Annotated in this window: 50 protein-coding genes and 1 other RNA gene (2 of these 51 only partly in view); 32 read left to right on the top strand and 19 right to left on the bottom strand. The window is 59.5% G+C overall.

The window, feature by feature from the left end; all coding sequences use genetic code 11:
• Together J0G10_RS10580 and J0G10_RS10575 are read left to right on the top strand one after the other, a co-directional pair.
• Window positions 1–1,555, top strand: the 3' portion of a protein-coding gene (locus J0G10_RS10580; RefSeq protein WP_220558403.1) for a glycoside hydrolase family 15 protein. 272 nt of this gene lie to the left of the window's left edge; the window shows 1,555 of its 1,827 coding nt (coding positions 273–1,827); the start codon falls outside the window, past its left edge; the stop codon is at window positions 1,553–1,555.
• A gap of 394 nt (window positions 1,556–1,949) precedes the next feature.
• Complete coding sequence (locus J0G10_RS10575) at window positions 1,950–2,339, top strand: hypothetical protein (protein WP_220558402.1); 390 nt, start codon at window positions 1,950–1,952, stop codon at window positions 2,337–2,339.
• Window position 2,340: 1 nt separating this feature from the next.
• On the opposite strand, the gene J0G10_RS10570 is transcribed toward J0G10_RS10575, so the two are convergent.
• The gene (locus J0G10_RS10570; protein ID WP_220558401.1) at window positions 2,341–3,324 is read right to left on the bottom strand and encodes a GlxA family transcriptional regulator; all 984 of its coding nucleotides are present in this window, start codon (window positions 3,322–3,324) and stop codon (window positions 2,341–2,343) included.
• An 89-nt stretch (window positions 3,325–3,413) separates the two neighbouring features.
• Here J0G10_RS10570 and inhA point away from each other — a divergent pair, with 89 nt between their 5' ends.
• From inhA to J0G10_RS10550, 4 genes are all read left to right on the top strand, one after another.
• Window positions 3,414–4,100, top strand: a complete 687-nt coding sequence (gene inhA / locus J0G10_RS10565; RefSeq protein WP_095047705.1) for an isonitrile hydratase — start codon at window positions 3,414–3,416, stop codon at window positions 4,098–4,100.
• Window positions 4,101–4,329: 229 nt separating this feature from the next.
• A complete protein-coding gene (locus J0G10_RS10560; RefSeq protein ID WP_095047706.1) occupies window positions 4,330–5,121 on the top strand; it encodes a CPBP family intramembrane glutamic endopeptidase in 792 nt (263 codons plus the stop codon).
• A gap of 102 nt (window positions 5,122–5,223) precedes the next feature.
• On the top strand, window positions 5,224–6,789 hold the full coding sequence (locus J0G10_RS10555) for a methyl-accepting chemotaxis protein (protein ID WP_095047707.1): 1,566 nt from the start codon (window positions 5,224–5,226) through the stop codon (window positions 6,787–6,789).
• A 213-nt stretch (window positions 6,790–7,002) separates the two neighbouring features.
• On the top strand, window positions 7,003–7,527 hold the full coding sequence (locus J0G10_RS10550) for a hypothetical protein (RefSeq protein WP_116255463.1): 525 nt from the start codon (window positions 7,003–7,005) through the stop codon (window positions 7,525–7,527).
• A 247-nt stretch (window positions 7,528–7,774) separates the two neighbouring features.
• Here J0G10_RS10550 and J0G10_RS10545 read toward each other — a convergent pair whose 3' ends face one another.
• From J0G10_RS10545 to J0G10_RS10535, 3 genes are all read right to left on the bottom strand, one after another.
• Entirely contained in the window at window positions 7,775–8,140 is a 366-nt protein-coding gene (locus J0G10_RS10545; protein WP_220558400.1) for a DUF6124 family protein, read from the bottom strand.
• A 1,044-nt stretch (window positions 8,141–9,184) separates the two neighbouring features.
• A complete protein-coding gene (locus J0G10_RS10540) occupies window positions 9,185–10,330 on the bottom strand; it encodes an integrase core domain-containing protein (RefSeq protein WP_220558399.1) in 1,146 nt (381 codons plus the stop codon).
• A 161-nt stretch (window positions 10,331–10,491) separates the two neighbouring features.
• On the bottom strand, window positions 10,492–11,172 hold the full coding sequence (locus tag J0G10_RS10535; RefSeq protein WP_220558398.1) for an alpha/beta family hydrolase: 681 nt from the start codon (window positions 11,170–11,172) through the stop codon (window positions 10,492–10,494).
• 95 nt (window positions 11,173–11,267) lie between these two features.
• On the opposite strand from J0G10_RS10535, the gene ccoN (J0G10_RS10530) reads away from it, so the two are divergent.
• The 10 genes from ccoN (J0G10_RS10530) (at window position 11,268) to J0G10_RS10485 (ending at window position 19,368) form a co-directional block, all read left to right on the top strand.
• Complete coding sequence (gene ccoN, locus J0G10_RS10530; protein WP_008082029.1) at window positions 11,268–12,692, top strand: cytochrome-c oxidase, cbb3-type subunit I; 1,425 nt, start codon at window positions 11,268–11,270, stop codon at window positions 12,690–12,692.
• Window positions 12,693–12,702: 10 nt separating this feature from the next.
• Window positions 12,703–13,311, top strand: coding sequence for a cytochrome-c oxidase, cbb3-type subunit II (gene ccoO / locus J0G10_RS10525; RefSeq protein ID WP_003223389.1), 609 nt, complete (start codon window positions 12,703–12,705; stop codon window positions 13,309–13,311).
• Between the two features lie 3 nt (window positions 13,312–13,314).
• Window positions 13,315–13,512, top strand: coding sequence for a cbb3-type cytochrome oxidase subunit 3 (locus J0G10_RS10520; RefSeq protein ID WP_095047711.1), 198 nt, complete (start codon window positions 13,315–13,317; stop codon window positions 13,510–13,512).
• Window positions 13,509–14,462: a cytochrome-c oxidase, cbb3-type subunit III gene (gene ccoP, locus J0G10_RS10515; protein WP_220558397.1), complete on the top strand. Its 954-nt coding sequence runs from the start codon at window positions 13,509–13,511 to the stop codon at window positions 14,460–14,462. The genes J0G10_RS10520 and ccoP (J0G10_RS10515) overlap by 4 nt, the downstream gene beginning before the upstream one ends.
• Window positions 14,463–14,944: 482 nt before the next feature.
• Window positions 14,945–16,387, top strand: coding sequence for a cytochrome-c oxidase, cbb3-type subunit I (gene ccoN, locus J0G10_RS10510; RefSeq protein ID WP_093431876.1), 1,443 nt, complete (start codon window positions 14,945–14,947; stop codon window positions 16,385–16,387).
• Window positions 16,387–16,995: a cytochrome-c oxidase, cbb3-type subunit II gene (gene ccoO, locus J0G10_RS10505; RefSeq protein ID WP_095047713.1), complete on the top strand. Its 609-nt coding sequence runs from the start codon at window positions 16,387–16,389 to the stop codon at window positions 16,993–16,995. The genes ccoN (J0G10_RS10510) and ccoO (J0G10_RS10505) overlap by 1 nt, the downstream gene beginning before the upstream one ends.
• 5 nt (window positions 16,996–17,000) lie before the next feature.
• Window positions 17,001–17,186, top strand: a complete 186-nt coding sequence (locus J0G10_RS10500) for a CcoQ/FixQ family Cbb3-type cytochrome c oxidase assembly chaperone (protein ID WP_003175465.1) — start codon at window positions 17,001–17,003, stop codon at window positions 17,184–17,186.
• Window positions 17,183–18,166 carry a cytochrome-c oxidase, cbb3-type subunit III gene (ccoP, locus tag J0G10_RS10495; protein WP_093431872.1) on the top strand — a complete coding sequence of 328 codons (984 nt, stop codon included), beginning with the start codon at window positions 17,183–17,185 and terminating at the stop codon, window positions 18,164–18,166. Before J0G10_RS10500 ends, ccoP (J0G10_RS10495) begins: the two co-directional genes overlap by 4 nt.
• A 528-nt stretch (window positions 18,167–18,694) precedes the next feature.
• Entirely contained in the window at window positions 18,695–18,949 is a 255-nt protein-coding gene (locus J0G10_RS10490; RefSeq protein WP_220558844.1) for a type II toxin-antitoxin system Phd/YefM family antitoxin, read from the top strand.
• Window positions 18,949–19,368, top strand: coding sequence for a type II toxin-antitoxin system VapC family toxin (locus J0G10_RS10485; protein WP_099758478.1), 420 nt, complete (start codon window positions 18,949–18,951; stop codon window positions 19,366–19,368). The genes J0G10_RS10490 and J0G10_RS10485 overlap by 1 nt, the downstream gene beginning before the upstream one ends.
• Window positions 19,369–19,406: 38 nt before the next feature.
• On the opposite strand, the gene J0G10_RS10480 is transcribed toward J0G10_RS10485, so the two are convergent.
• Entirely contained in the window at window positions 19,407–20,411 is a 1,005-nt protein-coding gene (locus tag J0G10_RS10480) for a metallophosphoesterase family protein (RefSeq protein ID WP_220558396.1), read from the bottom strand.
• Between the two features lie 270 nt (window positions 20,412–20,681).
• On the opposite strand from J0G10_RS10480, the gene J0G10_RS10475 reads away from it, so the two are divergent.
• From J0G10_RS10475 to hemN, 7 genes are all read left to right on the top strand, one after another.
• Window positions 20,682–20,999 (top strand): hypothetical protein, encoded by a 318-nt coding sequence (locus J0G10_RS10475; protein WP_141231782.1) that lies wholly within the window; start codon window positions 20,682–20,684, stop codon window positions 20,997–20,999.
• Window positions 20,999–22,414, top strand: coding sequence for a cytochrome c oxidase accessory protein CcoG (gene ccoG / locus J0G10_RS10470; RefSeq protein WP_095047717.1), 1,416 nt, complete (start codon window positions 20,999–21,001; stop codon window positions 22,412–22,414). Before J0G10_RS10475 ends, ccoG begins: the two co-directional genes overlap by 1 nt.
• 11 nt (window positions 22,415–22,425) lie before the next feature.
• Window positions 22,426–22,965 (top strand): FixH family protein, encoded by a 540-nt coding sequence (locus tag J0G10_RS10465; protein WP_095047718.1) that lies wholly within the window; start codon window positions 22,426–22,428, stop codon window positions 22,963–22,965.
• Between the two features lie 319 nt (window positions 22,966–23,284).
• Entirely contained in the window at window positions 23,285–25,735 is a 2,451-nt protein-coding gene (locus J0G10_RS10460) for a heavy metal translocating P-type ATPase (protein WP_220558395.1), read from the top strand.
• 24 nt (window positions 25,736–25,759) lie between these two features.
• Window positions 25,760–25,972, top strand: a complete 213-nt coding sequence (gene ccoS / locus J0G10_RS10455) for a cbb3-type cytochrome oxidase assembly protein CcoS (RefSeq protein WP_093431851.1) — start codon at window positions 25,760–25,762, stop codon at window positions 25,970–25,972.
• Window positions 25,965–26,648: a sulfite exporter TauE/SafE family protein gene (locus J0G10_RS10450; RefSeq protein ID WP_016984739.1), complete on the top strand. Its 684-nt coding sequence runs from the start codon at window positions 25,965–25,967 to the stop codon at window positions 26,646–26,648. Before ccoS ends, J0G10_RS10450 begins: the two co-directional genes overlap by 8 nt.
• Before the next feature lie 200 nt (window positions 26,649–26,848).
• A complete protein-coding gene (gene hemN / locus J0G10_RS10445; RefSeq protein WP_220558394.1) occupies window positions 26,849–28,231 on the top strand; it encodes an oxygen-independent coproporphyrinogen III oxidase in 1,383 nt (460 codons plus the stop codon).
• Here the strand turns inward: hemN and J0G10_RS10440 are convergent.
• Complete coding sequence (locus J0G10_RS10440; RefSeq protein WP_095047721.1) at window positions 28,228–28,710, bottom strand: hypothetical protein; 483 nt, start codon at window positions 28,708–28,710, stop codon at window positions 28,228–28,230. The two genes, hemN and J0G10_RS10440, sit on opposite strands and share 4 nt — an antisense overlap.
• A 154-nt stretch (window positions 28,711–28,864) precedes the next feature.
• Between J0G10_RS10440 and fnr the strand changes: the two genes are divergently transcribed.
• Both fnr and J0G10_RS10430 read left to right on the top strand, forming a co-directional pair.
• Window positions 28,865–29,599 (top strand): fumarate/nitrate reduction transcriptional regulator Fnr, encoded by a 735-nt coding sequence (fnr, locus tag J0G10_RS10435; protein ID WP_007918332.1) that lies wholly within the window; start codon window positions 28,865–28,867, stop codon window positions 29,597–29,599.
• A 78-nt stretch (window positions 29,600–29,677) separates the two neighbouring features.
• Entirely contained in the window at window positions 29,678–30,226 is a 549-nt protein-coding gene (locus tag J0G10_RS10430; protein ID WP_007918333.1) for an adenine phosphoribosyltransferase, read from the top strand.
• A gap of 90 nt (window positions 30,227–30,316) precedes the next feature.
• Here J0G10_RS10430 and J0G10_RS10425 read toward each other — a convergent pair whose 3' ends face one another.
• The 5 genes from J0G10_RS10425 to dnaX all read right to left on the bottom strand — a co-directional run bounded on the left by J0G10_RS10425 (window position 30,317) and on the right by dnaX (window position 36,123).
• A complete protein-coding gene (locus J0G10_RS10425; protein WP_220558393.1) occupies window positions 30,317–31,465 on the bottom strand; it encodes an acyl-CoA dehydrogenase family protein in 1,149 nt (382 codons plus the stop codon).
• Window positions 31,466–31,622: 157 nt separating this feature from the next.
• On the bottom strand, window positions 31,623–32,225 hold the full coding sequence (gene recR / locus J0G10_RS10420; protein ID WP_007918335.1) for a recombination mediator RecR: 603 nt from the start codon (window positions 32,223–32,225) through the stop codon (window positions 31,623–31,625).
• 66 nt (window positions 32,226–32,291) lie between these two features.
• Window positions 32,292–33,326: an NADP-dependent oxidoreductase gene (locus tag J0G10_RS10415; protein ID WP_095047723.1), complete on the bottom strand. Its 1,035-nt coding sequence runs from the start codon at window positions 33,324–33,326 to the stop codon at window positions 32,292–32,294.
• Window positions 33,327–33,602: 276 nt separating this feature from the next.
• Window positions 33,603–33,941: a YbaB/EbfC family nucleoid-associated protein gene (locus J0G10_RS10410; RefSeq protein WP_016984747.1), complete on the bottom strand. Its 339-nt coding sequence runs from the start codon at window positions 33,939–33,941 to the stop codon at window positions 33,603–33,605.
• Between the two features lie 67 nt (window positions 33,942–34,008).
• A complete protein-coding gene (gene dnaX, locus J0G10_RS10405; RefSeq protein ID WP_220558392.1) occupies window positions 34,009–36,123 on the bottom strand; it encodes a DNA polymerase III subunit gamma/tau in 2,115 nt (704 codons plus the stop codon).
• 145 nt (window positions 36,124–36,268) lie between these two features.
• On the opposite strand from dnaX, the gene J0G10_RS10400 reads away from it, so the two are divergent.
• Window positions 36,269–37,018, top strand: a complete 750-nt coding sequence (locus J0G10_RS10400) for a substrate-binding periplasmic protein (RefSeq protein WP_220558391.1) — start codon at window positions 36,269–36,271, stop codon at window positions 37,016–37,018.
• 211 nt (window positions 37,019–37,229) lie between these two features.
• Here J0G10_RS10400 and ffs read toward each other — a convergent pair.
• The 6 genes from ffs to J0G10_RS10370 all read right to left on the bottom strand — a co-directional run bounded on the left by ffs (window position 37,230) and on the right by J0G10_RS10370 (window position 46,589).
• An RNA gene (ffs, locus tag J0G10_RS10395) (signal recognition particle sRNA small type) lies at window positions 37,230–37,326 on the bottom strand.
• 134 nt (window positions 37,327–37,460) lie between these two features.
• Entirely contained in the window at window positions 37,461–38,624 is a 1,164-nt protein-coding gene (locus tag J0G10_RS10390) for a zinc-binding metallopeptidase family protein (protein ID WP_095047727.1), read from the bottom strand.
• A gap of 171 nt (window positions 38,625–38,795) precedes the next feature.
• Window positions 38,796–41,153, bottom strand: a complete 2,358-nt coding sequence (gene ligA, locus J0G10_RS10385) for an NAD-dependent DNA ligase LigA (protein ID WP_095124879.1) — start codon at window positions 41,151–41,153, stop codon at window positions 38,796–38,798.
• A gap of 160 nt (window positions 41,154–41,313) precedes the next feature.
• The gene (zipA, locus tag J0G10_RS10380) at window positions 41,314–42,177 is read right to left on the bottom strand and encodes a cell division protein ZipA (protein WP_220558390.1); all 864 of its coding nucleotides are present in this window, start codon (window positions 42,175–42,177) and stop codon (window positions 41,314–41,316) included.
• A 261-nt stretch (window positions 42,178–42,438) separates the two neighbouring features.
• Complete coding sequence (gene smc / locus J0G10_RS10375) at window positions 42,439–45,927, bottom strand: chromosome segregation protein SMC (protein ID WP_116255236.1); 3,489 nt, start codon at window positions 45,925–45,927, stop codon at window positions 42,439–42,441.
• A gap of 2 nt (window positions 45,928–45,929) precedes the next feature.
• The gene (locus J0G10_RS10370) at window positions 45,930–46,589 is read right to left on the bottom strand and encodes a GntR family transcriptional regulator (RefSeq protein WP_034152853.1); all 660 of its coding nucleotides are present in this window, start codon (window positions 46,587–46,589) and stop codon (window positions 45,930–45,932) included.
• 268 nt (window positions 46,590–46,857) lie between these two features.
• Between J0G10_RS10370 and xdhA the strand changes: the two genes are divergently transcribed.
• The 4 genes from xdhA (at window position 46,858) to guaD (ending at window position 53,000) form a co-directional block, all read left to right on the top strand.
• Window positions 46,858–48,312, top strand: coding sequence for a xanthine dehydrogenase small subunit (gene xdhA, locus J0G10_RS10365; protein WP_095047730.1), 1,455 nt, complete (start codon window positions 46,858–46,860; stop codon window positions 48,310–48,312).
• Complete coding sequence (xdhB, locus tag J0G10_RS10360) at window positions 48,305–50,698, top strand: xanthine dehydrogenase molybdopterin binding subunit (protein ID WP_095124885.1); 2,394 nt, start codon at window positions 48,305–48,307, stop codon at window positions 50,696–50,698. The genes xdhA and xdhB overlap by 8 nt, the downstream gene beginning before the upstream one ends.
• 126 nt (window positions 50,699–50,824) lie before the next feature.
• Entirely contained in the window at window positions 50,825–51,682 is an 858-nt protein-coding gene (gene xdhC / locus J0G10_RS10355; protein ID WP_095047732.1) for a xanthine dehydrogenase accessory protein XdhC, read from the top strand.
• Window positions 51,683–51,695: 13 nt separating this feature from the next.
• Window positions 51,696–53,000 carry a guanine deaminase gene (guaD, locus tag J0G10_RS10350; protein WP_220558389.1) on the top strand — a complete coding sequence of 435 codons (1,305 nt, stop codon included), beginning with the start codon at window positions 51,696–51,698 and terminating at the stop codon, window positions 52,998–53,000.
• 182 nt (window positions 53,001–53,182) lie between these two features.
• On the opposite strand, the gene J0G10_RS10345 is transcribed toward guaD, so the two are convergent.
• Window positions 53,183–53,947 carry a GntR family transcriptional regulator gene (locus J0G10_RS10345; RefSeq protein WP_007918375.1) on the bottom strand — a complete coding sequence of 255 codons (765 nt, stop codon included), beginning with the start codon at window positions 53,945–53,947 and terminating at the stop codon, window positions 53,183–53,185.
• A gap of 354 nt (window positions 53,948–54,301) precedes the next feature.
• Here J0G10_RS10345 and J0G10_RS10340 point away from each other — a divergent pair, with 354 nt between their 5' ends.
• The gene (locus tag J0G10_RS10340; RefSeq protein ID WP_095047734.1) at window positions 54,302–55,492 is read left to right on the top strand and encodes a benzoate/H(+) symporter BenE family transporter; all 1,191 of its coding nucleotides are present in this window, start codon (window positions 54,302–54,304) and stop codon (window positions 55,490–55,492) included.
• Between the two features lie 242 nt (window positions 55,493–55,734).
• On the opposite strand, the gene J0G10_RS10335 is transcribed toward J0G10_RS10340, so the two are convergent.
• A complete protein-coding gene (locus tag J0G10_RS10335; protein WP_095047735.1) occupies window positions 55,735–56,079 on the bottom strand; it encodes a YggL family protein in 345 nt (114 codons plus the stop codon).
• A 233-nt stretch (window positions 56,080–56,312) separates the two neighbouring features.
• Here J0G10_RS10335 and dacB point away from each other — a divergent pair, with 233 nt between their 5' ends.
• Window positions 56,313–57,544, top strand: partial view of a D-alanyl-D-alanine carboxypeptidase/D-alanyl-D-alanine endopeptidase gene (dacB, locus tag J0G10_RS10330; RefSeq protein WP_116255233.1) — the 5' portion only. The gene runs 229 nt beyond the window's last position; only the first 1,232 of its 1,461 coding nucleotides appear in the window; its start codon is at window positions 56,313–56,315; its stop codon lies off the right edge, out of view.

The raw sequence follows: 57,544 nt of genomic DNA, 5'->3' as shown, positions 1-57,544 counted from the left end.
GGTCGAAGTCACCGATCTGCTGCCAGTGGCGGACAACGCCGATGACCTGCCGCTGTTGATGCGTCGGGTGCGCGTGGTCAGCGGCGAAGCGACTTTCACCATGCGCTGCGCCGTGCGCCACGATTACGCCCGAGCCGACACCCGAGCTCAGATGGATCAACAAGACGTGACATTTAGCGCTTCCGGCCAACCGTCACTGCGCCTGGCTTCGGACCAGCCGATGCAGATCGACGCGCAAGCGGCGGTGGCACAATTCACGCTCAAGCAAAATGAAACGGCGGCGTTCATGCTCGGGGCGACCGATGATCCACGATTCGCCGAAGGCGCCGGACACTTGTGCATGGAACGCACATTGAAGTTCTGGCGCGACTGGATCGGTCAGTCGATTTACCGCGGGCGCTGGCGGGAAATGGTCAACCGCTCGGCCCTCGCGTTGAAGCTGCTGACCTCACGCAAACACGGCGCCATTCTCGCCGCCGCCACTTTCGGTCTACCGGAAACGCCGGGCGGCGAACGTAACTGGGACTACCGCTACACATGGATCCGCGATGCCTCGTTCACGGTGTACGCGTTCATGCGCCTGGGCTTTGTCGGCGAGGCCAACGCCTATATGGGCTGGCTGCGCGGACGGGTCAGCGACTGCTGCGGCAAGCCGGTGAAGTTGAACATTCTGTACGCCATCGATGGTCGTCAGGAATTGCCGGAAACCGAGCTGTCGCACCTGTCCGGTCACGGCGGTGCGCAACCGGTGCGCATCGGCAACGGCGCTTACGATCAGATTCAGCTGGATATCTTCGGCGAGCTGATGGATGCGGTGTATCTGGTCAACAAATACGGCGACGCAATTTCCCACGAGGGCTGGAAACATGTGCGCGAAGTGGTCGATCAAGTCTGTGAAACGTGGCAGACCGCCGATGTCGGCATTTGGGAAATGCGCGGTGAGCAGCATCACTTCCTGCACTCGCGGCTGATGTGCTGGGTAGCGCTGGACCGGGCGATTCGCCTGGCCTCGAAACGCTCGCTACCGGCACCGTTTGCGCAATGGGACTCGACCCGGCAGGCGATCTACGCCGACATCTGGGACAACTTCTGGAATGAGGAGCGCGGGCATTTCGTCCAGTACAAGGGCGGCACCGCGCTGGATGGCTCGATGTTGTTGATGCCGTTGGTGCGTTTCGTCAGCGCCAAGGATCCGCGCTGGCTGTCGACCCTTGCGGCCATCGAAAAGACCTTGGTGCGCGACGGCATGGTGTATCGCTATCGCAATGACGACAGCAATATCGATGGCCTGGCCGGCACTGAAGGCGCCTTTGCCGCGTGTTCGTTCTGGTATGTCGAATGCCTGGCTCGTGCGGGGCAGGTTGAAAAAGCCCATCTGGAGTTTGAGCAATTGCTGCGCTATGCCAATCCGCTGGGTCTCTACGCCGAAGAGTTCGACGCCCATGGCCGGCACTTGGGTAATACCCCGCAAGCCTTGACGCATCTGGCGTTGATCAGTGCGGCGAGTTTTCTCGATCGCAAGTTGAGTGGGGAAAAGAGTTACTGGCAGCCGTAATTGTCACCAAAGGCTGTAGGAAATAGTCCGCATCAACAGCCAATTGTAGGACTGACACCTACGCAAAAGCAGGCTCACTCCCACCCCCTATGGCGAGGGAGCTTGCTCCCGCCGGGTCGCGAAGCGGCCCTGAAACCTGCCTCCCCAATCCCACTGAAGCACCGGGTTGCCTGACTTTGCGCCTGCTGCACAGCCGAGCGGGAGCAAGCTCCCTCAGCACAGTTTTCAACTGCCGTAAGACTACAAATGGTCAACATCCCCTGAACCGTGCCTGCCCTGCAACTCGCAGTCACACCCGGAAATACCCTGTTGCCAGCTGTTACATCCACCCCTACCATCCACCGCAACGGGCACAGCGGAGCTGTCCAATAAAACCCGAATTCAAGGAACCAGAATGTCCCAGCACGTCCAGCGCACCATCGACACGCCGCTTCGCAGCGGCCTGACCCGCACCCAACTCTGGGAAGCCGCGGACAAAGGCCTGATCAAGTGCTGGGAAATCGGCCGCCAGCGCGCCACCCGCTTCCCCGACCTCGCGCAAAAATGTCTCGCCGGCGAACTGCCCGTGCTCGGCTGGAAAGGTGGCGTGAGCCGCAGCCTGAAGAAAAACGAGAAATATGGCTCGCTGAAGTATCTGGCGCAGTGGCAAGGCTTGCGGGGTGAGGATCTGGATATTGATCTGGGTGAAGAGCGCTCGATGACCTGCTCGCGAACGAAGATGCGGGTGACGTTTACCCCGGATCGGACGAAGTATTTTAATCAGGTGGCGGAAGCTGAGGCTTGATTCAAGGCATCACTGAATCTGCTCCAGCCTTGACCGAAAACCGCTCCCGATAAGCCTGCGGAGTTACCCCCATGGCCCGCAGGAAGCTGCGCCGCAACGTCTCTTCACTGCCAAAACCGCAATTGGCGGCGATGCGTTTGACCGGCAAACCGGTGTCACTGAGCAAGCGCCGGGCGGTTTCGACGCGAATCAATTCGATCGCCCGCGCCGGGGTCTGGCCGGTGTCGGCGCGGTAGTGGCGGACGAAACTGCGTTCGCTCATCCCGGCTTGTTCTGCGAGGGTCGGGATGCCAAGGTCGCAGGTGAGGTTTTCGGCGATCCACGCGTGCAGTTCATCAAAGCGATTGCCCTGATTCTGCAAGGATAAGGTCACGCTGAATTGCGATTGCCCGCCCGGACGTTTCAGAAACACCACGAGGTGCCGGGCGACGTCCAGGGCGATGTCGCTTCCCAGATCCTCCTCGACCATCGCCAATGCCAGATCGATACCGGCAGTGACTCCCGCCGACGTCCAGACCGGGCCGTCATTGATGAAAATCGGATTGGCCTCGACGTGCAAATTCGGATGTTGCTGCGCCAGTTGTTCGCATCGCGTCCAGTGGGTAACCACGCGACGGCCATCGAGCCAGCCGCTCGCCGCCAACAGAAATGCCCCCGTACACACGGAGGCCACGCGTCGACATTTGCCGGCGTGTTCGCGCACCCAATCCACCAACAGCACATCTTCGGCCGCCGGATAAATGCCCCAGCCACCGGCGATGATCAATGTGTCGCTGGGCAGTTGCGGCAACGGCTCGGCCAACACCGCCAACCCCGCCGACGACATCACCGCCCCGCCGCCGCTGGCAATCACGCTCGGCGCATACGGGATCGGCAAGCCGCGCTGACGGGCGATGTCGTTGGCCGAGGCGAACACCTGCAAGGGGCCGGTGACGTCGAGGATCTGCATGTTGGCAAACGCGAGTACGTGGATGGCTTTGGGCATTTGGCGTAATTCGTGGGGTGATTGGCGTATGCGCCAGAACCTACGCGCCTACAGTAAAGCCGTCCAGCCCTTTTCATGGAGTAAGAACGATGACGTTGCAGATCGGTTTTCTGTTGTTTCCGCAGGTTCAGCAACTCGACCTGACCGGGCCGTATGACGTGCTCGCCTCGCTGCCGAACGTGCAGGTGCACTTGATCTGGAAGGATCTGATGCCGGTCACCGCCAGTACCGGACTGCTGCTGAAACCGACCACCACGTTTGAGGATTGCCCGGATCTGGATGTGATCTGTGTACCGGGTGGTGGTGGCGTCGGCGCGCTGATGGAAGATGAGCTGACACTGGCTTTCATCAAGCGTCAGGCTGAGCTGGCAAAGTACGTGACATCGGTGTGCACCGGTTCGCTGGTGCTCGGCGCGGCGGGTCTGCTGCAAGGCAAACGGGCGACCACGCATTGGGCGTATCACGATCTGCTGCCGACGCTGGGGGCGATCGCGGTGAAGGATCGGGTGGTGCGTGACGGCAATCTGTTTACCGGCGGCGGGATCACGGCGGGGATTGATTTCGCCTTGGTGCTGGCTGAAGAGTTGGTGGGTGCCGATGCGGCGCAGCTGATCCAGTTGCAATTGGAATATGCCCCGGCGCCGCCGTTCAACGCGGGCAGCCCGGAGACTGCGCCGAGTGAGATTGTCGATGAAGCACGTTTGCGTGCAGCGCCATCGCTGAAGCTGCGCACGGAAATCACCGAGCGTGCGGCGGCGAAACTTAACTTGCGTTGATTCCCAGGCAAACACAAAACCCTGTGGGAGCTGGCTTGCCAGCGATAGCGGTGGACCAGTCGATGAAGATGTCGGCTGAACAGGCCTCATCGCTGGCAAGCCAGCTCCCACAGGTAAAGGGGTTGACCATAGGTTTGTGTGCTGCCCCGGTTTCCCCCTTCACCTTCACTTGTCCCCACACCCCCACCCGTGTAGAAAGCCCTTCCACAAATTTGCACAGGGACTTTCGATGAAGGCTTTGCCATGGCTCTATCTGGCGCTTCTCAGCCTCGGTTACGGATGGGCGCTGAGTTACGGCCACCTCGGCTGGCTGGCGCTGATTTCCATCGGGCTGCTGGTGTTCGCCGGTTTTGCCGTTCGCCAACAACAGGTGCCGGTCGCACGTTTTCTCGGCCATGGTCTGTTTATCGTGCTGGCTTTGGCGCTGGCTCTACACTGGCTACCGGGCTTCGCCAACGGTCGCGCCATTGATCCGCAACGCTTCACCGACAACGCCGTGCCGTTCGCGATGTACCTGAACCTCGACAAACCGCTGGTTGGCTTCTGGTTGTTGCTGGTGTGCCCGTGGATTGTCGGGCGACGTTCGTTGCGCCTGAGCGTCTACGCCACCGCCCTCGCCCTGACGCTGAGCGCGGTTCTTGCCCTTGGCGGCGCGCTGTTGCTGGGCGTGATCGCCTGGGCACCGAAGTGGCCTGATCAAGCGTGGCTGTGGGTGCTGAACAATCTGCTGCTGGTGACCTTGGTCGAGGAAGCGCTGTTTCGCGGCTATATACAGGGCGGCCTCAGTCAGCGTTTCAAAAATCTTCCTTACGGAGAAAATCTCGCCCTGCTGCTGGCCTCGCTGCTGTTTGGTCTGGTGCATGCCGGCGCAGGCTGGACCTGGGTGTTGCTGGCGGGTCTGGCGGGTGTCGGCTATGGTCTGGCCTACCGTTTTGGCGGGCTCGGCGCGGCGATCGCCACGCATTTCGGCCTGAACCTGCTGCATTTCGGCCTGTTCACCTATCCGATGCTCGCCGGCTGAAGCAAGCGCCATTTTGCGACGCCGTGCTGATTATTGAAAAAAAATTTCAATAAAAAGCTGTCACCGCCGACAACCTTTCAAAGCCTTGCGGATTGAAAAACCATGCGTAACAACCAGCCCATTACACAACGCGAACGGACTTTCCCGGCTCAGCAGCGGTTGATTTCCACAACCGACGCCAAGGGCGTGATCACCTACTGCAACGACGCTTTCGTCGAGATCAGCGGGTTTTCGCGTGAAGAACTGATCCGTGCGCCGCACAACCTGGTCCGTCACCCCGACGTACCGGCGGCGGTGTTTTCGCACATGTGGGGCACATTGAAACAAGGCTTGCCATGGATGGGCATTGTCAAGAATCGCTGCAAATCCGGCGACCACTACTGGGTGAACGCCTACGTGACTCCGGTGTTCGATGGCAGTCAGGTGATCGGCTACGAGTCAGTGCGTGTCAAACCCACTGCCGAACAGATCCGCCGTGCCGAAGCGCTCTACCAACGCATCAACCAAGGCAAGTCGGCGATCCCTTCCACTGATAAATGGCTGCCGGTGTTGCAAGACTGGCTGCCGTTCATTCTGGTCAGCCAGTTGAGTTTCATGATCGGCGCGACCCTGAACTCGCAGTGGGGCTTCGCCCTCGCCGCCGGTCTGTCGGTGCCGCTGGGCCTGATGGGCCTGCAATGGCAGCAACGCGGGCTCAAACGCCTGCTGCGCCTGGCCGAGCAGACCACCTCCGACCCGCTGATCGCGCAGATGTACACCGACAGCCGTGGCGCCCAGGCGCGTCTGGAAATGTCGATCCTCAGCCAGGAAGCACGCCTGAAAACCTGCCTGACCCGTCTGCAGGACACCGCCGAACACTTGACCGATCAGGCCAAGCAATCCGACGTCCTGGCGCACAACAGCTCCACCGGCCTGGAACGCCAGCGTGTGGAAACCGAACAAGTCGCCACCGCCGTCAACCAGATGGCCGCGACCACCCAGGAAGTGGCGAGCCACGTCCAGCGCACAGCTGACGCCACTCAGGAAGCCAATCGCCTGACCGGTCGCGGTCGTGACATCGCCGGGGAAACCCGCGAAGCCATCCAGCGTCTGTCGGTAGTTGTCGGTGAAACCGGTTTGACCGTGACCCAACTGGCAAAGGACAGCGACGAAATCGGCGGCGTGGTGGATGTGATCAAAGGCATCGCTGACCAGACCAACCTGCTCGCCCTGAACGCTGCGATTGAAGCAGCGCGTGCCGGTGAGATGGGCCGTGGCTTTGCCGTGGTGGCTGACGAAGTGCGTCAACTGGCGCAACGCACCAGCGAATCGACCGGGCAGATTCATGCCCTGATCGCCAAGTTGCAGCAGACGGCTTCGAGTGCCGTGCAAACCATGGAAGCCGGGCATCGCCAGGCTGAAGAAGGTGTGGCGCGGGTGCTGGAAGCGGATCAGGCGTTGGTCGGGATCAGCGAAGCGGTGGCCAACATCACCGACATGACCACGCAGATTGCGGCCGCGACCGAAGAGCAAAGTGCGGTGGCTGAAGAGATCAGCCGCAACATCAGCAATATTTCGGAGCTGGCGGATCAGACGTCGGAACAGGCGCATAACTCGGCGTTGTTGAGTGAAGAGCTGACGAAGACGGCGAATACGCAGTATTCGTTGGTGGAGCGGTTTAACCGCTGATTGAACTGGCAGGATAAAAAACCGGACAGCGAGAGCTTCCGGTTTTTTATTATCTGAAATAAAGGCAAACCCCAAAAACAGAGTAGAAGCACATTCCACGAACAATGTCTAGCTGACAACTCTGACAGTAGACAGAACATTAATAACTGAATATCTATGAAGTACCGTTTGGTCAATCGACGGGATTCCCCTACGAGACAGAAGGATTTCATCGTGAGCTACAGCGATTTTTATAATGAAAATAACGCCTCTCAGATAGATAACTTCGAAGCAGAGGACGGCGATTTCAAGTGGGAGATCGATTCTTTATCAACCAAAGCCCAAAGAACATCGTTTTACAAATCAGGCACCTCAACTAACCTTTCATGGATATTTTATGGTTCCGTGGGTTCTGTCGACTCAGAGAATCTTTTTGGTTTTATGCTCACAGTGCCGTATATCAACGAGGACATCCTGGAAGGCACTTATACACTTGCAACGGGCTTGTACTGTGACCACAGACATTCAATAAAGAAGGGCGGACTGAAAGGCTGGCGAGTTATCCCAGCGGGTGATGCGACACTGAGCATTAAGCTGGATCCTGTAAAAGGGACTGTTGAAGGTGAATTCGAAGCGACATTTACAAAAACAAAACCCGACGAAACGCCCGAACAAATAAGACCCAAGGGTAATTTCAATTTAAAAAGAGATGACTTGAAAGCCAAACAGTATTTTGAGGCATTGTCGGATACTGTTTGATGCACCGCAAAGAAAAAGCGGGAAGTCGGGCTGTGATTTAGATGTTGTCTGTGATGCCGCTTTCGCGAGCAAGCTCGCTCCCACATTTGGACCGGGTGCATCAGTAAGAGGCCGGTTGGTCGTCAGGCCGTCATCGCGAGCAGGCTCACTCCTACATTGGATATGCGGTGGTCACAGATTATGTGCCCGACGACAATCCCCTGTAGGAGTGAGCCTGCTCGCGATGAGGCCATAACAGCCAGCGAAATTACTGAGGCAACTTCAGCTTATCCAGCAGTCGATTGACCAACAGCTCGTTGAGCATGATCACCTGTTGCAGCGCCAGCAACGGTTTGCGCTCCGGGCCGCCGATTGAGTTGGCGATGTTGCTGGCCATGGCGTGGGCGTATGAAAGCGACTCGCTCGCCTCGACCAGCAGGGTTTCGTCATCCAGCGTGGGGTCGACGAGATAGACCGGGCGAAATTTTGGCGAGCTTGGTGGAGCCCCCAGGGCTTCGGGGCGGAGGTAGTAGTCGAGGGCGCGGTCGGTTGCTTCTTTGATCTTTTGTGGGCTGAGCGCTGGGTCGTGGGGGATTGGATCAGTGGGTGGTGGGTTTGGTGTGATTTTGAACATAGATAAAGCTCCAATTTGAAAAAACGGGAGCCATCACCCTCGCTACCAAACGGCGGGTGGCGGCCATGCGCGGGTTGGTAGACCGGTCAAATTGGGTAACCCGGCGCTCACAGAGGAGCCCCACGCATGCCCACCATACAAAGCCATATCTCAAAAAGGAGACAGCATCGACAGTGTCGCAACAACGACAATTTAAGGCGGGCTACCAAACCCGATCACTGTTTTTCAGTGACAAGGAAACGATATAGCCCGGCCTGTAGTCGTGTAAGCCGGCGGATTCTGGCGTACGCGTAGGTAACGGCGCAAGGTGTTGTAGGCCTGATGGCGTAACGGTTCATGTACTTTAAACGCGCTCACAAAATCATGTTTACGCACAGGAAATGCTGGGCAGTGCGCGCTTCCAGTTTTTTATCGTGTCAGCAGAATCGCCCCTCACCCTAACCCTCTCCCAGAGGGAGAGGGGACTGACCGCATGGAATGGAAGAGATACGCCGACGTGCGATAACAAGTCGATCTTAGATTCTGAAACAGATCAAAAGCCCCTCACCCTAGCCCTCTCCCAGAGGGAGAGGGGACTGACCTGAGGGGCAAATCCACCACAAAACCAAAGCCGAACACCCGCGCTCCTCACCACTCAACAGGATGAGCGTTAGCTCGGCTGCAGCTCTTGATCTTGATCCACGAGCGACGTCGGAAGGCTGAGCGGAGGGATTGATCCGGGGGTGGGAGCGCAGCGACCGTTTGGCGCAGCCAAACACAGCGGGAGTAGGTGCAGCGAAGCAAACCGGAGACGCTGCGCCCGGATCGATCCCGGAGCGAAGGGACCCCGAGCCCCAGCGAGCGGGCCGGACGTAGGAGCAAGCGTTTTTGGTTACTTTTTAGGCGTTTGTAAAAAGTGACCCGCCGTAAGGGCGGAACCCTAAGTGGCCGTTACCGCAGCAACGGATATGTACCCAAAAAATATGTCGCAACTGAAATCGATCCCCCTCACTGTAGAGACCGGTACATCCTTTACAAATTAGACCGGGGACATCGTTTACACCTTTACAGGCTTGAAACGCGTTTGGCGCCTCTTTCAAGCCTGCCTAAACAGTGGCTGCAAAGGTACAGTTCCCAAGCGTCATCAGCCACTTCCTTCAACGCGATGTCCTCTCCAATTAGAGCCTCTCCTAGAAAAATCAGCTGTCCTTTCCATTTGATTTCCCCATTTGACCGAACCTTGCGTACTTCAACGTCGGAACTGTATTCAAGCGCAGGCAAGTAACCAGGATAAGCGCGTGTCGATGGGCTATAGACAGATGCCGGCGGTTTCATACCCAGCGCGGTGTGCGGTCGGTGGTGGTTGAAGTCTTGGATGAATTCCTGAAAAGCCAACTGCTGGCGCACCAGGTTTTCCGCCGGTGGCACTGCTGCCTTTAGCGTTCGATGCATCCGTTCATGTCGACCATTTTGGTCGGGACGGCCAGGCGTAATCGTTTCGACATGGATTCCAAGCCTGATGAACCAAACCGATAACTTCGAAAGTCGCGCCAGACCTGTCGATGCGAAAGGAGCGCCATTGTCAGTGCGGATCACATCCGGCAGCCCATATTCTCGAAAAGCCCACTCGAAGCCTTCCCGCGTCGGCGCTCCGTGCGTACTGGGCAAAGCGCGACAGACGAATAAAAAGCGGCTCATCTGACCGGTAATGGTCAGCGGATAGCACCAATTGCCGTCCTGCATTTTGAACTGCCCTTTGTAATCAGCACACCAAGTCTGGTTGGGCGCGTCGACCGGACGCAAATGCGTTGGAGCACGGGGACGCGGGGGATAGGGCCGTCGCGCCACCACCAAACCAGCTTTCTTCAACCACTCCCCGGCGGTACTCGCCGCCGGCCATTGGATATGCGGATCGGAATCGCGCAGGCGATCAATGATCTGCTTGGGTCCCCGATCGGGATGTTCGTTTTTCTTGGCCAGCAGCGTGGCAATGATTTCGTCGGACGTTTGATGAGGACAGCTCAACGGCTTGCGCGATTGCTCTTTCAAGCCATCTACGCCTAACGCTGCGTATCGTTCCAGCCACTTGTCGATGGTTGGACGGCTGACACCATAGCGCCGGCTTAATTGGCTCTTGGTGTAACTGCCGCCAAGCCAGTCGCTGACTAACTTCACTCGTTGATCCATTGGGGACTCTTGATTCCAGGGCATGGTCAGCACCTCCTGACCATGATTAATACCTGTAAACCATGTCCCCGGTCTCAAACGTAAAGGATGTACCCGGTCTTTACCCACCCCAGCCCTCTCCCCCATGGGGGCGAGGGGGAAAGGGAGCAGATCTTCATGCAGTTCAAAATCTCAGCCCAGCTCGGTCAGTGGCTGAGAAACTCGGCTATTTTCTGCGCAGCGCTGGCCAAATGCTGTTCATGGGTAAACCCGGAAACCTTTAATGGCTTGAGGTCATGATCGCCGGCAGCTAACCACGCCACCTCAATACTCGGTGACAAGGTGTAAGCCTCAACCGCCTCACGATTGCCCAATGCATCCCGCTCGCCCTGCACAATCAACGTCCGAGTCTGCAAACCAGCCAAATGCTCAACCCGAGGCTTCTCCGGTTTACCCACCGCATAAAACGGATAACCCAGACACACCAACGCATCAGCGCCCAATTCGTCAGCCAAAAGACTAGCCATCCGCCCGCCCATGGACTTGCCGCCGACCCCCAGCGGCCCAGCGACATGACGTCGCACTTCGGCAAACACTTCGCGCCAGCATTCCAGCAGTTTCGGCGCCGGGTTCGGCGGACGCTTGCCACCGTCGATACGCCGCTGCGCCATATAAGGAAACTCAAACCGCAACACATTCACCCCAAGCCCGGCAAGGCGCCCAGCCATATTGTTCATCCAATCGCTATCCATCGGCGCCCCCGCCCCATGCGCGAGGATCAACGTCACAAACGCCTTACCCTCAGCGGCATCCCAAAGCCATCCATGATCACGCACACACTGCGCCCATTGATCCCCGTCAATACTGGCCTTGTGCTGTTTGTCCATGCTTGCCTCGCTTTTAGTCTGCCTATAACTCCAGACGAAGGATTCGCCGCGTGTCTTGCGCGCGCTCACTTCGGCTGAACCGTGGATGGGGAACCATGAACACTTCTATCAGTACCGCCTACAACTACAAGGTGGTCCGCCAATTCGCCATTATGACGGTGGTGTGGGGCATCGTCGGCATGGGCCTCGGGGTTTTTCTCGCGGCTCAATTGGTCTGGCCCGAACTCAACTTCAATTTACCCTGGACCAGTTTCGGCCGTCTGCGCCCGCTGCACACCAACGCGGTGATCTTCGCGTTCGGCGGCTGTGCGCTGTTCGCCAGTTCGTTTTACTCGGTGCAACGCACCTGCCAAACCCAGTTGTTTGCACCAAAAATCGCCGCGTTCTGCTTCTGGGGCTGGCAGTTGGTGATCCTGCTGGCGGCGATCAGCCTGCCACTGGGTTACACCAGCTCCAAGGAATATGCCGAACTGGAATGGCCGATCGACATCCTGATCACCATCGTCTGGGTCGCCTACGCCATCGTGTTCTTCGGCACGATCATGCAGCGCAAGACCAAGCACATCTACGTGGGCAACTGGTTCTTCGGCGCGTTCATAATCACCGTGGCGATTCTGCACATCGTCAACAACCTTGAATTGCCGGTGAGTTTCACCAAGTCGTACTCGGTGTACGCCGGTGCAACCGACGCGATGGTGCAATGGTGGTACGGCCACAACGCCGTAGGCTTTTTCCTCACCGCCGGTTTCCTCGGGATGATGTACTACTTCGTGCCGAAACAGGCCGAGCGTCCGGTGTATTCGTATCGCCTGTCGATCGTGCACTTCTGGGCATTGATCACCCTGTACATCTGGGCCGGCCCGCACCACTTGCACTACACCGCGCTGCCAGACTGGGCACAGTCGCTGGGCATGGTGATGTCGCTGATTCTGCTGGCACCGAGCTGGGGCGGCATGATCAACGGCATGATGACCCTCTCAGGCGCCTGGCATAAATTGCGCAGCGACCCGATCCTGCGTTTCCTTGTGGTCTCGCTGGCGTTCTACGGCATGTCGACCTTCGAAGGTCCGATGATGGCGATCAAGACCGTCAACGCCCTCTCCCACTACACCGACTGGACCATCGGCCACGTACATGCCGGCGCCCTCGGCTGGGTGGCGATGATCTCGATCGGCGCGCTGTACCACATGATCCCGAAAATCTTCGGCAAGGCGCAGATGCACAGCGTCGGTTTGATCAACGCGCACTTCTGGCTCGCGACCATCGGCACCGTGCTCTACATCGCGTCGATGTGGGTCAACGGCATCGCCCAAGGCCTGATGTGGCGCGCGGTAAACGAGGACGGCACGCTGACCTACTCCTTCGTCGAAACCCTGGTGGCCAGCCACCCAGGCTTCGTCGTGCGGCTGATTGGTGGCGCGATCTTCCTCAGCGGCATGTTCCTGATGGCTTACAACACCTGGCGCACCGTGCGGGCCTCGCAGCCTGCTGACGTCGTTGCTGCCGCGCAGATGGCCTGAGGAGTCCGCCATGAAACACGAAACGATTGAAAAGAACGTCGGCCTGTTGATGTTGCTCATGGTCTTTGCCGTGAGCATCGGCGGCCTGACCCAGATCGTCCCGCTGTTCTTCCAGGACGTCACCAACAAACCGGTGGAAGGCATGAAGCCCTACACCGCGCTGCAACTGGAAGGCCGCGACATCTACATCCGCGAAGGCTGCGTCGGTTGCCACTCGCAGATGATCCGCCCGTTCCGCGCCGAAACCGAGCGCTACGGGCACTACTCGGTTGCGGGCGAAAGCGTGTGGGATCACCCGTTCCTGTGGGGTTCGAAACGTACCGGTCCGGACCTCGCCCGGGTCGGCGCGCGTTACTCGGATGACTGGCACCGCGCGCACTTGTACAACCCGCGCAACGTCGTACCGGAATCGAAAATGCCGGCCTATCCGTGGCTGGTCACGCAAGCGGTCGACAGCAGCCACACCGAAACCAAGCTCAAGACCATGCGCACCCTCGGCGTGCCGTACACCGACGACGACATCAGCGGTGCGGTGGCCAGCCTCAAGGGGAAGACCGAAATGGACGCCCTCGTCTCCTACCTGCAAGTGCTCGGCACTGCGATCAAGAGCAAGAGGTGAGCCATGGTCATTGAAATGAGCACAGGGCTGATCCGTGGTTTAGGCACCGTTGTCGTGTTTATAGCTTTCGTCGGTTTGACTTTGTGGGTATTCAACCGCAAGCGCACCCCGGAGTTTGCCGAAGCACGTCTGCTGCCGTTCGCCGACGAGCCGCAACCCGACACAACCCCAGTAAATGAGACAAGGAGTACTCGGCCATGACCACCTTCTGGAGTACGTGGATCTGCGTACTGACCATCGGCAGCCTGATCGGCCTGACGTGGCTGCTGATCGGCACGCGCCGGGGCGAGACCAAGGGCAGCGTAGACCAGACCATGGGCCATAGCTTCGACGGCATCGAGGAGTACGACAACCCGCTGCCGCAGTGGTGGTTCATGCTGTTCGCCGGCACGCTGGTGTTTTCCGTGGGCTATCTGATCCTCTATCCGGGCCTGGGCAACTGGAAAGGCATCCTGCCGGGTTACGAGGATGGCTGGACCGGCGTGCACGAGTGGGAAAAGGAAATGAACAAGGCCGACGCCAAATTCGGGCCGATCTTCGCCAAGTTCGCCGCCATGCCGCTGGAAGAAGTGGCGAAGGATCCGCAGGCGCTGAAGATGGGTGGCCGCCTGTTCGCCTCCAACTGCTCGGTGTGCCACGGCTCAGACGCCAAAGGCGCGTTCGGTTTCCCTAACCTCGCCGACAGCGACTGGCGCTGGGGTGGCGACGCCGACACCATCAAGACCACCATCATGGGTGGCCGGATGGCGGCAATGCCGGCCTGGGGCGAAGTGTTGGGCGAAGCCGGGGTGAAAAACGTCGCGGCGTACGTCCGTCACGAACTGGCCGGTCTGCCATTGCCAGCCGATAACAAGGCTGACCTGCAAGCCGGACAGCAGGCGTTCAGCACTACTTGCGTGGCCTGTCATGGGGCAACCGGCCAAGGTACTGAAGCCATGGGGGCGCCGAATCTGACGCACCCGGCCGGGTTTATCTATGGCACCAGCCTGACCCAACTCGAGCAGACCATTCGCCATGGTCGCCAGGGTCACATGCCAGCGCAGAACGAACTGTTGGGCAACGATAAAGTGCAATTACTTGCCGCTTATGTGTACAGCCTGTCACATAGATTGAATACAGAAAAACTGATTACTGAAGACAACAAGAAGTAATCATTGCGTACACCTCTGCCGCACCATTCTCGGTGCGGCAGCATCCAGCCCCTTTGCGACGCATTGTCGCACCCCTTCACACCCTCTCCTTTCGGTTCCTCTGATTCGGGTCTACGCTTGCTCGATGCGGACTGGCTTGTGCCGGTTCCAGGTCAATGCTGACTGCTGTGTTCCGCGAACCGGCTGACTGATGTGGCCGCAAACGCCGGTAGATACCGGCTGTCGTGCCATTTACCGTCCGTCACCCGAACTGAGCGTTTGAACACACCCCGTTACAAGCGACCTGAACCCCTCGCTTTTTTCGTCCGCTGCGACATTTTGTCCGAGGCCAATTTTGTCCTTACGCGGCGCATGGAAAGGCCGCAGAATCAGCGTTGGAAAGCATTGACCCAGGTCATGGCGCGTTGCAATGACCACCTGCTCTCTGCATACTTGCGGCCGATTTTAATCCTAATAAAACACCCAAACCGTGGAACCTTAGAATGAGCACAGCAATCAGTCCGACTGCTTATAACTATAAGGTAGTCCGCCAGTTCGCCATCATGACGGTGGTCTGGGGGATCCTTGGCATGGGGCTCGGTGTCTTCATCGCCTCGCAACTGGTCTGGCCGGAATTGAACTTCGGTCTGCCGTGGACGAGCTTTGGACGCCTGCGCCCGTTGCACACAAACCTGGTGATTTTTGCCTTCGGTGGCTGTGCACTGTTTGCCACTTCCTACTATGTCGTGCAGCGAACCTGCCAGACGCGACTGATTTCCGACAGCCTCGCGGCCTTCACCTTCTGGGGCTGGCAAGCGGTGATCGTCGGCGCGATCATTACCTTGCCGCTGGGTTACACCACCACCAAGGAATACGCGGAACTGGAATGGCCACTGGCTATTCTGCTGGCGATTGTCTGGGTCACCTACGGTCTGGTGTTCTTCGGCACCATCACCAAGCGCAAAACCAAGCACATTTATGTGGGTAACTGGTTCTACGGCGCGTTCATCGTCGTCACGGCGATGCTGCACATCGTCAACCACGCCTCCCTGCCGGTGAGCTTCTTCAAGTCCTACTCCGCCTACTCCGGCGCGACCGATGCGATGATCCAGTGGTGGTACGGCCACAACGCGGTGGGCTTCTTCCTGACCACCGGTTTCCTCGGGATGATGTACTACTTCGTGCCGAAACAGGCCGAGCGTCCGATCTACTCCTATCGCCTGTCGATCGTGCACTTCTGGGCGCTGATCACCCTGTACATCTGGGCCGGTCCGCACCACCTGCACTACACCGCACTGCCGGATTGGGCACAATCGCTGGGCATGGCGATGTCGATCATCCTTCTGGCGCCAAGCTGGGGCGGCATGATCAACGGCATGATGACCCTGTCGGGCGCCTGGCATAAGCTGCGCACCGACCCGATCCTGCGCTTCCTCGTGGTCTCGTTGGCGTTCTACGGCATGTCGACCTTCGAAGGGCCGATGATGGCGATCAAGACCGTCAACTCGCTCTCGCACTACACCGACTGGACCATTGGCCACGTACACGCTGGCGCTCTCGGCTGGGTAGCGATGATCTCGATCGGCGCGATCTACCACATGATCCCGCGCCTGTTCGGCCGTGCGCAGATGCACAGTGTTGGCCTGATCAACGCGCACTTCTGGCTCGCGACCATCGGCACCGTGCTCTACATCGCTTCGATGTGGGTCAACGGCATCACGCAGGGCCTGATGTGGCGTGCAATCAACGACGACGGCACCCTCACCTACTCGTTCGTTGAAGCGCTGCAAGCCAGCCACCCGGGCTACATCGTTCGCGCCTTGGGCGGTGCTTTCTTCGCCAGCGGCATGTTCCTGATGGCTTACAACGTCTGGCGCACCGTGCGCGCCTCGAACCCGGCTGAAGCCGAAGCCGCTGCCCAGATCGCTGTCGTTGGAGCTCACTGATGAAGCATGAAGCTGTCGAGAAGAATATTGGCCTGCTGGCCTTCTTCATGGTCATCGCCGTCAGCGTTGGCGGCCTGACCCAAATCGTTCCGCTGTTTTTCCAGGACGTCACCAATAAGCCGGTCGAAGGCATGAAGCCGCGTTCGGCGCTGGAACTGGAAGGCCGCGACGTTTACATCGCCAACGGCTGTGTCGGCTGCCACTCGCAGATGATCCGTCCGTTCCGTGCCGAAACCGAACGCTATGGGCACTACTCGGTCGCCGGTGAAAGCGTCTGGGATCACCCGTTCCTGTGGGGTTCCAAACGTACCGGGCCAGATCTGGCCCGTGTTGGCGGTCGTTACTCCGATGACTGGCAGCGTGCGCACTTGTACAACCCGCGCAACGTCGTGCCTGAGTCGAAAATGCCGGCTTACCCGTTCCTCGTAGAAAACAAGCTCGACGGCAAAGACACTGCCAAGAAAATGGAAGTGTTGCGCACGCTCGGCGTTCCTTACACCGACGAAGACATCGCCGGGGCCAAGGATGCCGTGAAGGGCAAAACCGAAATGGACGCGCTGGTGGCCTATCTGCAAGGCCTGGGCACCATCATCAAAAGCAAACGGTGATCTAGATGGATATCGGGATGATTCGTGGCCTGGGCACCGTTGTCGTGATGGTGGCCTTCATCGGTCTGGCGTTGTGGGTGTTCAGCCCCAAGCGCAAGTCGGAGTTTGAAGACGCGACCTTGTTGCCTTTTGCGGATGATCCCGAAGCCATCAAGCACGTCGAGCAAGCTTCTAGGAGTAACAAAGAATGACTACATTCTGGAGTCTGTACGTCACAGTCCTCAGTCTCGGTACGATCTTTTCCCTGACCTGGCTGCTGCTGTCGACCCGCAAGGGCCAGCGCAGCGAACAGACGGACGAGACGGTCGGGCACTCCTTCGACGGGATCGAGGAGTACGACAACCCACTGCCGAAATGGTGGTTCATGCTGTTTGTCGGCACCATCATTTTTGCCTTGGGTTACCTGGTGCTGTACCCGGGCCTGGGCAACTGGAAAGGCCTGCTGCCGGGCTACAACTACCTCGATAACGACAAGCAGACCGCGTTCGCCAATGGCCAGACCGGCTGGACCGGCGTGCACGAGTGGGAAAAGGAAATGGCCCGCTCGGACGCCAAGTTCGGTCCGATCTTCGCCAAGTTCGCTGCCATGCCAATCGAAGAAGTGGCCAAGGATCCGCAAGCACTGAAGATGGGTGGCCGTTTGTTCGCCTCCAACTGCTCGGTGTGCCACGGTTCCGACGCCAAGGGTGCCTACGGTTTCCCTAACCTGACCGACGCCGACTGGCGCTGGGGCGGCGAGCCGGAAACCATCAAGACCACCATCATGGGCGGTCGTCACGCGGTGATGCCGGCCTGGGCTGAAGTGATTGGTGAGCAAGGCGTTGCCGACGTGGCAGCGTTTGTCGTGACCAACCTGGATGGCCGCAAACTGCCGGAAGGCACCAAGGCTGACCCGGCTAACGGCGGTAAACTGTTTGCCGCCAATTGCGTGGCCTGCCACGGTCCGGCCGGCAAAGGCACCCCCGCCATGGGCGCGCCTGACCTGACCCACCCGGGTGCGTTCATCTACGGTTCGAGCTTCGCGCAACTGCAGCAGACCATCCGTTACGGCCGTCAGGGCCAGATGCCTGCGCAGGAACAACTGCAAGGCAACGACAAGGTGCACCTGCTGGCGGCATATGTTTACAGCCTGTCCCACGGTGAAAAAGCACCGGAAGCGAACGCCGAGTAAGGCCAGCGCTTGAAGTACAAAAGGCCCCGCCAATGTTGATTGGCGGGGCCTTTTTTCATGCTGGCATTCATGCCTTGAAACGTTTGCTCAATAGACCTGAGGAAAGCTGCCCTGTAGGTTTTTCTCACCCCGATGAGCAGCATCGGGTCAACCTTCAAGGATGAAGCCTACATGTCAAAAAATGACCAAAACACATTGCCAAAACGTTTGCAGCCCCGCCCTGTTCATCACGCAACGCCGCTAAAAACGCCTGCTGCGCCGGCACGCTCAACATCGCCAGACACCATGGACCCTCCAGGTAACGGTGGCGGTCTGGACGGTCTCGGCGGCGGCCGATTGCTCTGAAAAAGCAGCAGAACACAGCGAAAATTCGCCCGATATCCTGCGCCCCTGCCCGTTGGCAGGGGCGCTCTGGCTGGTGCCGTTATGACAGTGATAAACCGATCGTCCGCAACCCACCTTTCCGATTGCCGGAAAAACCTCAACGTAGTAACGTTTCTACACCAGAATCACCGGAGGCCGAACATGATGGCCATCACGACCATTTCCAGCCGCGAATTCAACCAGGACACCAGTGCTGCCAAAAAAGCCGCGCATCAGGGCCCGGTCATCATTACCGATCGTGGCAAGCCTGCCCATGTACTGCTGTGCATCGAGGAATACCAGAAACTGACCGGTAGCCAGACCAGCATCGTCGATCTGCTGGTCATGCCGAATGCGCCTGACATCGAATTCGAACCCGAGCGCGCCGTCATCACTCCTCGCAGCGTGGACCTGTCCTGATGTTTCTACTGGATACCAATGTAGTTTCCGAACTGCGAAAACCCCAGGCCGACAAGCAGGTGGTGACATGGGCAAACAGCGTCGCCCCGGCCAGCCTGTATTTATCGGCCATCACTGTGCTGGAGCTGGAAACCGGCATTCTGCGTATCGAACGCCGCGACCCGCCACAAGGAGGGATGCTGCGCAACTGGCTCGAGCGTCATGTCAAACCCGCATTCTCGGGAAGAATCCTCTCGGTCGATAGCGCCGTCGCTAGCCGATGCGCACAGCTGCACGTGCCTGATCGCAGCAATGAATGCGACGCTTTGATCGCCGCCACCGCGCTTGTTCATGGGCTGACGCTGGTCACCCGTAATGTTGCCGATTTCCAACTCAGCGGCGTTCATCTGATCAATCCATGGAACGCTGCCAATCACTGATCGTCCAAAGCCCCGCCTAATCACTGGCGGGGCTTTTTTTATGGGCGCTTGGCGAAGATTGAATGCACCGGCGTCGTATCGATCAGCGTTCGATTGCGCCACTGATTGTTCTTCACCAGATAGACCTGCAACTGCTTGCGGTCCTCGGTGAAACTGGCAATCAGATAGGTTTGCTGAGACGTACTGCCGCTCAGGTAGATGGGTACGCTACCCTCCCAATAAGCATCACCTCCATCCTTATGCAAATGGCCGGCAAAGATCGCCGTCACTTGATATTTATTGACCATATCGGTGAAGCGTTTCTGTTGCGCCTGGGTCCCCTGGTGGCGCAACGGTTTATGCATATTGATGATGATGGCGTACCCCGAGGCTCGCGCCAGTCTGAGGTCCGTCTCGAGCCAGTCGAGCGCATCGTTGATTTCAAATGTCGTCGGGTTCAATGGATGAGCAATGCGGGTGGTATACGTCGGTTCGTTATTGAGTTGAACCATATGAACTTCGCCGATGTTTTTTGAATAGGCGAGACTGCCAGAGTACTTTTTACTGAGAAACCCACTGGTGATTTTCAGATCAAAGCTGTCGACTTTACCCTCATGGTGTTCTTTGAATTCGACGATACTTCCCGCTGCACAGCTATTACTAAAACAATCATCAACATTGTTTTCATAATCGTGATTACCCAAGCCATACAAATACTCACCTTTGAAGTGCTTGGTCAGTAAATCCTTCATGAACGAACGCTGCCAGCCATGACCAAAAGCGGTTATATCGCCATTGATCATCAAAGGCACCTGGGCTTGAGAGCCGTGCTGATTTCTGAACTCGGCAATACTCCCAAGCTGAGTATCAACCAGCCATTTCGAACGAACATCGAATTCGGTGTCGGATTCCGGCTCCCGGTCATCAGTCTTGTCGGTCCAGGGATATTGAGTATCCGAGGCAAAAACCATGTGTTTCGGTGTTCCGCTTATAGCCTGCGCCGATACAACCGTCGCCCACAAACAAACACCCAGCACAACGCTTGCAAACTTGTTAAAAGCCATACATTAAATTCCGTTTAAATTAATCAATCAGACGCAAACTTTTCGCGCAAACAGAACTTATTCGAAAAAACAGAAAACTTCAAAGCACTCATAAAGAACAATCAATTGGATTTATTTCAGAGGCACTAACCGCACAACTTGAATAACCTGCAGAGCACTGAAAACAAACATGACAAGTTCCATTCAACCTGACGTGGCCCACGCAAAACCACATTCAAAGTTTTCTTTCAGGACAGACACGCGTCGAGTTGTGCAAAGGAAACCCTGAACGTGACGCCATTCGTGCGTGCGTCCAATCTGACCAGGCTTTTTTATGAAACTCGCAATGACCGCAGCGGCGGACTGTTCTCCCGTGGAAACAATGAATTAGCCCTCAAGCCAAAACCGTCCATACTCAACAAGTCAATTGACCTGCATCATGCTTTGCTGCATTCGCTACACCATTCAGGTTTTTTACCCAACGCGACCAAAGGTCGCACCCTTGAGCCAGAGCGACCGGCGTATCATTGCGCCACTGCAACACCCCTTTCTGACCTGGGTTGGCACGTATCGACCGAGGCATTTTTCCACTGCCGTGGGATGCAATGATGAGCAACCAGATTCCGGTACACGACGTCACACCACCGAGCAAAAACGCGAACAACAGCGTTGACCTTTACGCCTCTCGAGAAAAAATCTACACCCGTGCTTTCACTGGCCTGTTCCGCAATCTGCGGATGATGGGCGGTGCGGCATTGTTTCTGCTGTATTTCGGTACGGTGTGGCTGAACTGGGGCGGTCATCAGGCCGTGTGGTGGAACCTGCCGGAGCGCAAGTTCTTCATCTTCGGCGCCACTTTCTGGCCACAGGATTTCATTCTGCTCTCGGGCCTGTTGATCATTGCCGCGTTCGGCCTGTTCTTCATTACCGTGTACGCCGGCCGGGTCTGGTGCGGCTACACCTGTCCGCAAAGTGTGTGGACGTGGATTTTCATGTGGTGCGAGAAGGTCACCGAAGGCGACCGTAATCAGCGCATCAAGCTCGACAAGGCGCCGATGAGCGCCAACAAATTCGCGCGCAAACTCGCCAAACACGCGCTGTGGCTGTTGATCGGTTTTGTCACCGGCATGACCTTCGTTGGCTACTTCTCGCCGATCCGTGAACTGGTCTTCGAATTCTTCACCGGCCAGGCCGATGGCTGGTCGTATTTCTGGGTCGGCTTCTTCACCCTCGCCACTTACGGCAACGCCGGTTGGCTGCGTGAGCAGGTGTGCATTTACATGTGCCCGTACGCACGCTTCCAGAGCGTGATGTTCGACAAGGACACGCTGATCGTCTCCTACGACCCGCGTCGCGGCGAAAGCCGTGGCCCGCGCAAGAAAGGCGTCGATTACAAGGCCCAGGGCCTGGGCGATTGCATCGATTGCACCATGTGCGTTCAGGTGTGCCCGACCGGCATCGACATCCGCGACGGTCTGCAGATCGAGTGCATTGGCTGCGCGGCCTGCATCGACGCCTGCGACAGCATCATGGACAAGATGGATTACCCGCGCGGGCTGATCAGCTACACCACCGAACACAACCTGTCCGGGCAGAAAACCCATAAACTGCGGCCACGCCTGATCGGCTATGCCGTAGTGTTGCTGGCGATGATCAGCCTGTTGGTCACTGCATTCGTGATGCGCTCGCTGGTTGGCTTCGACGTCAGCAAGGACCGCGTGCTATACCGCGAAAACGCCGAAGGCCGGATCGAAAACGTCTACAGCCTGAAGATCATGAACAAGGATCAGCGCGACCACACTTACGTGCTGGAAGCCGCCGGCCTGCCCGACCTGCGCCTGCAAGGCAAACGCGAGATCAAAGTCGCGGCCGGCGACATCGTCAGCATGCCGGTCGAGTTGTCGAGCGCACCGGAGCAACTGCCATCGAGCACCAATGAGGTGAAATTCCTCCTCAAGGATGCCGATGACGACAGCGTCCACGTTGAAGCCAAGAGCCGATTCATCGGCCCACAAATCCGTTGAGAGAACTGAACATGCCCGCAGCAAACGCCGCAAGTCCCTGGTACAAGCACCTTTGGCCATGGATCATCATCGGAATTCTGGCCTGTTCGGTGACCCTGACTCTGTCCATGGTGACCATTGCGGTGAACAACCCGGACAACCTCGTCAACGACAACTACTACGAGGCCGGCAAAGGCATCAACCGTTCGCTGGACCGTGAGCTGTTGGCACAGACTCTGAAGATGCGCGCCGCTGTGCATCTGGATGACGTGACCGGTGAAGTTGATCTGCGTTTAAGCGGTGACAGTCAGCCAAAGACTCTGGAGCTGAACCTGATTTCACCGACGCAGCCGGAGAAGGATCGCAAGATTGTCCTGACCCGCAGCGAGACCGAAACCGGGCGTTACATCGGCCAATTGGGTGACAAAGTTGAAGGTCGCCGGTTTGTCGAGTTGCTGGGCACTCAGGATGATCACGTCTGGCGGATGTTCGAGGAAGAATTGGTTAACCATGACAAGGATCTGCTGCTGGGTGATGAACCGCTGCAAGGTGCCGAAGACTTGAAGAAGTAAACAACTTCAAAAGCCCCCTCACCCTAGCCCTCTCCCCCTGGAGAGGGAACTGATCTCGAGCGTTTGCACGTTTTGTGTATGACAGTGAAAATCCAGGCGACTGAGCCTGTTTTCAGGCTCACACCGATCGGCTCCTTCTCCCTCCGGGAGAGGGGACTGATCTAGAGCGTTTGCACGTTTTGTGTATGACAGTAAAGATCCAGCCGACTGAACCAGTTTTTCCGGCTCACACCGATCGGCTCCCTCTCCCTCCGGGAGAGGGCTGGGGTGAGGGCAAGCGGACAACCCCAATGCAAGGGCTTACCCCCTCAACGATGCCATGACCACCCCACTCCCCTGCTATCACTGCGCCCTGCCGGTCCCGTCCGGCAGCCGCTTCACTGCCGTCGTACTCGGGCAATCCCGCGAATTCTGCTGCCCGGGCTGTCAGGCGGTGGCCGAAGCCATCGTCGCCGGCGGTCTGGAAAGCTATTACCAACACCGCAGCGAAGCCTCGGCCAACCCCGAAGCATTGCCGGTGCAATTGGTCGATGAACTGGCCCTGTACGACCGCGCCGATGTGCAGCAACCCTTCGTCCGCCACGAAGGCGATCTGGCCGAAACCACCCTGTTGATGGAAGGCATCAGTTGTGCCGCCTGCGGCTGGCTGATCGAAAAACACCTGCGCACGCTGCCCGCCGTGGCCGAGGCGCGGCTGAACCTGTCCAACCATCGCCTGCATGTGCGCTGGGCCGACGCGCAATTGCCGCTGAGCCAAGTGCTCGCCGAACTGCGCCACATCGGCTACGCCGCCCACCCGTATCAGGCCGATCGCGCCAGCGAACAACTGGCCAGCGAAAACCGTCTGGCCCTGCGCCAACTCGGTGTCGCCGGTCTGCTGTGGTTCCAGGCGATGATGGCGACCATGGCCACCTGGCCGGAATTCAACATCGACCTCAGCCCCGAGCTGCACACGATCCTGCGCTGGGTCGCGCTGTTCCTGACCACACCGATCGTGTTCTACAGCTGCGCGCCGTTCTTCAAAGGCGCGATGCGCGATCTGCGCACACGCCACCTGACCATGGATGTCTCGGTGTCGCTGGCGATCGGCAGTGCTTACATTGCCGGGATCTGGACCTCGATCACCGGGGTCGGCGAGTTGTATTTCGACGCGGTGGGGATGTTTGCGTTGTTCCTGCTTGCCGGCCGCTATCTCGAACGCCGTGCCCGCGAACGCACCGCTGCCGCCACCGCGCAATTGGTCAATCTATTGCCTGCCTCTTGCCTGCGCCTTGATGCAGCCGGCCAGAGCGAACGCATCCTGCTCAGCGAACTGCGCCTCGGCGAGCGGATTCTGGTGCAGGCCGGGTCGATTCTGCCGGCGGACGGCAAGATCATCGACGGCCAATCGAGCATCGACGAATCACTGCTCACCGGCGAATACCTGCCGCAACCGCGTACCCTCGGCGACACGGTCACTGCCGGCACGCTCAATGTCGAAGGCGCGTTGACCGTGGAAGTTCAGGCGCTGGGCCAAGACACGCGCCTGTCGGCCATCGTCCGCCTGCTCGACCGCGCCCAAGCGGAAAAACCGCGACTGGCGGAAATCGCCGACCGCGCCGCGCAATGGTTTTTGCTGTTATCACTGATTGCCGCCGCGGCCATCGGCCTGCTCTGGTGGGAGCTGGATTCATCGCGCGCATTCTGGATCGTCCTCGCCATGCTCGTTGCGACCTGCCCGTGCGCGCTGTCGCTGGCAACACCGACCGCGCTCACCGCAGCCACCGGGACATTGCACAAACTCGGTTTGCTGCTGACCCGTGGTCACGTGCTGGAAGGCTTGAATCAAATCGACACGGTGATCTTCGACAAGACCGGCACCCTCACCGAAGGCCGACTGGTGCTGCGCTCGATTCGCCCGCTCGGCGCGCGCGACAGCGATGAATGCCTGAGCCTTGCCGCCGCACTGGAAAACCGTTCGGAACATCCGATTGCCCGCGCCTTCGGCCGTGCGCCGCTGGCCGCTGAAGAAGTCCACAGCACGCCGGGGCTTGGCCTCGAAGGCTTGGTGGGCGGACAGCGTTTGCGCATCGGCCAGGCAGAATTTGTCTGCGCCCTCAGCGGTGCGAACGTGCCCGGCATGCCGAACGAGGCCGGCCAATGGCTGCTGCTCGGCGACGCTCAGGGGCCGCTGGCGTGGTTCGTCCTCGACGATCGCTTGCGTGACGACGCCCCCGCCCTGCTCGCCGCGTGCAAGGCGCGCGGCTGGCGCACATTGCTGTTGTCGGGCGACAGCTCGCCGATGGTCGCCAGTGTGGCGGCAGAACTCGGCATCGACGAGGCTCGCGGTGGTCTGCGCCCGGACGACAAGCTGCAAGTCCTGCAACAGTTGCACAAGGAAGGTCGCAAAGTGCTGATGCTCGGCGATGGCGTCAATGACGTGCCGGTACTCGCCGCGGCCGACATCAGTGTCGCCATGGGTTCGGCCACCGATCTGGCGAAAACCAGTGCTGATGCGGTGCTGCTGTCCAACCGACTCGACGCGCTGGTCCAGGCTTTCATGCTGGCGCGCCGCACCCGTCGGGTCATCATCGAGAACCTGCTGTGGGCGGCGCTGTACAATGGCCTCATGTTGCCGTTCGCCGCCCTCGGCTGGATCACGCCGGTGTGGGCCGCCGTCGGCATGTCGATCAGTTCGTTGACCGTGGTGCTCAATGCCTTGCGTCTGACTCGCCTGCCGAGTCCGCCGCCCGCCAGCACCCGATCGCAAATCCGCCCGCTGCCGGCCTGAGCCGCGCGGGCACCTGGAGTACAGATGCCAGCTCTCTACGTGATGATCCCGGCCGCCCTGCTGATCGTGGCCATCGCCGTTTACATCTTTTTCTGGGCGGTGGACAGCGGTCAGTACGACGACCTCGACGGCCCGGCGCACAGCATCCTGTTCGATGATCAGGACCCGAACCACACCGCCGCCGTGGACGAAGCCAACCCCGACAAACCGGACGACAAGGCCCCACCTCATGCTTGAACTGGCGCCCTTGCTGGTATCGGCATTGATCCTCGGCCTACTCGGTGGCGGTCATTGCCTGGGCATGTGCGGCGGTTTGATGGGCGCGCTGACCCTGGCGATTCCCAAGGAACAGCGCAGCCGGCGTTTCCGCTTGTTGCTGGCGTATAACCTTGGGCGGATTCTCAGTTATGCCACGGCTGGTTTGTTGATCGGTCTGGCCGGATGGGCTGTCGCCAACAGTCCGGCCGCGCTGTTCATGCGCGTGCTGGCTGGATTGCTACTGATCGCCATGGGTTTGTATCTGGCCGGATGGTGGAGCGGGCTGACGCGCATTGAAAGTCTTGGGCGCGGTTTGTGGCGCTACATTCAGCCGGTGGCCAACCGCTTGCTGCCGGTGTCGAGTCTGCCTAGGGCTCTATTGCTTGGCGCGTTGTGGGGCTGGCTGCCCTGCGGACTGGTTTACAGCACGTTGCTGTGGTCGGCGAGTCAGGGCAATGCGCTGGACAGTGCGTTGTTGATGCTCGCGTTTGGCCTCGGCACCTGGCCGGTATTGCTGGCGACGGGGCTTGCGGCGGAACGCGTGACTGCCATTTTGCGCAAACGCAGCGTGCGCATGGCGGGCGGATTGCTGGTGATCCTGTTCGGGATCTGGACATTACCCGGCCCACATCAGCATTGGCTCATGGGCCATTAGATCGGCGGCGCGGCCTTCGCGAGCAGGCTCGCTCCCACAGGGGATTTGTGTTGCACCACCGATCCAATGTGGGAGCGAGCCTGCTCGCGAAGAGGCCCGCACTAACACCACACCTCTCCCCGTTGATGCAAATCAACAGCGCCACCACCGCCCCCCGATAGACTCGCTCACACTGCCAGCCTATCCGGGGGAATGCCCGCATGCTCGACGCCATTCGTTGGGACTCTGATCTGATCCGCCGCTACGACCTGGCGGGGCCGCGCTACACCTCGTATCCGACGGCCGTGCAATTTCACAGTCAGGTCGGCACCTTCGACCTGTTTCATGCCCTGCGCGACAGCCGCAAGGCCCTGCGCCCGTTGTCTCTCTACGTGCATGTGCCGTTCTGCGCGAACATTTGCTACTACTGCGCCTGCAACAAGGTCATCACCAAAGATCGTGGTCGCGCCCTGCCCTACCTGCAGCGGCTGGAGCAGGAAATCCAGTTGATCGCCTGCCACCTCGACCCGGCCCAGAAAGTCGAGCAACTGCACTTTGGCGGCGGCACGCCGACCTTTCTCAGCCACGACGAGCTGCGCCAGTTGATGGCGCACCTGCGCAAGCATTTCAATTTGCTGGAGGACGACTCCGGCGATTACGGCATCGAGATCGACCCGCGCGAAGCCGACTGGTCGACCATGGGCCTGCTGCGCGAACTGGGTTTCAACCGGGTCAGCATCGGCCTGCAAGACCTCGATCCGGCGGTGCAGCGCGCGGTCAATCGCCTGCAAAGTCTGGAGGAAACCCGCGCGGTGATCGATGCGGCGCGCACCCTGCAGTTCCGCTCGATCAATATCGACTTGATCTACGGGTTGCCCAAGCAGACCCCGGAAAATTTCGCCCGCACCGTTGAAGAAGTCATCAGCCTGCAACCGGACCGGCTCTCGGTGTTCAACTATGCGCACCTGCCCGAGCGTTTCATGCCGCAGCGACGGATCAATGACAATGAGTTGCCGGCGCCCGCGCAGAAGCTGGAAATGCTTGAGCGCACCATTGAGCAGCTCACCGCCGCCGGCTATCGCTACATCGGCATGGATCACTTCGCCCTGCCCGATGACGAGCTGGCGATTGCTCAGGAAGAAGAAACCCTGCAACGTAACTTCCAGGGTTACACCACTCACGGCCATTGCGACCTGATCGGGTTGGGCGTTTCGGCCATCAGCCAGATCGGCGACTTGTATTGCCAGAACAGCAGCGACCTCAACGAGTACCAGAACACCCTCGCCGCCGCACAACTGGCGACCAGCCGGGGCTTGGTGTGCAACGCCGATGATCGCTTGCGCCGAGCGGTGATCCAGCAGCTGATCTGCAATTTCAGCCTGGAGTTCGCCGCGATCGAGCAGCAGTTCAACATCGATTTTCAGGGCTATTTCGGCGCGCTGTGGCCGCAGTTGCAAGGCATGGCCAGTGATGGCCTGATCGCGCTGGATCGCGAGCGGATCGCCGTGTTGCCGGCGGGTCGTCTGCTGGTGCGCTCGGTGTGCATGGTGTTCGATGCCTACCTGGAACAGCAGAACCGCCAGCGTTTTTCGCGGGTGATTTAGTTTTTCGTCAACAACGAACCGACGCTCAGGTTCTGATCCGCGGTCAACCCGGACTGCCCGACCACTTTGGACAAAGCCAGATTGGCCGTGATCAGACCGGTATTCAACGCGGCGATTGCGCCTCGCAGCGCGGCAGCCTTGATGATCTTTTCTTCGTTGGAAAGGCGCTTGTCGGCCATGACCGCTTCGATGAGTGCCTTTTTCTCGGCAATCTGTTTTTGCAGTTTGCGGATCATCTTCAGCAATTGCTGGATGTTCTCGGGCAGGCCACTGGTCTCGATGTCGCTGTTTTCGCCACCGGCACTGGCGGATTTTGCAATCGATGCACCGGAGAGCGACACTTTGACGCCCTCGACCAAGGTCGGGGTTGCCTCATCGGACGAACCTGGGTTGTGTGCATTGCCGGACGCAACTTTAAACGCTTCCGGCGTTGCCGCAACGTCGCTGCTAGCGGGGCCCAGCGTACCAATGGCGGCCATCGAATCGTTCCTTGTATGCACTTTGATACCTGTTTATCGGCTGCTGGCCCTGTGGCTTTATGGCTGTAGGGCAAAGTCGCCCCAGACTGGCCTGAATGTCCTCCCGTGAGTTACCCTTACGGCTTATGTGTGTTTTCCCACAAGGATCTAAGAAATGTCCGAGCCAGTTAAACTGCGCGCTCACAACCAGGCCCATTGCAAGGATTGCAGCCTGGCCCCTCTCTGCCTGCCACTTTCTTTGAATCTGGAAGACATGGATGCGCTGGACGAAATCGTTAAACGCGGCCGCCCGCTGAAAAAGGGCGAGTTCCTGTTCCGCCAGGGCGACACGTTCGATTCCGTTTATGCAGTACGCTCCGGCGCCCTGAAGACCTTCAGCCTCAGCGACAGCGGCGAAGAGCAACTGACGGGCTTCCACCTGCCAAGCGAACTGGTCGGCCTGTCCGGCATGGACACCGAGAAACACCCGGTCTCCGCCCAAGCACTGGAAACCACTTCGGTCTGCGAAATCCCTTTTGAACGTCTCGATGAGCTGGCCCTGCAACTGCCGCAGCTGCGCCGCCAGTTGATGCGTGTCATGAGCCGGGAAATCCGTGACGACCAGCAAATGATGTTGCTGCTGTCGAAAAAAACCGCCGACGAGCGCATCGCTACCTTCCTGGTCAACCTCTCGGCACGCTTCCGCGCTCGCGGCTTCTCCGCCAACCAGTTCCGCCTGAGCATGTCGCGCAATGAAATCGGTAACTACCTCGGTCTGGCGGTGGAAACCGTGTCCCGGGTCTTCACCCGTTTCCAGCAGAACGAACTGATTGCCGCCGAGGGCAAAGAGATTCACATCCTCGACCCGATCCAGCTCTGCGCGCTGGCCGGTGGCTCGATCGAAGGCTGATCTCGATCCGCGGTTGAGCGAAGCGTTTCAGCCGCGGGTATACTGCGCCGTTTGCAGCCCTGCCAGGACACCTCGACGATGGTCTTCGACTCCTTCGACATCAAATCGCTTATCCGCCCTGTGATCGACTTCCCGAAACCGGGCGTGATCTTTCGCGACATCACCCCGCTGTTTCAGTCGCCAACGGCTCTGCGCCTGGTGATGGACAGTTTCGCCCACCGCTACGTGGAAGCTGATTTCACCCACATTGGCGCGATGGATGCCCGTGGCTTCCTGATCGGCTCGGTGTTGGCCTATCAGTTGAACAAGCCGCTGGTGCTGTTCCGCAAGCAAGGCAAACTGCCGGCGGACGTGCTGGCCGAAGGTTACGCAACCGAGTACGGCGAAGCGTTCCTGGAAGTGCACGCCGACAGCCTGTGTGAAGGCGATTCGGTGGTGATGTTCGATGATTTGATTGCCACGGGCGGGACATTGATCGCAGCCGCCAACCTGATTCGCCGCATGGGCGCGCGGGTGCATGAAGCGGCGGCGATTATTGATTTGCCGGAACTGCAAGGTTCGCAGCGTCTTGAGGACATGGGCATCCCGACCTTCTGCCTGACGCAGTTTGCGTTGACCGATAAATAATCAAGAGCAAAAGATCGCAGCCTTCGGCAGCTCCTACATTGGAATGTGCGTTTCCCTGTAGGAGCTGCCGAAGGCTGCGATCTTTTGCCTTTAAAGCCCCATCTGCTTACTGATGATCTCGTTCATCACCTCCCGCGTCCCGCCGCCAATCGACAAGATGCGGTTATCCCGATACAGCCGCTCCACCAGACTTTCGCGCATATAACCCAGCCCACCAAGAATCTGCAATGCCTCGGTGGTGATCCGGTCCGAGGTGTCCGTGGCAAAATTCTTCGCCATCGAAATCTCTTTGATCACGCTCTGCCCCGCCGCCATCTTCGCCGCTTGCCGGTAAGTGAACTCCCGTGAAACCTCCAGCGCAGTCGCCATTTCGGCGAGGCGATGCTTGATCACCTGAAACTTGCCGATCGGCTTGCCAAACGCTTCACGCTCGCGCGCCCACTTCAGGCTTTGCTCCAGTGCAAGCTGTGAGGTCATGTTGGCCATCAGCGCCAACGCCAGCCGTTCGCTCTGGAAGTTGCCCATGATGCAGGCGAAGCCCATGTTCTCGGCGCCGATCAGGTTTCCTGCAGGCACGCGGCAATCGTCGAAGAACAACTCAGCCGTGTCCGACGCCCACCAGCCCATTTTTTTCAACTGACGGCCAACGGTGAAGCCCGGCGTACCCTTCTCGATCAGCAGCAGACTGATGCCGCCAAACCCCGGCGCACCGGTGCGCACCGCGACGGTGTAGAAATCGGCGCGCACGCCACTGGTGATAAAGGTTTTGCTGCCGCTGACGCGATAGACATCGCCGTCACGCACGGCGCGGGTTTGCAGGTTGGCGACGTCGGAGCCGCCGCCCGGTTCGGTAACCGCCAGCGCGCTGATCTTTTCACCGCTGAGCACCTGTGGCACGACCCGGTCACGTACCTCCGGGCGCGCCCATTTGACGATCGGTGGCAGGCCGATATCCAGCGATCCCAGCCCCGCTACCAGGCCGCCAGAGCCGCAGCGCATCAACTCCTCACTGGCGGCGACCTTGGCGAACAGATCGCCTTCATGGCTGCCTCCAAGCGTTTCCGGATAACCGATGCCGAGGATGCCTGCCGCGCCAGCCTTCCGGTACAGCTCGCGGGGGAAACTTTCGGCTTCTTCCCACTGATCGATGTCCGGCAGGATCTCGCGTTCGACGAAACGTCTGACGCTGTCGCGGACCAATTGGTGGCTGGGGTCGAAGTATTCCTGAAAGGCAGGCATGGGCGAGCTCCACGGAAGGGTTCGCCGAACTTAACCGAGCGCTTGCTTGGTTTACAAGATGCAGAAGATCAAAAGATCGCAGCCTTCGGCAGCTCCTACATTGGAAATACGCGTTTCCATGTAGGAGCTGCCGAAGGCTGCGATCTTTTGATTTTTATCAGAGAGAGATGGGTTTACGCCCGGCAAACGAATGCGCCAGCGTGCCGCCATCGACCAGCTCCAGTTCACCACCCAACGGCACGCCGTGGGCAATGCGAGAGGCGATCAGGCCTTTGTTGCTCAACAGCTGAGCAATGTAATGCGCCGTCGCTTCACCTTCCACGGTCGGGTTGGTCGCGAGAATGACTTCGGTAAACGTGCCCGCCTCTTCGATCCGCGTCATCAACTGCGGAATGCCGATCGCCTCAGGCCCCAGGCCATCGAGCGGCGACAAATGCCCCTTGAGCACAAAGTAGCGGCCACGGAAACCGGTCTGCTCGACCGCATACACATCCATCGGCCCTTCCACCACGCACAGCAACGTGTCGTCACGGCGGGTATCGGCGCATTGCGGGCACAGATCGTCTTCGGTCAGCGTGCGGCACTGACGGCAGTGACCGACCCCTTCCATGGCCTGGCTGAGGGCCTGGGCCAGGCGCAAGCCGCCGCTGCGGTCACGCTCGAGCATCTGCAACGCCATGCGCTGGGCGGTCTTCTGACCCACGCCTGGCAAAGTGCGCAAGGCGTCGATCAGTTGGCGAATCAAAGGGCTGAAGCTCATGGGTAAAAAGTCCGACAAAACAACGAGACGCGGTTTATACCCGCGCCTCTGGCCAGCGTCAAATACTCAGTCCTGGGCGACCTTCACTACCAGTTTTCCGAAGTTGCGCCCCTCGAGCAGACCGATAAACGCCTCGGGCGCCTGCTCCAGGCCTTCGACCACGTCCTCGCGGAATTTCACCTTGCCATCGCGTACCCACGGCACCATGTGGCTGATGAACTCCGGCTGACGATCACCGTAGTCGTCGAACACGATGAAGCCCTGAATGCGCACGCGCTTGGTCAGCAGCGTGCGTTGCAGCATCGGCAGGCGATCCGGGCCTTTTGGCGTTTCGGAGGCGTTGTAACCGGCGATCAGGCCGCACAGCGGAATGCGCGCCTTGGGGTTGAGCAACGGCACCACGGCATCGAACACATGACCACCGACGTTCTCGTAATAGATGTCGATGCCATCGGGGCAGGCCTTGGCCAATTGCTCGGCAAAATCGGGCGCCTTGTGATCGATGCAGGCATCAAAACCCAACTCTTCGACCACGTACTTGCACTTATCGGCACCGCCGGCCACGCCGACTGCGCGCAGCCCTTTGATCTTGGCCACTTGCCCGACCACCGAACCGACCGCGCCGGACGCAGCAGCCACGACCAATGTTTCGCCCTCTTTTGGCTGGCCGATGTCCATCAGCCCCATGTACGCGGTCATGCCGGGCATGCCCAACACACCCAGCGCCATCGACGGGCTCGGCAACCCGGCCGGGATCGGCATGATGTCACGGCCATCGCTGATGCTGTGGCTCTGCCAACCGGTCGCGCCGACCACCAGATCGCCTTTATGGAATTTCGGATGACGTGAATCCTCGACACGGCTGACCGCGCCGCCGGTCATCACTTCACCGATTTGTACCGGCGCGGCGTAGGACGGTGCGTCGCTCATGCGCCCGCGCATGTAGGGATCGAGGGACAGGTACAGGGTTTTCAACAATACCTGGCCGTCCTGCAGATCCGGCAAGGCTTCGCGTTCGAGGCGGAAGTTTTCCGGGGTCGGCGCACCGACCGGACGTGAGGCGAGGACAAAGCGCTGGTTGAGGGTGAGAGGGTCGGACATGTCAGCGTCTCCTGTGAAGGGTTAATTCAGCGGGTATAGGGAGCAGACCGTTGAGGCTTTTGCGCGTTCGATGTTTATTCAGTTGGCCGGGATTGATCGTTCCCATGCTCCGCGTGGGAATGCCGCAACGGACGCTCCGCGTTCGGCTCTGGACTTGGAACGCGGAGCGTCCCGGGCTGCATTCCCACGCAGAGCGTGGGAACGATCAGTCAGAAATAAAAATGCCAGGCGCGATGCCTGGCATTTTGTGTAGCTCATCTGCCGCCGGTTGGCGAATCAGAATGGCAGTTTCATACCGGCCGGCAGGTTCATGCCAGCAGTCATGTTGCCCATTTTGTCCTGACTGTTCTTTTCGATCTTGCGCACTGCGTCGTTGACGGCGGAGGCGATGACCGCTTCCAACATTTCTTTGTCATCTTCGCTCATGCCTTCAACCAGGCTTGGGTCGATGCTCACGCTTTTGACGTCGTGACGACCGGTCATCACCACGGTGACCATATCGCCGCCGGCCTTACCGGTGACTTCGGCGTTGGCCAGTTCTTCCTGCATCTTGGCCATTTTTTCCTGCATCTGCTGTGCCTGCTTCATCAGGCCGGCCATGCCACCTTTCATCATGGGAATCACCTCAAAAGTACTTGGATCAAAACAGCGCCCGGCCAGCGAGGCCGGGCACCTTCAGTTATTAGCCTTGGGCGACCAAGGCATCGACAGGTTCAATAGTATCGTGTCGCACCACTGCGCCGAACTGCTGAACCATTTGCTGGATGAACGGATCGCCGTGGATCGACTCCTCCGCCTCGCGCTGACGGTTGGCGCGCCGACGGGAGGCGGCCTGCGCCGGGGTTTCCTGTTCGGGTTTGATCAGCTCGATGGTCAGGCTCAGCGTGCGACCGTGGAACTGGTTCAACGCGTCGTTGAGGCGTCGCTGCTGCGTGGCGTTGAACAGTGCGCTGTGCGCCGGGTCGAGGTGCATCAGCCAATGGTCGCCATCGACGGCGATCAATGTGCAATTGGCGGCGATGCTGCCCGTCATGCCGGAGATCGGCAGTTTCGGGAACAGCTCCAGCCACTGCAACGCTAAACCTGTGGCTGGCGCCGCTGCCGGCTCTGGCTCGGGTTCCGGGGCAGGCTCGGCAGCGTGTTCGCTGGCCAGCTCGTCGAGGTAGCTGTAGGCCGAATCGATGTCCGGCTCGATGTAATCCTCATCCAGCGGCGGCTCGTCGTCCAGGTCCATGCCCGGGGTGGCGGCATCGACGTCGGCGACCGACGGCTCGGGAATCGGCGCGGCGGCCCACTCAGGCGCCTCCGGAACGACGCTGTCCGGGGTCGGCAGCGGCATCGGCGGCAACTCGGGTTGCTCGGCGGTGGTTTCCAGTACGGGCTCTACGGCTGGCTGCTGCGCAGGCTCGGGCTCGGGCTCTGGCTCTGGCTCTACCGGATCATTCCACGGTAAATCGACGACTGCTTCGGCGACGACAGCCGCTGGCGCAGGTTCTGGCTCGGCAACGGGAGCAACTTGAGCAACTTGAGCAACCGGCGCAGGCTCGGGAGCCGGTGCAGTTGCAGCCACCGGCGCAGGAGCAGGCGTCGGCCCAACCGCCGCAGCGACTACCGGCGCAGGTTTAGGCGCGGCAGCCACGGAGTTTGCGGAATCAACTGTGGCCTGGCTGATCCCCACTGGCTTTAGCGGTTGCCTCGGCGCGTCCGCGGTATCTGCCGGCCGGAAGGCGAGCATCCGCAGCAACACCATTTCGAAGCCACCACGCGGATCCGGCGCCAGCGGTAAATCGCGGCGGCCGATCAGGCCCATCTGGTAATAGAACTGCACGTCTTCGGCCGGCAAGGCCTGCGCCAATGCCAACACGCGATCGCGGTCGCCATGGCCATTGTCGACGCCTTCCGGCAACGCCTGAGCGATGGCCACGCGGTGCAGCACGTTGAGAATTTCGGAGAGCACGCCGTTCCAGTCCGGACCTTGTTCGGCCAAGTGACGCACGGCTTCGAGCAACGCCTTGGCGTCGCCTTCGATCAACGAATGCAGGACGTCATAGACCTGACCGTGATCCAGGGTGCCGAGCATCGCCCGCACGTCGGTAGCGAGAACTTTGCCCTCACCGAAGGCAATCGCCTGGTCGGTGAGGCTCATGGCGTCACGCATCGAACCGTCAGCGGCGCGACCGAGCAGCCACAGTGCATCGTCTTCGAACGGTACGTTCTCGGCAGTGAGAACGTGGGTCAAATGCTCGACCACACGCTCCGGCGTCATGTTCTTCAGCGAGAACTGCAGGCAGCGCGACAAAATCGTTGCCGGAAGTTTCTGCGGGTCAGTGGTCGCCAGGATGAACTTGACGTACGGCGGCGGCTCTTCGAGGGTTTTCAGCAGCGCATTGAAGGAATGGCTGGAGAGCATGTGCACTTCGTCGATCAGGTAGACCTTGAAGCGCCCACGGCTTGGCGCGTACTGCACGTTGTCGAGCAGTTCGCGGGTGTCTTCGACCTTGGTGCGGCTCGCGGCATCGATCTCGATCAGGTCGACGAAGCGCCCCTCATCGATTTCCCGGCACACCGAACACTCGCCGCACGGGCTGGAAGTGATACCTGTCTCACAGTTCAGGCATTTGGCAATGATCCGCGCAATCGTGGTTTTACCCACCCCACGCGTACCGGTAAACAGGTACGCGTGGTGCAGCCGCTGGCTGTCCAAGGCATTGATCAGAGCCTTGAGCACATGGGTCTGGCCGACCATTTCGCGGAACGAGCGCGGACGCCATTTACGTGCAAGAACCTGATAACTCATCGAAAACCGTCGCAACGAAGGAAGCTGAAGCGGCTAATGCTAGCGGAGCAAGGGCAAAATTGCATCCGGTGTCCTCGTCTAATATGGCTAAGCTGCATGAGCAGAGGCTTTTATCGGCTCGGGATCGGGAATTACCGGAGCGTTTATGCGGTGGGCCGTGGGGGCGTTGCTGGGAATCAGCCTGAATGTGACGGCAGCGGAAACCCCGTTGCGCTTCTCCATGCCCGACAGCTGGGCGATGCCGATGGTGCAATACGAACGCGGGCGACCCACGCAAGGCATTCTTTACGATCTGATGCTCAGCCTGGCCACGCAAGTCGGCGTACCGGCCGAGTTTCACGTCCTGCCCCGCGCCCGCGTGCAGAGCGCGATGGAACACGGCGAGATCGACGTGCGCTGCTATGCCGCACAGTCGTGGCTGCCGAATCAGTCGGGGGACTACATCTGGAGTCTGCCGTTGTTCTTCCAGCGCGATCTGTTGATCAGCCGCAAGGATCAACCTGCCAGTGTCGTCCCCGCGCATTTGCCCCGCCAATCCATCGGCACCGTTCTGGGCTACACCTACCCTACCCTGCAACCGCTGTTTGATGCGGATCGGCTGCAACGTGAAGATGCGCGCAATCAGGAGCAGGTGCTGGAGAAACTGCTGGCCGGGCGTTATCGCTATGCAGTGAGCAATCAGTGGACGCTGGACTGGTTTAATCAGCGGTTGATGCCTGAGCAGCAACTGCAAGGTGTCGCCGTGTTGCAGGAGCAGAAGGTGGGTTGCTATGTGCGCAATGACCCGAAGGTGCCGGTGCAACTGGTCTTGCGCACGTTGTTGCGGATGAAGATATCGGGGGAGATTGATGAGATTATCCGGCTCTACACCGGCCACTCCGACAACACCCCATAACCTTGTGGGAGCTGGCTTGCCAGCGATTGCGGATTTTCAGTCAAATAGATGAACCTGACACACCGCTATCGCTGGCAAGCCAGCTCCCACAGGGTCATCTTCAACAGGGGGAATATGTGTCGATTTGGCAAATCGCAGACACAAAAAAACCGCAGTGGGCGAAACCCATGCAGTTCTGGTTGAAGCGTTCGATTGTTCGTTAAGGTGGTAACCCCACCAGCCACACCCCGGCACACAATGTTCCCGCTGTGGCTGCTGCCTTCCGGCTCTGACCAGGTTCACGGGTAATCGTTGCGGGGGGACCGATGGGGTCACCATAACGACGCTTGCCTGTCGGCGAGCCGCGCCATTGTACCTATCTGAAGCGAAGTTACAACCGTTGGTTGCAGATAAAAAATATGAACGGGCTCAAGGACATAAAGATCGCAGCCAGCGGCAGCGCCTACAGGGTCAGAACCTCATCCGCCCTGCCGCCCGCCTGCTGGATCACCAGATGAATGAAGTGCAGCTTGGCAATCGCCGGTGCCGGCAGCACGAACGGGTAGAAATCCGGCTGGCCCATGCTCCGTGACAGTTCATTGAGCATGCCGGCCAATTCGATCCACGCATTGACGAATGAGAGGAACGCCTCGCCGCCGGGATGCTCCGGGTCGTACAGCGTGCTGGGCGGAAACGGTTGATAGTCGAAATCCATTTCCCGTGCGCTCATGCCAAAGCCCAACGCCGTGTCCACCGCATCCATCATGTGCAGATAATGCGCCCAGGTTTCCGCCCAGTCTTCCCACGGGTGCATGGTCGCGTAGGCGCTGACGTAGTACTGCGGCCAGTCCTGCGGTGCGCCTTGTTGGTAGTGACGGTCCAGCGCCTCGGCGTAACTGGCGCGTTCGTCACCGAACAGGCTGCGGAATGAATCGAGCCAGGGGCCGTTGGCGATCAGCCGATCCCAGTAGTAATGGCCAACCTCATGACGAAAATGCCCGAGCAGTGTGCGGTAGGGTTCATGCATCGCCGCCCTCACCTGCTCGCGGTGGGCGTCGTCGGCTTCTTTGATGTCGAGGGTGATCAGGCCATTGGCGTGGCCGGTCATCGGCGCGTTGCCTTCGAGGTCGACGCCGATGAAGTCGAAGGCCAGCCCAGTGTCTTCATCAACGGTTTTCGGGATGACTTGCAGGCCGAGGGTGATCAGTTGCGCAACGAGGCGACGCTTGGCGATTTCGACTTTGCGCCAACGCTCAGGGTTGTCCGGGGCGGACAGGTCGGGGATGGTGCGATTGAGGCTGCAGGCGATGCATAGGCTGTCGTGTTCGTTGGCCGGCAGCAGCCAGTTGCACGCGGCGGCTGTGTCGAGGTTGGCGCAGCGGCGAAACAGTCCGGCCTCGGGGTCGGCATCGAGCGTCCAGGTGCCCTCATACGGCCCCGGTTGCAGCGAAGTCAGGCGACTTTCTTCGGCTTGATAACCAAGCAATGCGTTGCAGGCCAGACACTGGCTGTTACGAAAGAACAGCGACTGGCCGCAGCGGCACGGCCAGAGTTTGCTGTTGCGTGAGGATTCGCCCATGAACGGCGCGATGATGCGGGAACTGAGCTGCTCGAAAAAACGGTGCATGGCGATCTCTCCCTGGGGCTTGCCAAGACTAGATCATTCCCATGACAACATCGTTCCCGCACTTTGCTGATCGTTCCAACGCTCTGCGTGGGAATGCATCCAGTGACGCTCTGCGTCACAGCGGACGCGGAGCGTCCGGGGTGGCATTCCCACGCGGGAGCGTGGGAACGATCAAACGTTCAGGCCATGGGTTTTGAGGAAGGCGATGAAGGTTTCTTCGTCCATCACTTTTACGCCCAGCTCATTGGCCTTGGTCAATTTGGAACCGGCACCGGGGCCTGCCACGACGCAATGAGTCTTCGCAGACACCGAACCCGCGACTTTGGCGCCCAGGCTTTCCAGATGCTCCTTGGCGACATCACGGCTCATCAACTCAACTTTGCCAGTCAGCACCCAAGTCTCGCCGGACAGCGGCAAACCTTCGACGACTTTCTTCTCGCTCTGCCAGTGCATGCCGAAATCACGCAGTTGCTTTTCGGATTTCTCAGCCAGTTGCCGGTTCTCAGGCAGTGCAAAAAACTCGCGAACCGAATTGGCCTGCTTCTCCGGCAAGGCCTGACGCATGTCCAGCCAGTCAGCATTCAGCACCGCTTCCAGCGAACCGAACTTGTCCGCCAACTTCTGCGCGCCGCCCGGGCCGACCGAAGGAATGTGCAGCTTGTCGAGGAAGCCACCCAGCGTGGCGCTGGCGGCAAACTCGGCACCCAGCTCACCCTGATCCTGAATCTGCAGACCATGGCCCAGCAACTCAGCGATGACCTGCTGGTTATGCGCATCTTCAAAGAAGCTGTGAATCTCGTGCGCCACTTCCAGCCCCACATCCGGCAGATAGGTCAGCACTTGCGGCAGCGCCTGCTGCACACGCTCCAGCGAACCCAGCGAGCGCGCCAGCACCTTGGCCGTCTCCTCGCCGACATCGGGAATGCCCAGCGCATAGATGAAACGCGCCAGCCCCGGTTTCTTGCTGTCTTCGATGGCCGCGAGCAGCTTGTTGCTCGACACCTCGGCAAAGCCTTCCAGATCAACGATGTCGTCAAACTTCAGGGCATACAGATCCGCCGGCGAACTGACCAGACCTTCATCAACCAGTTGCTCGACACTCTTGTCGCCCAGCCCTTCGATATCCATCGCCCGACGCGAGACGAAATGAATGATCGCCTGCTTCAGTTGCGCGCCACAGGCCAGACGGCCGACACAGCGATACACCGCGCCTTCGCTGACGGTTTCCTTGCCCTTGCTGCGCTTGATCAGTTGCGTGCGCTCGACGTGCGAGCCGCACACCGGGCAGTTCTCTGGAATCTGCACCGCGCGCGCATTTTCGGGACGGCGATCCATGACCACTTGCACCACTTGCGGAATCACATCACCGGCGCGACGGATGATGACGGTGTCGCCGATCATCAGACCCAGACGCGCGACTTCGTCCATGTTGTGCAGCGTGGCGTTGGCCACGGTGACGCCGGCGACCTTGACCGGTTTCAAACGAGCGACCGGGGTGACAGCACCGGTACGACCGACTTGAAACTCGACGTCGAGCAGCTCGGTGAGTTCTTCCATCGCCGGGAATTTGTGCGCGATCGCCCAGCGCGGCTCGCGGGCGCGGAAGCCCAGTTCGCGCTGATCGGCAATGCTGTTGACCTTGAACACCACGCCATCGATTTCATAGGCCAGCGAGTTACGGCGCTCGCCGATGTCGCGGTAGTAGTCCAGGCATTCGCCGATGCCCTTGGCCAGTTTCAGCTCGTGACTGATCGGCATGCCCCACTTCTGCAACTGCTTGAGGTTGCCGATGTGCGTGTCGGAAATATCGTGGGAAACCTGACCGATGCCGTAGCAGCAGAATTCCAGCGGACGGTTGGCGGTGATCTTCGAATCGAGCTGACGCAAGCTGCCGGCGGCGGCGTTTCGCGGGTTGGCGAAGGTCTTGCCGCCGACTTCCAGTTGCGAGGCATTGAGGCGCTCGAAACCGGCCTTGGACATAAACACTTCACCGCGCACTTCCAAGGTCGCCGGCCAGCCTTCGCCATGCAGTTTCAGGGGAATGTTGCGCACGGTGCGCACGTTGACGCTGATGTCTTCGCCAGTGGTGCCGTCGCCGCGCGTGGCGCCGCGTACCAGCACGCCGTCCTGATAAAGCAGACTGACCGCCAGGCCATCAAGTTTCGGCTCGCAGCTGTACTCCACCGCCGCCCCGCCACCGAACAGATCGCCGGCCGGCAGGTCCAGACCTTCGGTCACCCGGCGATCAAATTCGCGCATATCGGTTTCTTCGAAGGCGTTGCCGAGGCTGAGCATCGGCACTTCGTGACGCACCTGGGTGAACGCGGTCAGCGCCACGCTGCCGACGCGCTGGGTCGGCGAGTCGCTGGTGATCAATTCCGGGTTGGCCGCTTCCAGCGCTTTGAGCTCGTGGAACAACCGGTCGTACTCGGCGTCCGGAATGCTCGGCTCGTCGAGGACGTGGTAACGGTAGTTGTGCTGATCGAGTTCAGCGCGCAGTTCAAGAATGCGGTTTTTGGCGGCGGTCATGGGTGTTCTCTCAAAAAGCAAAAGAGCAGCCGAAGCTGCTCTAATTCATCTATCTCTGGCAGCAGAAGCAAAAGATCGCAGCCTTCGGCAGCTCCTACAGACATCGCAATCCTGTAGGAGCTGTCGAGTGAAACGAGGCTGCGATCTTTTGATCTTGGCCTTAGCGCTTCTGGGTCAAGGCGCGACGTTCGAATTCAACGATGCGCTGACGGTAGTGCTCGATGGTCTGCGCGGTCAGGACGCTGCGCTGGTCATCTTTCAGTTCGCCGTTCAATTCCTGCGACAGCTTGCGGGCTGCAGCCACCATCACGTCGAAGGCTTGCTTCGGATGACGCGGGCCTGGCAGGCCGAGGAAGAAGCTTACCGCCGGGGTGCTGAAATGGTCGATGTCGTCCAGATCAAAGATGCCCGGCTTGACCGCGTTAGCCATGGAGAACAGCACTTCACCGTTGCCAGCCATGCTTTCGTGACGGTGGAAAATATCCATCTCGCCGAAACGCAGACCGCTTTCGAGAATGTTCTGCAACAGCGCCGGGCCTTTGAAGCCAGCGGCATCACGGCAGATCACGCTGATGACCAATACTTCTTCAGCTTGCGGCTGATCCTTGTCGGCCATCGCCTGCGCAGGCTTGCTGTCTTCAACGAAATCGTTGTCACGGCTGCTGAAGCTCGGGCCGCCGTCCAGATCCAGGTCGAGGTTCAGGTCGCCCTGAGCCGGACCGTTGCTGCCACGCTTGCCACGTTTCGAGCCGGATTCGCGAGGCTCGCGTGCTTCGCGGGCCGGCATGCTCACCGACGGCAGGTCGTGTTCGTCCAGTTGCGGCTCTTTGTGAGTGTCCAGCACGCGAGCCGGGCCCAACAGCTCAGCGCTGGTGTCCTCGTCCGGCAGGTTGGACAGACTTCGGTCAAGACGGAATTTCAGTTTTCCCTTGCCGCCGCGCATACGGCGCCAGCCATCGAAAAGAATACCGGCTATCACAATGATGCCGATGACGATCAGCCACTCGCGCAGACCGATTTCCATGTAATCCCGTGCCTCTATAAAAAATGCTGAAAAATAAGGGGTTTACATTGTGCAAACCGCTTTAAAACGTGGCGCCAACTCTATGTTCTGACAGGCGTTTTGCCCACGTATACGAAAAATTGACATTAAACTAGCACGACCAAAGACAACTTTACACCGTCTGTCTCATTTGGCTTGCGCGAATATGTCGATTGGCCAGCAAGTCGCAGTTGGTAAAAAAGTCCTACAGACCTGAATTACCTTTTCCGACACCACGCTGACTCAGGCATCCACCATCGCCATCGCCTCCTCGACATCCACGGCTACCAGTCGCGAACAACCCGGTTCATGCATCGTTACGCCCATCAACTGCTCGGCCATTTCCATGGCGATCTTGTTGTGGGTGATATAGATGAACTGCACGGTCTGCGACATCTCTTTGACCAAGCGTGCGTAGCGTCCAACGTTAGCGTCATCCAGTGGCGCGTCAACCTCATCAAGCATGCAGAACGGCGCCGGGTTCAATTTGAAGATGGCAAAAACCAGTGCCAGTGCGGTCAGGGCTTTCTCCCCGCCGGAGAGCAAATGGATGGTGCTGTTCTTCTTCCCTGGCGGCTGCGCCATGATCGTTACCCCTGTATCGAGTAGATCTTCGCCCGTCAGTTCCAAATACGCGCGCCCGCCACCGAAAACTTTCGGGAAAAGCGCCTGTAAACCACCATTGATCTGATCAAAGGTATCTTTGAAGCGGTTACGGGTTTCCTTGTCGATCTTGCGAATGACGTTTTCCAGGGTCTCCAGCGCTTCGACCAGATCGGCGTCCTGGGCATCCAGATAACGTTTACGCTCGGACTGTTGCGTGTATTCATCGATGGCCGCGAGGTTGATCGCACCCAGGCGCTGAATCCGCGCGTTGATGCGTTCGAGTTCTTCTTCGGCTTCGCGTTCACTGGCTTGCGCGGTTAATGTCGCGAGCACGCCGTTAAGATCGTAGCCGTCCTCGAGCAACTGATCCTGCAAAGCCTTGCGGCGCACGGTCAGGGCTTGCCATTCCATGCGTTGCTGTTCGAGCTGGCCGCGAATCAACTGCGATTGCTGCTCGGCCTGAGTCCGGCGCTTTTCCGCGTCGCGCAATTCGCGATCGGCATCTTCCAAAGCGATCTGCGCGGTCTTCAGTTCTTCATCGACGGTCATGCGCTTGTCGAGCAGTTCTTCGAGTTTCAGGCGCAGCTCTTCCAGCGGTGCCTCGCCCTCCTCCAGATTCAGACTCAACTGTTCGCGCTTTTCAGTCAGGCGCTCGGCCTGCATTTCCAGACGCTCCAGCGCCTGACGCGTGGAGTCATGCTGCGCGCGCAACGAGCCAAGACGCACGGCCAATTGATGCGCGTGATCCTTGTGCTGGCGCGCTTCCTGACGCACCCGGTCAAGGCGTTCGCGCAGGCTGTCGCGCTGGGCCAGCAGCAACTCGCGCTGCTCGGTGTCCAGCGCCATGGCATCCAGCGCTTCCTGCAATTGCATGCGCGCTTCGCCGATCTGTTCGTGCTCGAGTTCGCGTTGTTCGCCGAGCTCGACCAGCTCTTCATCGAGACGCGTGCGGCGCAGCGTCAGCTGTTCAGCCTTGGCTTTGCCAGCGGACAGCTGCGCTTTCAATTCACCTTGCTGGCGCGCTTCGTCTTGCAGCAAACGGCGCAAATGTTCGCGGCCGTTTTCCTGCTGACGCTGTTGCGCGCGCAGGGTTTGCAGACGGGTTTCCATAGCCTCGACCGTGGCTTCTTTCTCTTCGCGTTCGAGATGCAGCGCTTCGATTTCCTGGCCCCGGGCGAGCATGCCGCTTTCCGCTTCGCTGGCCCGACGCACGCGTAAAAAATGCCGGCCGACCCAGTAACCGTCGCGGCTGATCAAGCTCTCGCCGGCGCTCAATTGCCCGCGCAAGGCCAAGGCCTGCTCGAGGCTGTCGACCGGTTTGACCTGACCGAGCCACGGCGACAGATCGATCTGCGCGTCGACCTTATCGAGCAAGCTGCCGGCGACGCGCACGCCATCGCTGGCCGGGCTGAGCAGGCGCAGATCGCCCTGAGTGAAACCGGATAAATCGAAGCCGCTGAAGTCGTCGACCAGCACCGCTTGCAGGTCGGCGCCGAGCACGGTTTCCACCGCCAGCTCCCAACCGGCCTCAACCTTCAGGCCTTCGGCCAGACGCGGACGCTCGGCGAGGTTGTGTTCTTTCAGCCATTCGGCAGTGCCGGTGCCCGGATCGAGCGCAGCTTGCTGCAAGGCTTCAAGGGAAGCCAGACGACCGTTGAGGCGCTGCAAATCACCCTGCGCCTGTTGCTGCGCGGTCAGCGCTTGCTGCAACTCCTGACGCAGTTGTTCAAGCTTTTCGACCTGCGCTTCTTCGCTGGTCTGCAAATCTTCGAGGGTCGCTTCGGACTCGGCGAGCTGCTCGTTGAGTTCCATGATCGCCGCGTCTTCCGGGTCAGCCGAAAGCAGCGCGCGCTCTTCACCGAGACGCTTTTGCCGATCAGCGAGACGCTCCATGCTGGTTTCCAGCTGCTGGATGCGCGACTGCTGCACTTCAGCCTGACGGCGCGGTTCGGCGGCGGTCAGGTTGAAGGCGTCCCACTGCTCCTGCCAGCCGTGCATGACCGATTCGGAATCTTCCAGCGCAGCGGCGGCTTCTTCGGCGGCAGCGCTGGTGACTTCCTGCTCAGGGGTGAGCATGTCCAGCTCTTCGCCGAGGGTCAGCAGCAACGTGCGGTCGTGGCCCAGGTGCGATTCGGTTTCGAGGCGTGCGCGCTCGGCTTCTTTCAAGTCGTCCTGCAACTGCCGCAAGCGTTGCTGGCCGTGCTGGATGCTCTGCTCGACGCGGGCGATGTCGCCGCCGACCGAATAGAAGCGCCCCTGCACCAGATTGAAGCGTTCGGACAGGTCATGGTGACCGTCGCGCAGACGTTCGATGGCCGCATCGGCATTGCGCTGCTCAGCGACCAGCGCTTCGAAACTGATTTCCTGGGTGCCGATGATCGACTCGCGCTGGCCGACCTGTTCGTTGAGATCCTGCCAGCGCAGGGCCGACAGTTGTGCCTTGAGCTGACGCTCCTCGGCTTTAAATTCCTGATACTTCTTCGCCGCTTCGGCCTGGCGGTGCAGGCGCTCGAGCTGACGCTCCAGCTCATCGCGCAGGTCGGTCAGACGCGCGAGGTTTTCGTGGGTGCGGCGGATGCGGTTTTCGGTCTCGCGGCGGCGCTCTTTATATTTCGAGATGCCGGCCGCTTCTTCGATGAAGTTGCGCAAGTCTTCCGGCTTGGATTCGATCAGCTTGGAGATCATCCCCTGCTCGATGATCGAGTAACTGCGCGGGCCCAGACCGGTGCCGAGGAAGATATCGGTGATGTCGCGACGCCGGCATTTGGTGCCGTTGAGGTAATACGTGGTCTGGCTGTCGCGGGTGACTTTACGGCGAATCGAAATCTCGGCGTAGGCGGCGTACTCGCCCAGCAGCGTGCCGTCGGAGTTGTCGAAAACCAGTTCGATACTGGCCTGACTCACCGGTTTGCGGCTGGTCGAGCCGTTGAAGATGACGTCGGTCATCGACTCGCCACGGAGGTTCTTCGCCGAACTCTCGCCCATCACCCAGCGTACGGCGTCGATGATGTTCGACTTGCCGCAACCGTTCGGCCCGACGACCGCCGCCATGTTACTGGGGAAGTTCACCGTGGTCGGGTCGACGAAGGATTTGAATCCCGCCAGTTTGATGCACTTGAGCCGCACGCTTAGGCAACCGTCAGGGCGGAAACCACCAGATCGCAGCTGCGCTGGGCGTAAGCCGTCAGCACGATGCGGATCTGCGGCAAATCACGGGCGAGCACGGCGGCGAGCAGGCGTTCGAACAGTTCGAGGAACTCGCTCATTGAAGCCTTGCGCTGTTCGAGGGCGAGGAAGTACGCACGGCTCATCGCCGGTTGCAGGTTCTCGACGGTCTCTTGCAGGTACGGGTTGTTGGCGAACGGATAGGCAGCGCGCATTACGGCGAAGCTGTCGTCGACGAAGCTGCGGATATCCTGACGCTCGTAGCTGGCGGTCAGGCGCTGCTGGATCTGCACGAACGGCGCCATGTCCGATTGCACTTGCCAGCCATTGGCCACCGCGTTGCCGAGCAGGATGTACAGCTCGCTCATCAACGTGCATAGGCTCTGCACCTTGTGCGGCGTCAGCTCGGTGACGTGCGCACCACGGCGCGGCAGGATCGCAATCAGGTGACGGCGCTCAAGGATCAGCAAGGCTTCACGGACCGAACCGCGGCTGACATTCAGTGCCAGCGTGACCTTCTGTTCCTGGATGCGCTCTCCCGGCTTCATTTCGCCACGAATGATGCGTTCGGCGAGGTGGTGAGCGATTTGCTCGGCGAGGCTGTCCGGCGCCTTGAACGTCATGGTTGTCCTTCAAACTCTATCGATCTGCACAAGCGGCGCAGTGTAGCGCAAATGCACGGTCATGGCGGAGTGCCCACTCAGCGGTTTTTGGCACGATTCCCGCAAAAAAGCAGGGGATCCGATGAGGGTCAATACTGAATAGACACGTTGTTGATCGACGAAATGCCTTTTCCTGACCTTTAAGTCAGAAAACCATTGACCGAAAAGTCAGACCTGCTAAATTCGGTTCACGTCGGTTAACAACAATAATGAGTCTGCGAGGCCTTCCGTGATCCAGTTTTTACTTAACCAGGAACTCCGTAGCGAGCACGCCCTGGACCCGAATCTGACTGTGCTCAATTACCTGCGTGAACACGTCGGCAAATCCGGCACCAAAGAAGGTTGCGCCAGCGGTGACTGCGGCGCTTGCACCGTGGTGGTCGGCGAATTGCAAACGGATGACGCTGGCCGCGAACACATTCGCTATCGCAGCCTCAACTCGTGCCTGACGTTCGTGTCGTCGCTGCACGGCAAACAACTGATCAGCGTCGAAGACCTCAAGCACAAAGGCGAACTGCACAGCGTGCAGAAAGCCATGGTCGAGTGCCACGGCTCGCAGTGCGGTTTCTGCACCCCCGGCTTTGTCATGTCGCTGTTCGCCCTGCAAAAGAACAGCGATGCACCGGATCACGCCAAGGCCCACGAAGCGCTGGCCGGCAACCTCTGCCGCTGCACCGGCTACCGCCCTATTCTGGCCGCTGCCGAGCAATCCTGCTGCGGCAAGCAACCAGATCAGTTCGATGCCCGCGAAGCGGAGACCATCGCGCGCCTCAAAGCCATCGCCCCGACCGATATCGGCGAACTCAACAGCGGCGACAAGCGCTGCCTGGTGCCGCTGACTGTCGCCGACCTTGCCGATCTCTACGACGCGTACCCACAAGCGCGTCTGCTCGCTGGCGGTACCGATCTGGCGCTGGAAGTCACCCAATTCCACCGCACCCTGCCGGTGATGATCTACGTCGGCAACGTCGCGGAAATGAAGCGCATCGACACCTTCGAAGACCGCATTGAAATCGGCGCCGCCACCGCCCTCTCCGACTGCTACGAAGCGTTGAACGCCGAGTACCCGGACTTCGGCGAACTGCTGCACCGCTTCGCCTCGCTGCAAATCCGCAACCAGGGCACCCTCGGCGGCAACATCGGCAACGCCTCGCCGATCGGTGACTCGCCACCGCTGCTGATCGCCCTCGGCGCCCAGGTCGTGCTGTGCAAAGGCGAAACCCGCCGCACCCTGAACCTGGAAGATTACTTCATCGATTACAAAGTCACGGCCCGTCAGGAAAGTGAATTCATCGAGAAGATCATCGTCCCGCGCGCCAGCGCCGAGCAATTGTTCCGTGCCTACAAAGTCTCCAAGCGTCTGGACGATGACATCTCCGCCGTCTGCGCCGCGTTCAACCTGCGCGTCGAAAACGGCGTGATCACCGATGCACGCATGGCTTTCGGCGGTATGGCCGCGATCCCGAAACGCGCTGCCCACTGTGAAGCCGCGCTGATCGGTGCGCCGTTCACCAACACGGTGGTCGAACGCGCCTGCGCCGCACTGGCGGAAGATTTCACGCCGCTCTCGGACTTCCGCGCCAGCAAGGAATATCGCCTGCTCAGCGCGCAGAACCTGCTTCGCAAATACTTCATCGAACTGCAAACACCGCACATCGAGACTCGGGTGACCGCTTATGTCTAACCATCACGGCGTAGAAAAAACCCAGGCTGAACTGGCTGAATTGTTCGCCAAGGACCTGACCTCCGGTGTCGGCCGCAGCGTCAAGCACGACAGCGCCGCCAAGCACGTGTCCGGTGAAGCGCAGTACATCGATGATCGCCTGGAATTTCCCAACCAGTTGCACCTGTATGCACGCATGTCGGACCGCGCCCACGCGAAGATCATCAGCATCGACACCTCGCCGTGCTACGCCTTCGAAGGCGTGCGCATCGCCATCACCCACGAAGACGTGCCGGGCCTGAAAGACATCGGCCCGCTGATGCCGGGCGACCCGTTGCTGGCCATCGATGACGTGCAGTTCGTCGGTCAACCGGTGCTTGCCGTCGCCGCGAAGGATCTGGAAACCGCGCGCAAAGCCGCGATGGCCGCGATCATCGAATACGAAGATCTCGAACCCGTGCTCGACGTGGTCGAAGCCCTGCGCAAACGCCACTTCGTCCTCGACAGTCACACCCACCAGCGCGGCGATTCGGTTTCCGCGCTGGCGACCGCTGAACACCGCATTCAGGGCACGCTGCACATCGGTGGCCAGGAACACTTCTATCTGGAGACGCAAATCTCCTCGGTGATGCCGACTGAAGATGGCGGCATGATCGTTTACTGTTCGACGCAGAACCCGACCGAAGTACAGAAACTGGTTGCCGAAGTGCTCGACGTATCGATGAACAAAATCGTCGTCGACATGCGCCGCATGGGCGGTGGTTTCGGTGGCAAGGAAACTCAAGCCGCAAGCCCGGCGTGCCTGTGCGCGGTGGTTGCGCACCTCACCGGCCAGCCGACGAAGATGCGCCTGCCGCGCGTCGAAGACATGCTGATGACCGGCAAGCGTCACCCGTTCTACGTCGAGTACGACGTCGGCTTCGACAGCACCGGGCGCCTGCACGGGATCAACATGGACCTAGCCGGCAACTGCGGCTGCTCGCCGGACTTGTCCGCGTCGATCGTTGACCGCGCGATGTTCCACTCGGACAACTCGTACTACCTGGGCGATGCGACCATCAACGGTCACCGCTGCAAGACCAACACCGCGTCGAACACCGCTTACCGTGGTTTCGGTGGTCCGCAAGGCATGGTCGCGATCGAGGAAGTGATGGACGCGATTGCCCGTCACCTGCACCTCGACCCACTTGCGGTGCGCAAGGCCAACTACTACGGCAAGACCGAGCGCAACGTCACCCACTACTACCAGACCGTCGAGCACAACATGCTCGAAGAGATGACCGCCGAACTGGAAGAAAGCAGCCAGTACCACGAGCGCCGTGAAGCGATTCGTCGCTACAACGCCAACAGCCCGATCCTGAAAAAAGGCCTGGCGCTGACCCCGGTGAAATTCGGCATTTCCTTCACCGCCAGTTTCTTGAACCAGGCCGGTGCGCTAATCCACATCTACACCGATGGCAGCATCCACCTGAACCATGGCGGCACCGAAATGGGTCAGGGCCTGAACACCAAAGTCGCGCAGGTCGTGGCCGAAGTGTTCCAGGTCGAAATCGATCGTGTGCAGATCACTGCGACCAACACCGACAAGGTGCCAAACACCTCGCCGACGGCAGCGTCCAGCGGCGCCGACTTGAACGGTAAAGCGGCGCAGAACGCGGCGGAAATCATCAAAAAACGCCTGATCGAATTCGCTGCGCGTCACTACAAAGTCACTGAAGAAGACGTTGAATTCCACAACGGTCACGTGCGTGTTCGCGACCATATCCTGACCTTTGAAGCGCTGATCCAGCAGGCGTATTTCAATCAGGTCTCGCTGTCGAGCACTGGCTTCTACAAGACCCCGAAAATCTACTACGACCGCAGCCAGGCGCGTGGTCGTCCGTTCTACTACTTCGCCTTCGGCGCGGCGTGCTGCGAAGTCATCGTCGACACCCTGACCGGCGAGTACAAGATGCTGCGCACCGACATTCTTCACGACGTCGGCGCCTCATTGAACCCGTCCATCGACATCGGTCAGGTCGAGGGTGGTTTCATTCAAGGCATGGGCTGGCTGACCATGGAAGAGCTGGTCTGGAACAACAAAGGCAAGCTGATGACCAACGGCCCGGCCAGCTACAAGATCCCGGCCGTGGCGGACATGCCGCTGGACCTGCGGGTGAAACTGGTGGAAAACCGCAAGAACCCGGAAGACACGGTGTTCCATTCCAAAGCTGTCGGTGAGCCGCCGTTCATGCTCGGGATTGCGTCGTGGTGTGCGATCAAGGATGCAGTGGCGAGCCTCGGTGATTACAAACATCAGCCGCAGATCGATGCGCCGGCGACCCCGGAGCGGGTGTTGTGGGGGTGTGAGCAGATGCGTCAGTTGAAAGCGGTGAAAGCCGTCGAAGCTGAAACCGCGGTTGTTTGATGATCGTTCCCACGCTCTGCGTGGGAATGCAGCCCGCGACGCTCTGCGTCGCATCCTGAACAGCGGACGCGGAGCGTCCAGTGATGCATTCCCACGCAGAGCGTGGGAACGATCTGAGAGGTGTGTATGTACAACTGGATCGACGCCCTCGCCGACCTGCAGAACCAGGGCGAACCCTGCGTTCTGGTGACGATCATCGAAGAACTCGGCTCGACGCCACGCAACGCCGGCTCGAAAATGGTCATCAGTGCCAATCAGAGTTTCGACACCATCGGTGGCGGGCATCTGGAATACAAAGCCATGCAGATCGCCCGCGAGATGCTCGCCAGCGGCAAGCAGGACACCCATCTGGAGCGCTTCAGCCTCGGCGCCAGCCTGGGCCAGTGCTGCGGCGGCGCCACCGTGTTGCTGTTTGAACCGATGGGCCAGGTGCAGGCGCAAATCGCCGTGTTCGGGGCCGGTCACGTTGGCCGCGCCTTGGTGCCGCTGCTCGCCAGCCTGCCCTGCCGGGTACGCTGGATCGATTCGCGCGAGGCCGAATTCCCCGAACAGATCCCCCACGGCGTGCGTAAAATCGTCGCCGAAGAGCCTGTGGATGAAATCGATGAGCTGCCCGCCGGCAGTTATTGCATCGTCATGACCCACAACCATCAACTCGACCTGGAACTCACCGCCGCGATTCTCAAGCGCAACGACTTCGCTTACTTCGGCCTGATCGGCTCGAAAACCAAACGGGCGAAGTTCGAACATCGTTTGCGCGATCGTGGTTTCGACAGCGGCGTCGTGCAACGCATGCGCTGCCCGATGGGCATCGGCGAAGTCAAAGGCAAACTGCCTGTGGAAATCGCCATCTCCATCGCCGGCGAAATCATCGCCACCTACAACGCCAACTTCGGCCAGCAGACTGCCAGCGCCGAACCGATTGCCAAACTGCTGCCGGTGTCGCGGCGCAGTCAAGCCACCAAACTCAAAGCCTCAAACTGATTAGAGAACCCTCATGCCTCTGACTCGCAAAGCCTACCGCGCCGCCATCCTGCACAGCATCGCCGACCCCGCCGAAGTCGGGATCGAAGCCTCCTACGAATATTTCGAGGACGGCCTGCTGGTGGTCGATGGCGGCAAGATCGGCGCCCTTGGCCACGCCAGTGATTTGCTGCCGACCCTGCCGGCGGACATCGAAATCGAGCATTACCAAGACGCGTTGATCACCCCGGGCTTCATCGACACCCACATTCACTTTCCGCAAACCGGCATGGTCGGTGCCTACGGCGAGCAACTGCTCGACTGGCTGAACACCTACACCTTCCCGTGCGAAAGCCAGTTCGGCGACAAGGTCCACGCCGACGAAGTCGCTGACATTTTCGTCAAGGAGCTGCTGCGCAACGGCACCACCACCGCACTGGTGTTTGGCAGCGTGCACCCGCAATCGGTGAACTCGTTATTCGAAGCGGCCGAGAAGCTCGACCTGCGGATGATCGCCGGTAAGGTGATGATGGACCGCAACGCCCCGGACTACCTGACCGACACCGCCGAATCGAGCTATGTCGAAAGCAAGGCGCTGATCGAACGTTGGCATGGCAAGGGCCGCCTGCACTACGCGGTCACCCCGCGCTTCGCACCGACCAGCACCCCGGAACAGCTGACACTCGCCGGCCAACTGCTGACCGAGTATCCGGATCTGTACATGCAGACCCACATCAGCGAAAACCTCAAGGAAATCGAGTGGGTCAAGGAGCTGTTCCCGGAGCGCAAGGGCTACCTCGACGTTTACGATCACTACAAACTGCTCGGCGAGCGCTCGGTGTTCGCCCACGGCGTGCACCTGTGCGACGACGAATGCGCGCGACTGGCGGAAACCGGCTCGGCGATCTCGTTCTGCCCGACCTCGAACTTCTTCTTGGGTAGTGGCCTGTTCAACCTGCCGATGGCCGAGAAGCACAAGCTCAATGTCGGTCTGGGCACTGACGTTGGCGGCGGCACCAGTTTCTCGCTGCTGCAGACGCTGAACGAAGCGTACAAAGTGATGCAACTGCAAGGTGCGCGCCTGAGCCCGTTCAAGTCGCTGTACCTGGCGACCCTGGGTGGCGCGCGGGCGCTGCGTCTGGAAGACAAGATCGGCACCCTGCAACCGGGTTCCGACGCTGACTTCCTGGTGCTCGATTACAACGCCACGCCGCTGCTGAGCTACCGCTTGAAGCAGGCCAACAACATTGCCGAGACGTTGTTTGTGTTGATGACGCTGGGTGATGACCGCACGGTGCAGCAGACGTATGCGGCAGGTGCTTTGGTGCATCAGCGCTAAGCTTTTCCAAGGCATAAAAAATCCCCCGGTGGTGTGTACCCCGGGGGATTTTTTGTTGCCTGTCAGATTGCTATCGCTGGCAAGCCAGCTCCCACAGGTTTCTCGATGTATCGCAGATTTGGTGAACCCCACAATTCCCTGTGGGAGCTGGCTTGCCAGCGATTGGGGCGACTCGGTGTCATTTAGAGCTTGGCCGCAGGGCGCCCCGGCTTCTTGGTCTGCAACAAATGCGAGAACACCGCATGCAGATCATCCGACGCGCCTTCCTCGTCGAGGTTGAGCTTGCTGTCGATGTGATCCATGTGATGCATCATCAGATTCACCGCCAACTCACCGTCGCGCTTCTCGATCGCGTCGATCAACTGGGTGTGTTCGTCGTACGAGCAATGCGAGCGGTTGCCGCTTTCGTACTGGGCAATGATCAGCGACGTCTGCGAAACAAGGCTGCGCTGGAAGCTGATCAACGGGGCGTTCATCGCCGCTTCCGCCAGCTTCAGGTGGAATTCGCCCGACAGACGAATACCGGCGCCGCGATCGCCACGGGAGAAGCTGTCGCGCTCATCGTTGACCATCTGCCGCAGCTCGGCGATCTGCTCGGCGGTGGCGTGTTGCACCGCCAGCTCAGTGATCGCGCGTTCGACCAGGCGACGGGCAAGAAACACCTGACGGGCTTCTTCAACACTCGGGCTGGCAACTACGGCGCCACGGTTCGGCCGCAACAGCACCACGCCTTCATGGGCCAGACGCGAGAGCGCGCGGCGAATGATGGTGCGGCTGACCCCGAAGATTTCCCCCAGCGCTTCTTCGCTCAATTTGGTGCCGGGCGCCAGACGCTGTTCGAGGATGGCCTCGAAGATATGCGCGTAGACAATATCGTCCTGGGTTCCGCTGCGGCCGGCTTTGCCTGCTCGCGGTTGTTTCTTGAGGGGTTGCAACTGTTCGTTCATGGGCACTCGAGTCGGGAGAACTGCGGCGAATAGACCGTGACTGTAATACGGCACAGTAGGTCGCTGGCAAGTATCGCGTAAAAAACAGCGCGATTGTACACAATGGAAGGTGGCAACACGACTGTACGGCTGTTTGTGACTTCCGCTGTATTGCAACGATCCGTTACGTTTGAGTTTAGGCTTGTTCGCAGAATCCGCCGCCAGAACACCGCCTCCCCTGTAGGAGCTGCCGAAGGCTGCGATCTTTTGACTTTGATTTTAAGAAGCAAGATCAACAGATCGCAGCCTTCGGCAGCTCCTACAAGGGTTTGCGTCATGGCGGACATCTTCATTGGTATAAGGAACACCGCCGTCATGAACGACGCCACGCACACTCAACTGCGCCCACTGGCCGACACATCACCGTCGGCTATCGTCGCGGGATTCATCGCGATGATGACCGGCTACACCAGCTCGCTGGTGCTGATGTTCCAGGCCGGGCAAGCGGCCGGGCTGAGCAGCGGGCAGATTTCTTCGTGGATCTGGGCGATCTCGATCGGTATGGCGGTCTGTTCGATTGGTTTGTCGCTGCGTTATCGCACGCCCATCACCATCGCCTGGTCGACCCCCGGCGCAGCGTTGCTGATCACCAGCCTCGGCGGCGTGAGCTATGGCGAGGCCATCGGCGCCTACATCACCTGCGCCGTGCTGGTGACGATCTGCGGCCTGACCGGCAGCTTCGAACGCCTGGTGAAAAAGATCCCCGCTTCACTGGCGGCGGCATTGTTGGCAGGAATTCTGTTCAAGATCGGCAGTGAAATCTTCGTCGCCGCACAGCACCGCACCGGGCTGGTGCTGGGGATGTTCTTCACTTATCTGCTGATCAAACGCCTGTCGCCGCGTTATGCCGTGCTCGCCGCGCTGCTGATCGGCACCGCGCTGTCAGGCTTTATGGGTCTGCTCGACTTCAGCGGTTTTCATCTGGAAGTGGCGACACCAGTGTGGACCACCCCGCACTTCTCGCTGGCGGCGACCATCAGCATCGGCATTCCCCTGTTCGTGGTCGCGATGACCTCGCAGAACATGCCCGGGATCGCCGTGCTGCGCGCCGATGGTTACAACGTGCCGGCCTCACCGCTGATCACCACCACCGGTATTGCCTCGCTGCTGCTGGCGCCATTCGGCTCCCACGGCATCAACCTCGCAGCGATCAGCGCGGCGATCTGCACCGGGCCGCACGCCCATGAAGATCGCAACAAGCGCTACACGGCTGCAGTCTGGTGCGGGATTTTCTACGGGATTGCCGGAGTGTTCGGCGCCACATTGGCGGCATTGTTTGCGGCGCTGCCGAAGGAACTGGTGCTGTCGATTGCCGCGCTGGCGCTGTTTGGTTCGATCATCAATGGTTTGAGCATTGCCATGACCGAGGTCAAGGAACGGGAGGCGGCGTTGATTACCTTTATGGTCACGGCGTCGGGGTTGACGTTGTTTTCCATTGGTTCGGCGTTTTGGGGGATTGTCGCGGGGGTTTTGACGCTGGTGATTCTGAATTGGCGTAAAGCTTAAGGTCAAAAGCCCCTCACCCTAGCCCTCTCCCCGGGAGAGAGGGGACTGACCGAGGTGTTTGGAAGACATACGCCGACGTGGGATACCGAGTCGAACTCAAATTTTGAAAAGCCCATAAATCGGCCCCCTCTCCAGGGGGAGAGGGCTGGGGTGAGGGGCAGGCCCAGCGTACAACTCGAGCCGAACACCCAAACACCAGACGAAAAAAAACGGCGACCCTTAGGTCGCCGTTTCCCATGACATCAAGCTACCGGATTGATCGGCTTTTCCGGATACCAAACGTCCAGCAGCGGGCTGACTTCATACTTGGTCAGCTCGGAGCGGGTTTTCAGCCAGGCTTCAACGGCAGCGCGCTGCTCTTCGTTGACCGAGCCACGCTTCTGCAGGCAAACCAGACCGAAGTCGTCGCCGCCAACATAACCCAGACCATTGGCTTCCATGGCTTCTTTGATGAAGGCTTCGAGGAAAGCGTCAATGGCTTCTTCGGACAAGTCTTCTTTGAAGTCCAGGTTCAGCTCGAAACCCAGCTCTTGAAATTCATCAACGCACAGTTTTTTGCGCAGACGCTGGGAACGGTTAGTCGCCATTGGAACAATCCTCTTAAGTAAATACGGCGGGCACTTTACCAGTTTAAGCAATCGATTGCCCGACTCTCTGGACACAGCGACCGACCGCCTGTAAAAAAATAACGTATTGGCCTGCCCGGACAAGGCACAACCTGTTACAGGTTGGGGCATAATGCCGACACTTTCGTGACCACTGAGGACCTTTTCATCCATGTCCTCGTCTTTTTCCCCTCGGCTGTAGGGTTTTATTTCATATGATCAAATCGTTGCGTCCACTGTTTCTCGCCGGCCTTCTTCTGCCCCTGGCGCTGCCTGTTTCTGCTGCCACCATCAATACTTCCCTGACTCCCAACGTTGAAAAAGCCCTCAAGGCGAGCAAATTGCAGCCCAGCGCCCTGTCGCTGGTGATGGTGCCGCTCGACGGCCCGGGCACGCCGACCGTGTTCAACGCCGACGTGTCGGTCAACCCGGCCTCGACCATGAAACTGGTGACCACTTACGCGGCGCTGGAAATGCTCGGCCCCAACCATCAGTGGAAGACCGAGTTCTACACCGATGGAGACCTGAACGGAGGCATCCTCAACGGCAACCTTTACCTCAAGGGCGGCGGCGATCCAAAGCTGAACATGGAAAAGCTCTGGCTGCTGATGCGCGACCTGCGCGCCAACGGTGTGACGCAAATCACCGGTGATCTGATCCTCGACCGTAACTTCTTCGTGCAGCCAGTGCTGCCGGAATTCAACGATGACGGTAATGACGAGAACAAGCCGTTCCTGGTCAAACCCGACTCCTTGCTGGTCAACCTCAAGGCCCTGCGCTTTGTTGCCCGTAACGATAACGGCCGGGTGCTGATCTCGGTTGAGCCGCCGATTGCCAGCGTGCGTATCGAAAACACTGTCAAAGCGCTGCCTTCCAAACAATGCACCGGCGGCGTGCGCTACAACCCGGTGCCGCAGGCCGATGGCAGCGTGACCGTGACCGTGGCCGGTCAGTTGGGCGAAGGTTGCAGTTCGCAGACTTATCTGTCGCTGCTCGACCACGCGACCTACACCGCCGGCGCCGTGCGCGCGATCTGGAAAGAACTGGGTGGCAGCATTCAGGGTAAGGATCGTCTGGCCTCGACCCCGAGCAACGCGAAACTGCTGGCTCGTGCCTACTCCCCGGATCTGGCGGAAATCATCCGCGACATCAACAAATACAGTAACAACACCATGGCCCAGCAACTGTTCCTCAGCCTTGGGCAACGCTTCCGCAACGATGCCGACGGTGACGACGCCAAGGCAGCGCAGCGCGTAGTGCGTCAGTGGATGGCGAAGAAAGGCATCACTGCGCCACATCTGGTGATGGAGAACGGCTCCGGTTTGTCGCGTGCCGAACGTGTCAGCGCCCGCGAGATGGCGAGCATGCTGCAAGCGGCGTGGCACAGCCCGTATGCCGCGGAATACATCAGCTCGCTGCCGATCGCCGGTACCGACGGCACCATGCG

Source organism: Pseudomonas germanica, assembly GCF_019614655.1.
Classification (GTDB): Bacteria; Pseudomonadota; Gammaproteobacteria; order Pseudomonadales; family Pseudomonadaceae; genus Aquipseudomonas; species Aquipseudomonas neuropathica.
This window is presented reverse-complemented; position numbering and strand designations above follow the sequence as displayed.

What these genes read in the sequence shown, in the direction of transcription:
- J0G10_RS10570 (WP_220558401.1), bottom strand. Translation starts at nt 3,324, where the DNA reads ATGCCCAAAGCCATCCACGTACTCGCGTTTGCCAACATGCAGATCCTC.
- ccoO (WP_003223389.1), top strand. Translation starts at nt 12,703, where the DNA reads ATGAAACACGAAACGATTGAAAAGAACGTCGGCCTGTTGATGTTGCTC.
- J0G10_RS10440 (WP_095047721.1), bottom strand. Translation starts at nt 28,710, where the DNA reads ATGGCCGCCATTGGTACGCTGGGCCCCGCTAGCAGCGACGTTGCGGCA.
- J0G10_RS10450 (WP_016984739.1), top strand. Translation starts at nt 25,965, where the DNA reads ATGCTTGAACTGGCGCCCTTGCTGGTATCGGCATTGATCCTCGGCCTA.
- J0G10_RS10400 (WP_220558391.1), top strand. Translation starts at nt 36,269, where the DNA reads ATGCGGTGGGCCGTGGGGGCGTTGCTGGGAATCAGCCTGAATGTGACG.
- ccoS (WP_093431851.1), top strand. Translation starts at nt 25,760, where the DNA reads ATGCCAGCTCTCTACGTGATGATCCCGGCCGCCCTGCTGATCGTGGCC.
- zipA (WP_220558390.1), bottom strand. Translation starts at nt 42,177, where the DNA reads ATGGAAATCGGTCTGCGCGAGTGGCTGATCGTCATCGGCATCATTGTG.
- ccoP (WP_093431872.1), top strand. Translation starts at nt 17,183, where the DNA reads ATGACTACATTCTGGAGTCTGTACGTCACAGTCCTCAGTCTCGGTACG.
- J0G10_RS10490 (WP_220558844.1), top strand. Translation starts at nt 18,695, where the DNA reads ATGGCCATCACGACCATTTCCAGCCGCGAATTCAACCAGGACACCAGT.
- J0G10_RS10390 (WP_095047727.1), bottom strand. Translation starts at nt 38,624, where the DNA reads ATGCACCGTTTTTTCGAGCAGCTCAGTTCCCGCATCATCGCGCCGTTC.
- ccoN (WP_093431876.1), top strand. Translation starts at nt 14,945, where the DNA reads ATGAGCACAGCAATCAGTCCGACTGCTTATAACTATAAGGTAGTCCGC.
- J0G10_RS10370 (WP_034152853.1), bottom strand. Translation starts at nt 46,589, where the DNA reads ATGACGTTCAAGGCGCCGGACAGCCTCGCCGAGCAAATCGCTCACCAC.
- J0G10_RS10555 (WP_095047707.1), top strand. Translation starts at nt 5,224, where the DNA reads ATGCGTAACAACCAGCCCATTACACAACGCGAACGGACTTTCCCGGCT.
- J0G10_RS10340 (WP_095047734.1), top strand. Translation starts at nt 54,302, where the DNA reads ATGAACGACGCCACGCACACTCAACTGCGCCCACTGGCCGACACATCA.
- J0G10_RS10410 (WP_016984747.1), bottom strand. Translation starts at nt 33,941, where the DNA reads ATGATGAAAGGTGGCATGGCCGGCCTGATGAAGCAGGCACAGCAGATG.
- J0G10_RS10460 (WP_220558395.1), top strand. Translation starts at nt 23,285, where the DNA reads ATGACCACCCCACTCCCCTGCTATCACTGCGCCCTGCCGGTCCCGTCC.
- J0G10_RS10430 (WP_007918333.1), top strand. Translation starts at nt 29,678, where the DNA reads ATGGTCTTCGACTCCTTCGACATCAAATCGCTTATCCGCCCTGTGATC.
- ccoO (WP_095047713.1), top strand. Translation starts at nt 16,387, where the DNA reads ATGAAGCATGAAGCTGTCGAGAAGAATATTGGCCTGCTGGCCTTCTTC.
- J0G10_RS10485 (WP_099758478.1), top strand. Translation starts at nt 18,949, where the DNA reads ATGTTTCTACTGGATACCAATGTAGTTTCCGAACTGCGAAAACCCCAG.
- J0G10_RS10415 (WP_095047723.1), bottom strand. Translation starts at nt 33,326, where the DNA reads ATGTCCGACCCTCTCACCCTCAACCAGCGCTTTGTCCTCGCCTCACGT.
- J0G10_RS10575 (WP_220558402.1), top strand. Translation starts at nt 1,950, where the DNA reads ATGTCCCAGCACGTCCAGCGCACCATCGACACGCCGCTTCGCAGCGGC.
- J0G10_RS10520 (WP_095047711.1), top strand. Translation starts at nt 13,315, where the DNA reads ATGGTCATTGAAATGAGCACAGGGCTGATCCGTGGTTTAGGCACCGTT.
- fnr (WP_007918332.1), top strand. Translation starts at nt 28,865, where the DNA reads ATGTCCGAGCCAGTTAAACTGCGCGCTCACAACCAGGCCCATTGCAAG.
- J0G10_RS10500 (WP_003175465.1), top strand. Translation starts at nt 17,001, where the DNA reads ATGGATATCGGGATGATTCGTGGCCTGGGCACCGTTGTCGTGATGGTG.
- recR (WP_007918335.1), bottom strand. Translation starts at nt 32,225, where the DNA reads ATGAGCTTCAGCCCTTTGATTCGCCAACTGATCGACGCCTTGCGCACT.
- J0G10_RS10335 (WP_095047735.1), bottom strand. Translation starts at nt 56,079, where the DNA reads ATGGCGACTAACCGTTCCCAGCGTCTGCGCAAAAAACTGTGCGTTGAT.
- xdhC (WP_095047732.1), top strand. Translation starts at nt 50,825, where the DNA reads ATGTACAACTGGATCGACGCCCTCGCCGACCTGCAGAACCAGGGCGAA.
- J0G10_RS10535 (WP_220558398.1), bottom strand. Translation starts at nt 11,172, where the DNA reads ATGGACAAACAGCACAAGGCCAGTATTGACGGGGATCAATGGGCGCAG.
- J0G10_RS10465 (WP_095047718.1), top strand. Translation starts at nt 22,426, where the DNA reads ATGCCCGCAGCAAACGCCGCAAGTCCCTGGTACAAGCACCTTTGGCCA.
- ccoG (WP_095047717.1), top strand. Translation starts at nt 20,999, where the DNA reads ATGAGCAACCAGATTCCGGTACACGACGTCACACCACCGAGCAAAAAC.
- J0G10_RS10540 (WP_220558399.1), bottom strand. Translation starts at nt 10,330, where the DNA reads ATGCCCTGGAATCAAGAGTCCCCAATGGATCAACGAGTGAAGTTAGTC.
- J0G10_RS10545 (WP_220558400.1), bottom strand. Translation starts at nt 8,140, where the DNA reads ATGTTCAAAATCACACCAAACCCACCACCCACTGATCCAATCCCCCAC.
- xdhB (WP_095124885.1), top strand. Translation starts at nt 48,305, where the DNA reads ATGTCTAACCATCACGGCGTAGAAAAAACCCAGGCTGAACTGGCTGAA.
- dnaX (WP_220558392.1), bottom strand. Translation starts at nt 36,123, where the DNA reads ATGAGTTATCAGGTTCTTGCACGTAAATGGCGTCCGCGCTCGTTCCGC.
- J0G10_RS10480 (WP_220558396.1), bottom strand. Translation starts at nt 20,411, where the DNA reads ATGGCTTTTAACAAGTTTGCAAGCGTTGTGCTGGGTGTTTGTTTGTGG.
- J0G10_RS10560 (WP_095047706.1), top strand. Translation starts at nt 4,330, where the DNA reads ATGAAGGCTTTGCCATGGCTCTATCTGGCGCTTCTCAGCCTCGGTTAC.
- J0G10_RS10425 (WP_220558393.1), bottom strand. Translation starts at nt 31,465, where the DNA reads ATGCCTGCCTTTCAGGAATACTTCGACCCCAGCCACCAATTGGTCCGC.
- hemN (WP_220558394.1), top strand. Translation starts at nt 26,849, where the DNA reads ATGCTCGACGCCATTCGTTGGGACTCTGATCTGATCCGCCGCTACGAC.
- ligA (WP_095124879.1), bottom strand. Translation starts at nt 41,153, where the DNA reads ATGACCGCCGCCAAAAACCGCATTCTTGAACTGCGCGCTGAACTCGAT.
- ccoN (WP_008082029.1), top strand. Translation starts at nt 11,268, where the DNA reads ATGAACACTTCTATCAGTACCGCCTACAACTACAAGGTGGTCCGCCAA.
- inhA (WP_095047705.1), top strand. Translation starts at nt 3,414, where the DNA reads ATGACGTTGCAGATCGGTTTTCTGTTGTTTCCGCAGGTTCAGCAACTC.
- guaD (WP_220558389.1), top strand. Translation starts at nt 51,696, where the DNA reads ATGCCTCTGACTCGCAAAGCCTACCGCGCCGCCATCCTGCACAGCATC.
- J0G10_RS10345 (WP_007918375.1), bottom strand. Translation starts at nt 53,947, where the DNA reads ATGAACGAACAGTTGCAACCCCTCAAGAAACAACCGCGAGCAGGCAAA.
- ccoP (WP_220558397.1), top strand. Translation starts at nt 13,509, where the DNA reads ATGACCACCTTCTGGAGTACGTGGATCTGCGTACTGACCATCGGCAGC.